The following is a 55,147-nucleotide window of genomic DNA, read 5'->3' as shown; positions in this document are numbered from 1 at the left end:
CCATCTCGGTGCTGGCCATCCTGCTCGTGGTGGCCGTCGTGGTGACGGTACGAATCGCTCGGCGCACCATGCGTACGGCGCGCGGCACGGACCATACCCTGTTCAGCGCCGAGGAGCTCACCGCCGCACAACACCGTTCGATCGCCGAACAATATGCCGCGCAAGGTGATTGGTCGGCTGCGATTCGTCACCGGGTGCGTGCGCTGGCCCGTCACCTGGAGGAAACCGGGGTTCTCGACGCGGTCCCGGGCCGCACCGCCACCGAACTCGCCCGCGACGCCGCGGCGGCACTTCCGGGCCTGTCTGCCGAACTGTTCAGTGCGGCAACCATATTCAACGACGTTGCCTATGGCGAGCAACCGGGTACCGAATCGGCCTACCGGCAGATCGCGGCCCTCGACACTGCCGGGGCGCGATGAGAGAGCGGTTCCGCACGGCACGCTGGGTACTGCTGGCGTTGGTCCTCGTCGTCGCGGTGGCCGTCGTGACGGTGTATCTGACCGCACCGCGCCCGGGTGGGGCGATGGATCCCGAGTCGACCTCGCCGGCCGGGACGCACGCGCTGGTCAGCCTGTGGCGGGATCGGGGTGTCGAGGTGATCACCGCCGCCGATGTCGACGAAGTGAAGCGGGCCGCCCGGCCCGGCACCCTGTTGGTGGTGGCACAGACGATGTTTCTGTCCAGCGACGAGACCGTCGACCGGCTTGCCGATGCCCCCGGAGACCTGTTGCTGATCGCGCCGTCCGGCCTCACCCGGGAGAAGCTGGCCCCCAAGATCCGGCTCGGCAAGCCCACGGAGTTCGTCGGTGCCGAGCCGGACTGCGAACTGCCCGAGGCGAACCAGGCCGGATCGATACAGCTGGGCACCACCGATACCTACACTGCAGCCGACGGTGCGCCCCTGACATCGTGCTACGACGGCGCGCTGATCCGCTACCACGACGGGCAACGCACCGTCACGGTGGTCGGCAATGGCTCCTTCATGACGAACTCGGGCCTGCTCAAAGCGGGCAATGCGGCGCTGGCGATGAATCTGGCCGGCGCGGCACCACGGGTGATCTGGTATGCACCACAGCATTTCGAGGCCGAGTCGACCGGAGACGGCACGCTGTCGGAGCTGATGCCACCGCAGGTCCGGTGGATCGTCCTGCAGCTGTGCCTGGTGGTCGCGCTGGCCGCGTTGGCACAGGGGCGGCGTCTCGGTCCGCTGGTCGCCGAATCCCTGCCGGTGGTGGTCCGCGCCTCGGAAACCGTCGAGGGGCGGGGCCGGTTGTACCGCTCCCGCCGGGCGCGTGACCGGGCCGCTGACGCGTTGCGCACCGCCGCACTGGGCCGCATGTTGCCCAGGCTCGGCGCGAACTCCACTGCCGCACCGCAGGCCGTCGCCGCCGCCGTCGCCGCCCGCTGCGGCACCGACTCGAACTCGGCCGGCCACATCCTGTTCGGCCCACCGCCTACCACTGACGCCGAACTCGTCCACCTCGCCCATCAACTCGACGACATCGAAAGGCAGGTCGCGCAGTCGTGACTCAGCCCCACCCCGAATCGGATTCGGCCCGTGAAGCCCTGCTGGCCCTGCGCAATGAGATCGCCAAGGTGGTGGTCGGTCAGGATGCGGTGATCAGCGGCCTGGTGGTCGCGCTGTTGTGCCGTGGGCACGTGCTGCTGGAGGGGGTGCCCGGGGTGGCCAAGACGCTGCTGGTGCGCACCTTGGCGGCGGCCCTGCAGTTGGAATTCAAGCGCGTGCAGTTCACGCCGGACCTGATGCCCGGCGACGTCACCGGTTCCCTGGTGTACGACGCGCGCACCGCCGAGTTCGAGTTCCGTGCCGGCCCGGTATTCACCAACCTACTGCTGGCCGATGAGATCAACCGGACCCCACCGAAAACGCAGGCGGCACTTCTGGAGGCTATGGAGGAGCGCCAGGTCAGCGTCGACGGGACGCCGAGGCCACTGCCCGATCCGTTCATCGTGGCGGCCACCCAGAACCCGATCGAGTACGAGGGCACCTATCAGCTGCCCGAGGCTCAGCTGGACCGCTTCCTGCTGAAGCTCACGGTGCCGCTGCCGCCGCGGGATCAGGAGATCACGATCTTGAGCCGGCACGCCCAGGGGTTCGATCCGGGAGACCTGTCGGCCGTGCGGCCGGTGGCCGGGGCGACCGAACTCGCCGCCGGGCGCGACGCGGTCCGTCGGGTGCTGGCCGGTGACGAGGTGCTGGGCTACATCGTCGATATCGTCGGGGCTACCAGGCATTCCCCTTCGCTGCAGCTCGGGGTGTCACCGCGCGGAGCGACGGCGTTGCTGGCCACGGCACGGTCCTGGGCCTGGCTGTCCGGCCGCAACTACGTCACCCCCGACGACGTCAAGGCGATGGCCCGGTCCACGCTGCGCCACCGGGTGGCGCTGCGTCCCGAGGCCGAGCTCGAAGGCGCGACCCCCGACGGAGTACTGGACGGCATCCTGGCCGCAGTCCCGGTGCCGCGCTGATGGTTCTCACCGGCCGCGCGGGTCTGGCGGCACTGGTCTGCGTGCTGCCGATCGCGTTGGCCCCCTGGCCGGAAACGGCTTTCGCAGTGTTGGTAGTGCTGTTGGGAATCGCCGTCGTCGCTGACGTCGCACTGGCGGGGCGGATCGGTGGGCTTGCGTTGGCTCGCGGCGGTGAATCCACCGCCCGACTGGGCCAGACCGTCGACGCGATGCTCACCGTGACCAATACCGGCCGTCGGCGGGTACGCGGCGCGATCCGCGACGCCTGGCCGCCCAGTGCGTCGGCACAGCCGCGGGCACACCCGGTCAATATCGATGCCGGACAACAGGTTCCCCTGTCCACCCGACTGCACCCGGTGCGCCGTGGCGATCAGCGGTGCGAGCTGGTCACGGTGCGCTCGATCGGCCCGCTGGGACTGGCCGGGCGGCAACGCTCGCAGCGGCTGCCCGGCCAGGTGCGGGTCCTGCCGCCGTTCCTGTCCCGCAAGCACCTGCCGTCCCGACTGGCCAGGCTGCGGCAGTTGGATGGCGCGATCCCGGTGCTGATCCGCGGTCAGGGCACCGAATTCGACTCGCTGCGTGAGTATGTGGTCGGCGACGACGTCCGTTCGATCGATTGGCGCGCCACCGCCCGGCGGGCCGACGTGGTGGTGCGCACCTGGCGTCCGGAACGCGACCGGCGGGTGGTGATCGTCCTCGACACCGGACGCACCTCGGCAGGTCGGGTCGGCGTGGACCCGACCTCACTCGATCCGGTCGGGTGGCCGCGGCTGGACTGGTCGATGGACGCGGCGCTGCTGCTGGCGGCGCTGGCCGCCCGCGCCGGGGATCATGTCGATTTCCTGGCCATCGACCGGGTGGCCCGCGCCGGGGTGTGGGGCGCCTCGCGCACCGAACTGCTGGCCGCGCTCGTCACGGCGATGTCGCCATTGCAGCCTGCACTGGTGGAATCCGATGCGACCGCGATGGTTTCGGCCATGTCACGCCGGGTGCGGGGCCGGGCGTTGGTGGTGCTGCTGACCGATCTGAACGCCTCTGCGCTCGACGAGGGGCTGATGACGGTGCTGCCGCTCCTGTCAGCGCGGCATCAGGTTCTGCTGGCCGCTGTGTCCGATCCACGGGTGGACCACTTGGCGGCCGGTCGCTCCGATGCCGCTGCGGTGTACGACGCGGCGGCGGCCGAGCGGGCCCGCAACGACCGTCGGGCCATTGCGTCACGGCTGCGGGCCCACGGCGTCGACGTCGTCGATGCCCGGCCGGAGGATCTGGCGCCGGCCCTGGCCGACCGCTACCTGGCGATGAAGGCCGCGGGCAAGCTCTAACCCGTCGGTACCACGTCGGGGGCGTCTTCGAGGTCGCCGCTCTCCCCGGCCCGGACGGCCTTGCGCCCGAAGTGGAATACGTAACCGAGGAAGGCCAATTCGGCAACGATGCCGATGCCGATCCGCATCCAGGTGGGCAGCGGCGACGGGGTCACCAAAGCTTCGATCAGACCGGACAACAGAAGCACGACGGCCAGTCCGATCGCCGCGGCGACCACCGCGCGGCCCTGTTCGGCCAGCACTTGTGTGCGGGGCCGGTCGCCGGGCGCGATCACCGTCCAGCCCAACCGCATTCCGACGGCGGCGGCCAGGAACACCGCCGTCATCTCCAGCAGCCCGTGCGGGGTGATCAGGCCGAGGAACAGATCTCCCTTGCCCGTACCGAACATCAACCCGGCGATCACCCCGAGGTTCGCTGCGTTCTGGAACAACACGTACGGGATGGGCAGGCCGAGCAGGATCGCGAAGGCGATGCACTGCGCGGCCACCCAGGAGTTGTTCACCCAGACCTGTAAGGCGAACGAGCCGGCCGGGTGCTCGCTGTAGTACGACTCGAAGTCGTGGTGGACCAATTCCTCGATCTCGCTCGGGGTTCCGATGGCTGCGTGCACATCCGGGTTGCCGGCCACCCACAGCGCCAGCGCCACGGTCACGATGAAGAACGCCACTGCCGATCCCAGCCACCAGCGCCAGGACCGGTAGGCCACCACCGGGAAGGACACGGTCCAGAACCGGACGAATTCGCGCCAGAGCGGGGCGTGCGCACCGGTCACCGCGGCACGTGCCCGAGCCACCAGACCCGACAGTTGCCCCACCAGAACCGAATCGTGGGCGGCCGATCGCACCATCGACAGGTGCGTGGAGACCCGTTGATAGAGGTCGACGAGCTCGTCTACCTCGGCACCGGTCAGCCGCCTGCGCCGTTTTACCAACTGTTCCAACCGGTCCCAGGTGGGGCGATGGGCCACGACGAACGCATCGACATCCACCCGACAAAGCGTAGTCGGTAGCGTGTGTCGGTATGGTCTGGCAGCCCGCGCCGGTGGTGACCGGGGACGCCGTCGTCCTCGACGTGGCGATCGCCCAGTTGCCGGTACGCACGTTGGCCGCATTGATCGACATCGTGGTGATCGCGATCGGGTACGTGGTCGGGTTGGTTTTGTGGTCGCTGACGCTGAGCCAGCTCGACGACGCGTTGTCGGCGGCGATCCTGATCATCTTCACCGTGCTGACCCTGGTGGGTTATCCGGTGGCGATGGAGACCGCGACCCGCGGCCGGTCGCTGGGCAAGATGGCGGTGGGGCTACGGGTGGTGGCCGAGGACGGCGGTCCGGAACGCTTCCGCCAGGCCCTGTTCCGCGGATTGGCCGGGTTTGTCGAAATCTGGATGCTGACCGGCGGGCCCGCGGTGATCAGCAGCCTGGTTTCGGCCAAGGGCAAACGGCTGGGCGACATCTTCGCCGGCACCGTGGTGATCAGTGAGCGGGGACCCAGGCTGAACCCGCCGCCGGTCATGCCACCGGCGTTGGCCTGGTGGGCCGGCTCGCTGGAACTGTCGGGGCTGGGACCCGCTCAGGCCGAACTGGCCCGGCAATTCCTGTCCCGCTCGGCCCAGCTCGATCCGCCCATACGCCAGGAGATGGGGCATCGGATCTTCGGCGAAGTGGCCTCGCGCATCTCACCCCCGCCGCCGCCGGGCGCGCCGGTCGAGTACGTGCTGGCCGCAGTGTTGGCCGAACGGCACCGACGTGCACTGGCCCGGTTGTTGCCGCAGGCTCCCGTTGCGGCGCATCCGGCGCCCTATGCCCGCCCTCCCCTACCGCCTCCGACCAGCGGGTTCACCCCACCCAGCTAACGTGTGGGACATCACTGTCTCATTTTGGATATGTCATGCTAGATTTTGATTCATGACCAGTTCGGTATCGACGCACAGCGGGCCGCGTGAGCGCACCCGCCGGGCGATTCTCGATGCCGCCATGACGGTCCTGGCCGACAACCCGTCCGCCGCGCTCAGCGACATCGCCGCCGCCGCCGACGTCGGCCGCAGCACCGTGCACCGGTACTACCCCGAGCGTTCCGATCTACTGCGGGCCCTTGCCCTGCACGTGCACGAACTCAGCAACGCGGCCATCGACCGCGCCGATCCCACCCACGGACCGGCCGACGCCGCATTGCGACGCGTCGTCGAAAGCCAGCTCGACCTGGGTCCGATCGTGCTGTTCGTCTACAGCGAGCCGACGATCTTGGCCGATCGCGAGTTGGCAACCCACCTGGACACCGGCGACGAGGCGATCGTCGAAGTGCTCACCCGAGCCTCGGTGGAGCGGCCCGAATACCCCCCGGGGTGGGCCCGACGCGTGTTCTGGGCCCTGCTCGACGCCGGCTACGAAGCCGCCAAGCAGGACGGCACACCGCGCCACCAAATCGTCGACGCCATCATGACCAGCCTGACCGCGGGCACCATTCAGATCCCGCGCGGCTGACCACACTTTTCTGGAGCTCCCCCGATGTCCACCCGTCTCGACGCTTCGCCGACGGTCACCACCCCCACCCGCACCTGGGCGGCGCTGGCGGTACTGATGCTGCCGGTGTTGCTGATCGCCATCGACAACACGGTGCTGGCGTTCGCACTGCCTGCGATCGCCGAAGATTTCCGGCCCACGGCGTCCACCCAGCTGTGGATCGTCGACGTCTACTCCCTGGTGCTGGCCGCACTGCTGGTCGCCATGGGCGGGCTCGGTGACCGGTTCGGCCGGCGCCGCCTGCTGCTCATCGGCGCCACCGGTTTCGCGATCGTCTCGGTCGCAGCGGCGTTTGCGCCCAGCGCGGCCTACCTGGTTGCCGCACGTGCTGCCCTCGGCGTGTTCGGCGCGATGCTGATGCCGTCGACGCTGTCGCTGATCCGCAACATCTTCACCGAGGCCTCGTCGCGGCGACTCGCGATCGCCATCTGGGCGTCGTGCTTCACGGCGGGCTCGACGCTGGGCCCGATCGTCGGCGGCGCGCTGCTACAGCACTTCCACTGGGGCTCGGTGTTCCTCGTGGCGGTGCCGATCCTGCTGCCATTGCTGGTGCTGGGGCCCCGGCTGGTGCCCGAATCGCGTGACCCGAACCCGGGCCCGCTGGATCTGGTCAGCGTGGTGCTGTCGTTCACGGCGATGCTGCCGTTCGTGTGGGCGATCAAAACCGCCGCCCACGATGGGTTGTCAGGTTTCGCCGGGCTGGCCTTCGTCGTCGGTATCACGTCGGCGGTGCTGTTCGTGCGCCGCCAGAAGCGCAGTGCCACACCGATGCTCGACATGGGGTTGTTCTCCTACGCCCCGTTCAGCGCGTCGATCCTGGCGAACTTCCTGTCGATCGTGGGGTTGATCGGGTTCATCTTCTTCATCTCACAGCACCTGCAGCTGGTGCTCGGCCTGTCCCCACTGGCGGCGGGTCTGGTGACGCTGCCCGGCGCGGTGGTGTCGATGATCGCCGGAATCGGTGTGGTCCAGCTGGCGAAACGCTTCGCCCCGCAGACGTTGATGATCACCGGGCTGATCTTTGTCGCACTCGGTTTCCTGATGATCCTGGCGTTCCGCCACGATCTGTCGGTGGTCGCGGTGATCGTGTCCTTCATCGTGCTCGAGCTCGGCGTCGGAATTTCCCAAACGGTGTCGAACGACACCATCGTGGCCTCGGTGCCGGCCGCCAAAGCCGGTGCGGCATCGGCAGTCTCGGAGACCGCCTATGAGCTGGGCGCGGTGGTGGGCACCGCGACGCTGGGGACCATCTTCACAGCGTTCTACCGCAACAACATCCAGGTGCCGGCCGGGCTTACCCCGGCGCAGGCCACCGACGCCGGTGAAAGTATCGGCGGGGCCACCTCGGTGGCGGCCGATCTGCCCGCCAAGATCGGGGACCCGCTACTCGAAACGGCCCGCATCGCCTTCGATTCCGGTATCGCCCCGACCGCGCTGATCGCGGCGGCACTGGCGCTGGCCGCGGCGGGCATCGTGGCGACGGCGTTCCGCAGGCCGGCTCAGCCCTGACGTTCCGAGGGTTCGCCGGCCACCCGCGCCGCGAACACCCCGGCGATCGAGGTTGTGGCAATGGTGACGAGCGCGCCGAGCATCAGCGCCGCAGACTCACCAGGCGCAAGTAGGTGCTGCTCGGTGCCCAGTGTCGCCGCCGCGACCGGCACGCCGAGTTGGGCCGCGGAGAGCACCGCGAACGCCATCGGCTGTCCCCGCAGCCGGCCCACCGCGTGGGCCAGTACCGCGCCAAGGCCCAAAGCCACACCGAGCAGGACGAATTCGGGATGATCGGCCAGTTCACGGACCTGCAACGAGGCGCCCAACCAGACGAAGAACAACGGGCCGAAGAAGCCGTCGGTGATGCCGAACAGCTGCCTGGCCAACCGGCGCGGTTCACCGATCGCCGACACCGTCAGTCCGAGGGCGAAGCCGGCCAGCATGATCGAGACGTGCGTGGCGATCGCCAGTGCCGACAGTCCGAACAGGAAGATCAGGCTGAACCGAAGTTCGAGCGCCAACTCGTGCCTCGCGGAGTAGTGGTGCACGCGTCGGCGCATGCCCCGTGCATACCCGGCGCGCAGCACGAGGAACAGCACGCCCGCGCAGCCCGCGATGGCCAGCGCCCCCAGGGCCGCGCGCGGAGCCCGCTGGATGTCGATCACCAAGGGCAGCAACACGATCGATGCGGTATCGGCGATGGCGATCTGGGCGGTGACGGACAGCACGTGCGGGCCTTGCAGGCGCAGGCCGTCGAGCACAGGTAGGGCCAGCGCAGCCGACGACGATGCCATCACCACGGCGTACAGCGCCGCATGCCCGGTCCCGAACACGTGCGCGATCACGACGCCGAGCACCGCGGCCACCGCACCCACGAAGACCGCCCGCAACAGCGCCTTGGGGATGGCGGTATGCAGCGCGGTGTCGCGCACCGGGACGTGGGTGCCGACGACGAACATCACCAACGCGAAACCGATGTTGGCCAGCAGCGTGAATATCGGGTCGTTGTGATCGACGATGCCGAATCCGGTTCTGCCGACCACGATCCCCGCGAGCAGCTGGCCGATGACCACCGGGATGCGCAGTCGCGGCACGGCGGCCAGCGCCGGTCCGGTCAGGCCGATGACCGCGATCAGGGCCAGCGTGTCGAACCCGAACCCGGCCATCGGCACAGATTAAGCGCTGATCCAATTCCCGTGGAACCCGTAGGGCACGCGTTGCGGCAGTTTGACGGTGGCGACGGGTTTTCCGCCGAAGTCCGACGCGTCCAGGATCACCAGGTCACTGCCGTCGCGCTCGGGGTCATAGACGTAGCCGAGGTACCACCCGTTGCTCTCGTCGGCCGGCCCCGCCCCTGGGACGAACACCGCTTCGCCAGGTCCGCCGGACTCGAGTTCGTGGCGTACACCGGCACCGGTGGTCAGGTCGTAGCGGATCCAGGCATTACCCGCCACGGACACCGAATACCGGGCGGGCAGGCCGGCCAAGCGGTCATCGATGCGCGGGAACTCCACTCCGGCGTCGTCGAGCTGGCGTTCGCGGACAGTCCCGGCCGCCAGGTCGATGCGCCATTCCCACAGCACGCCGTCGACGTCGAACCCACCGTCGTTGCGCCACAGCTCGGGATAGCGAACCGCCTGCAGCACAATCGAATCACCGTCTTCGTGCGCGTTGGCCACGTGGAACACGTAGCACGGGTCGACGTCGAACCAGCGGATCGGTGCGTCGGGATGGTCACGACGCAGCACGCCGAACCGGGCGCCATACGTGTCGCTCCAGCGGTAGGGCATGTCTCCATCGCCCTTGATCGCCACGTCGAGGTCGAACACCACCGGCAGATCCATGAAGATGACATGACCCGCGGTCATCGCGAAGTCATGCATCATGGTGTGCGCCTTGACATCTACTGAACGGTTGATGATCAGATCGCCGCCGGCATCGGCGCGGTGGTAGGTCACGTAGGGCTCGAAGATGCTGCCGTACCCGAAGAAGTGCAACTCGCCGGTGGTCGGGCAGATCTTGGGATGCGCGGTCATCGAGTCGACCAGCTTGCCGCCGAAGTCATAGGCGCCCACGGTTTCCAGATCGTTGGTGATCTCGTAGGGCAGTGAGGATTCCACCAGCGCAAGGGTCTTGCCCGCGTGATTGACCACATGTGTGTTGGCGACGGCCGCGCGCAGGTTGCGGGTGCCGTCGGCGTTGTAGAGCGGGAAGTCCTCGATGAAGCTGTCGGTACGCACCCAGCGATTGCGGTACCACTTGGCCGCACCGCCTTCGATGCGCACGCCGTGGATCATGCCGTCGCCGGTGAACCAGTGCGCTCCTGCCTGGCGTGGGTTGGGCCCGTTGCGCAGGTACCAGCCGTCGAGTTCGGCGGGAATGGCGCCCTCGACGGGCAGGTCGGATGCGGTGAGTTCGTCGGCGACGGGCGAATAGTTTCCGCGTCGGAAGAAGTCCGTTTCGCCGATCGGCAGGGCTGAAGTCATAACCCACGGTGACATTCCACAAGTGACATGTCAATAGTGGAGGTTAAGATGACGCCATGAGTCTGCGCATGGCGGCACTTGGCCTGTTGGCACAACACCCCGGCAGCGGGTATGACCTGCTCAAACGCTTCGAGAAGTCGATGGCCAACGTCTGGCCCGCCACCCAGAGCCAGTTGTACGGCGAGCTCAACAAACTGGCCGCCGCCCACCTGATCGAGGTAACGGCGATCGGCCCGCGCGGGCGCAAGGAGTACCGCGTCACCCCGGATGGTCGCGCCGAGTTGGTGCGCTGGATCGCCAACCCGCAGGACGATCCACCCGACCGCAGTGCCGAGCTACTCCGCGTGTTCCTGCTCGGCGAAGTACCCCGCGACCAGGCCCGCGAGCATCTTGCGACGCTGGCCGCCGACGCCGAATCGGAGGTGGCGCGGCTCAAAGAGCTGGAGGCATCGATCCGCTGGGGCGACACCGACGAGGACCTCTACGCGCACGCCGCCCTGGAGTACGGCCTGCGCGCCAACGCCATGCGTGCCGAGTGGGCGCACTGGCTCGGGAAAACTATCGACAACCGATAGATGTCGATATATCGTTGACGCATCGGAAGCATGTCGCTTCCCCACCGACAACGAAGGACTCCTCTCATGACCAATCAATTCACCCCGCCCGGCTTCGGCTTCGTCCCGTTCGGTCCGCACGAGGCCCGCGAGATGTTCCGGCAAGCCCGCACCGCCCGTCGCGACCTGCGCGATCAGATGCGAGCCCAGGCCCAGTCCGCGTGTGAACAGGGCGTCGACCCGACCTGCCAGACCGGGTTCGGCGGACCGGGCTTCGGCCCAGGATTCGGCCCCAATTTCCGCCCTGGGCGAGGAATGGGTTTCGGCTTCGGAAACCTCGGCGGCCCCCGGGCTCGCGGCGGACGACGCGGCCGCCGCGGTGATGTGCGCGCCGCCATCCTGACGCTGCTGGCCGAACGCCCCATGCACGGCTACGAGATGACACAGGAGATCGCCACCCGCAGCAACAACCTGTGGAAGCCCAGCCCGGGCTCGGTATATCCGACCCTGCAACTGCTGGTCGACGAAGGGCTGATCACTCCAACCGAAACCGAAGGCAGCAAAAAGACTTTCGAGCTGACCAAGGAAGGTCGGGAGGCCGCCGCTCAGATCGACACCCCGCCGTGGGCGCAGATCATCGCAGACCAGGAAGACGAGACTCCGGGTCACCAGAACCTGCACGGCGCAGCCGCCCAGCTGATGGCCGCCGTCGGTCAGTCAGCCTTCGCCGCCGACGAGGCGCAACAACAGCGCATCCTCGACATCGTCAACAACGCCCGCCGCGAGATCTACCAGGTCCTGGGCGAGGAGTAACAGCCCGTAGGCTGCCGTTGTGAACAGCTTCGTCACGATGCTCGCGCCGGCGGTCGTCGCCGTCCTGACTGCGGCCGCTGCGGTCATCGGAATCCAGTTCCGAGATGTCGACGCCTATGAGCGCCGGCGCGGGATCTGGCAGTGGCTTCTGGTCCTGCTCGCCGCCGCCGCGACGATGGGGGCCGTCGGCTCGGCATCCGGTGTCGGTTCCGGGGACCGGTGGGAAGCCCTCATCATGGCGGTGGTCGGCGTGGCTGCCGTCATCGTCGCCCATGTGATGTGGCGGCGACGCGTCCCCGATGCCGAGCCCCGCAACATTGCGATCGCGACGGCTGCCGCCGCGTGCGCGGTCCTGGTGATCGTGGGAGTGACCGCACTGACCTACACCGGGAACAAGGGCTGCCGGCAGGCCCAACTACTGGTGGACTACACCCGCGCGAGCACCGGCGCGGTAATGCCCGCGTTCGACGCCAATCAGGGGCCGACGGTGGCGGACTTCGAGAACTGGTCGAAACTCATCCGCGAGGCGGCCGACCAGGTGACCGACGGCAAGACCGCGCCGCACGCCCATCGGATGGGCGAGCTGGCCGGGCAGATCACCGACGCAGTCCGCAAGAAAGACAAGGCCACGCACGCAGTTCTCGGCGCGCAGTACTACGACGAGTTCAACGCGATCGTCGCGAAGTGCCAGCGGTAGTAGGTCAGTCGATCTCGACCCAGTCCAGGGTGCGCGAAACTGCTTTGCGCCACCCGGCGTAACCCCCTGAGCGCTGCTCGTCATCCCACTGCGGGCTCCAGCGCTGGCCTTCCTGCCAGTTGGCCCGGAGGTCGTCGGGGCTCTCCCAGAACCCCACCGCGAGCCCCGCCGCATATGCCGCACCCAGCGCCGTGGTCTCGGCCACCACGGGTTTGACCACATCGACCCCCAGCACGTCGGCCTGGATCTGCATGCACAGCCCATTGGCGGTGATTCCGCCGTCCACCTTCAGAACCTCAAGGTGCACACCGGAATCGGCTTCCATGGCCTCCACCACGTCGCGGCTCTGGTAACAGATCGCCTCCAGGGTGGCCCGAGCCAGATGTGCATTGGTATTGAAGCGGGACAGCCCGACGATGACACCCCGGGCGTCCGAACGCCAGTAGGGTGCGAACAGCCCGGAGAACGCGGGCACGAAGTAGACGCCGCCGTTGTCGGCCACCTGCCGGGCCAGTGCCTCGCTCTGGGCCGCACCGCTGATGATGCCCAGCTGATCGCGCAGCCACTGCACCGCCGAACCGGTCACGGCGATCGAGCCTTCAAGGGCATAAACGGGGTTCGAGTCGCCGAACTGGTAGCACACCGTGGTGAGCAGTCCGTTGTCCGAGCGCACGATCTTCTCGCCGGTGTTGAGCAGGAGGAAATTGCCTGTGCCGTAGGTATTCTTGGCCTCGCCGGGTTCCAGGCACACCTGGCCCACCATGGCGGCCTGCTGGTCACCGAGGATTCCGGTCACCGGCACCTGCCCGGCCAGCGGCCCGTCGTCGCGGGTGATGCCGAACGAGGCCGGATAGGACGACGGCTTGATCTCGGGCAGCATCTGCCGTGGAATCGAGAAGAACGACAGCAGCTCGTCGTCCCAGTCCAGCGTTTCCAGGTTCATCAGCATGGTGCGGCTGGCGTTGGTGACGTCGGTGACGTGCACACCGCCGCGATAACCACCGGTGAGGTTCCAGGTCACCCAGGTGTCGGGCGTGCCGAAGATCGCGTCACCGTTCTCCGCATCGCGTCGGACTCCGTCGACGTTGTCGAGGATCCACTGGATCTTGCCGCCCGAGAAGTAGGTCGCGGGCGGCAGCCCGGCCTTACGGCGAATCACGTCGCCACGGCCGTCACGGTCCAGCGCGGCGGCGATGCGGTCGGTGCGGGTGTCCTGCCAGACGATGGCGTTGTGGTACGGACGGCCCGTGTGGCGGTTCCAGACCAGCGTGGTCTCCCGCTGGTTGGTGATACCCAGCGCGGCAAGGTCTCCGGCCACCAGGTCGGTCTTGTTCAAGGCGGTCATGACGGCCGCGGAGGTACGTTCCCAGATCTCGACCGGATTGTGTTCCACCCACCCCGCTTTGGGCAGGATCTGCTGATGTTCGAGCTGGTGGCGCCCCACTTCGGTGCCACCGTGATCGAAAATCATGCATCGGGTGCTGGTGGTGCCCTGGTCGATTGCAGCTACGAAGTCGGCCGGCATTGATACATCATGGCGTACATGAGTATCGATCGGATGCCCCGCGGCGGACCGAACGCATCGTGTCTGGACCGACTGCTGGAAACAGATCGGCAGGAATACCTGGACCGCGACGGCGCGCTGGACTGGGCCGGCCGGTTCTTCAAGAGCCATCAGCGGTTTGCCGCGATCGCGCTCGATCTGGTTGCCGACGTGCCCGATCCGCGGATTCTCGAATTGGGCGCCGGGCAGGGCGGAGTGTCGCTCCAGCTGCTGACCGACCATCCTTCCGCGCATGTCACCGTCACCGACCTCCACCCGGAATCGGTCGACCGCATCGCCGCGAGTGACCTCGGCAGTCATCCCCGCGCCGAGGTCCGCCAGATGGACGCCACCGAGATCGACGCCACCGACGGCAGTTACGACCTCGCCGTGTTCGCCTTGTCGTTCCACCATCTGCCCCCGTCGCAGGCCGCGCGGGTGTTCGCCGAGGGCACCCGCGTTGCCAAGACGCTGCTGATCATCGATCTGCCGCGACCGCCCGCCCCGCTGCACGTGTTGCGCCTGGCGACGATGCTGCCCCTGGCCGCAGTGCTGCCGTTCGTGCACGACGGGATCATCAGCTCGCTGCACAGCTACAGTCCCTCGGCGCTGCGTGCGCTGGCCGCGCAAGCCGATGTCTCGGTGGAGTTGAGCGGTGGCCTGCTCAGCCCGCAGATCGTCGTCGCCCGCGCGGCCTCGTCGTAACGTGTAGCACCCAGGCGAACGGCAGCGTGGCCACCAACGTCACGAGGAACAACACGGTCGCCGAACCGGTGTACACGTGCCAGCCCAGTACGAACTCCATGACCAGGTCCATAGCGACCACGTGCAACAGGAATATCTCGTAGGAGATCTCGCCCAACCACACCATGGGCCGGCTGCCCATCACCCGCGCGTAGCGCCCGTCGTCGCCCAGTGCCAGCGGAGCCACCACGAGTGTCGCGATGAGCACGTAGAACATCGTCTTGGCCACGTCCTCACTCAGGCCGAGGGTGAGCGCCGTCGTCGTGCCCGCGATCGGGGTCGAGACCACCAGATAGCAGGCCAGCGCCAGGGGCAACGTCGCCATCGCGTAGCAGCGCACACCCATCGTCGCCAGCACCGCCAGCATCATCCCCCCGACGAACCACACCAGGTAGTGCGGCAGCCACGCCCCGCCGCCCACCGGCAGCCAGTCGGTGTTGTGCAGCAACACCAGCCAGAGCGGGCTCAGCGCACCCAGCACCGCCAACCCGACCAGCAGCAGCACCGGCCGAAACCGCTTGCGACATAAAACCACCAGCAACAGATACGCCAGCAGCGGCAACACCGCGTAGAACGCAACCTCGACCGCCAGGCTCCACATCTGGCTCAGGCCCTGGTGCAGATAGGTGGTGAAGTAGTCGTCGCTGTAGATCTGGGTCAGCGTCAGATTGCGTAACAGGCCCGCCCAGGTGTGCCCGGGATTCGGTTGCACGGGCCGAAGTTCGTAGATGCCGTAGACGATCAGGACGGTGACGACATACGCGGGCATGATGCGGCGGAACCGATTTCGCGCATAGCGACGGGTGCTCGGCGCATCGGCCGCTGCGGCGGCGGCCTGCACCCACGGACGGAACAACAGCAACCCCGAGAGCACGAAGAAAATCGCCACCCCGACCTCGAGGCGGGCGCCGATCAGACCCAGATATCCCTGCGACAGCAGGCCGGTGCCGTACGCCGCGTGGGTTCCCATGACGGTCAGCGCGGCCACCGCGCGCACCCCGGTCAACGCGGCGACGCGATCCGCATGCGAGACCTGTTCGAGCCCGCCCTGATCGTCGTCGCCCGGTGAGGTCATTTGGCCATTCTGCTGCGCGCACCGCTGTTCGCGTTGTTGCATCGCGGGGTGGGTGATGAGGTCAGCAGTACCGAGTTCAGCCGCGCGCACCGGCAGGAGTACCGACGCAAGGTACAGCTGTGCCTGGACGTATTCGAAACCATGCTGGCGCAGTCCAGTTTCGAGTTCGAGCGTCCGCTCACCGGCATGGAGATCGAGTGCAACCTCGTCGACAACGAGTACCAGCCGGCAATGACCAACCAGGAGGTGCTCGCCTCCATCGCCGACCCGGCCTACCAGACCGAATTGGGCGCCTACAACATCGAATTCAATGTCCCACCACGCGCGCTGCCCGGCCGGGCCGCACTGGATCTGGAGCACGAGGTGCGGCGCAGCCTCAATGCCGCGGAGATCAAGGCCAACGAGGACGGTGCGCACATCGTGATGGTGGGCATCCTGCCGACCCTGATGCCCGAGCACCTTTCGGACGGCTGGATGAGCAAGTCGACGCGATATCAGGCCCTCAACGAATCGATCTTCACGGCCCGCGGCGAGGACATGCCCATCGACATCTCCGGACCGGAACGGCTCAGCCTGCAATCGGCATCCATCGCACCGGAGTCCGCGTGCACCAGCATGCAACTGCACCTGCAGGTGTCCCCGGCCGATTTCGCCCGCAACTGGAATGCCGCCCAGATACTCGCCGGGCCCCAGCTCGCGGTGGGCGCCAACTCGCCGTATTTCTTCGGCCATCAACTGTGGGCCGAGACCCGCATCGAGCTGTTCACCCAGTCCACCGACACCCGTCCCGACGAGCTCAAGGCGCAGGGCGTACGGCCGCGGGTCTGGTTCGGCGAACGGTGGATCACCTCGATCTTCGACCTGTTCGAAGAGAACGTGCGCTACTTCCCGTCGCTGCTGCCCGAGCTGTCCGACGAGGACCCGGTGGCCGAACTCGCCGCGGGCCGGGCTCCTCAACTGGCCGAGCTGCGGCTGCACAACGGAACCATCTACCGGTGGAACCGCCCGGTCTACGACGTGCTGAACGGTGTCCCCCACCTGCGCGTCGAGAACCGCGTCCTGCCTGCCGGCCCGAGCGTCGTCGACATGCTGGCCAATGCGGCGTTCTACTACGGTCTGCTGCGGACGCTGTCCGAGGAGGACCGGCCGTTGTGGACCAAGATGACCTTCGCCGCGGCCCACCACAACTTCGTCGAGGGTGCCAAGCACGGGCTCGACGCCAGGTTGTACTGGCCCGGTCTGGGCGAGGTGACGCCCGATGAGTTGGTGCTGCGCAGGCTGCTGCCGATGGCCCACGACGGGCTGCGCCGTTGGGGTGTGGCCGGGGAGGTGTGCGATCGCTATCTCGGGGTCATCGAAGGCCGTGCCAAGACCGGCCGGACCGGGTCGACCTGGCAGGTCGCGACGGTGCAGAAACTTCAGTCACAGGGGTTGAACCGGCCCGAGGCGCTGGCCGAGATGCTACGGCGATATGTGCAGCGGATGCACAGCAACGAGCCGGTCCACACCTGGGATTGAGACGCGTACGTTGGGATCATGACATCTGATCAGGTCTTGGACTGGGATGGCGCTTACAGGGGCGAAGCAGGTTTCGAGGCCACGCCGCCGTGGAACATCGGTGAGCCACAACCCGAGCTCGCCGCGCTGCACCGGGCCGGGAAGTTCGAGAGCGATGTCCTCGATGCGGGCTGCGGCCATGCCGAGTTGTCACTGACGCTGGCGTCCGACGGCTATACCGTCGTCGGGCTGGATCTGAGCCCGACAGCGATCGCCGCGGCCAACAGCGCCGCGCAGGTACGCGGGTTGTCGACGGCCAGTTTCGCCCAGGCGGACATCACGTCGTTCACGGGCTACGACAGCCGGTTCAACACCGTGGTCGATTCGACCCTGTTCCACTCGCTGCCGGTCGAAGGACGCGACGGGTACCTGCAATCCATCCACCGCGCCTCGGCGCCGGGGGCACACCTGTACGTGTTGGTGTTCGCCAAGGGTGCGTTCCCCGCCGAGGTGGAGACCAAACCCAACGAGGTGTCCGAAGACGAGCTGCGCGATGCAGTGTCGAAGTACTGGGTGGTCGACGAGATCCGGCCGGCCTTCATCCATGCCAACGGCATGGCGCTGCCCACCGACGCTCCGTTCGAATTGCCGCCGCACGACCGTGACGAGAAGGGCCGGATCAAGTTCCCGGCCTTCCTGCTGACTGCGCACAAGGCCTGACCTACCCGTCTAAAACGGTGGGTCGTCCGGTTCCGGCGGCGGTGGTGGTGGCGGTTCCCAATCCGGGGGTAGCTCTTCGGGTTCGAAGGGGTCGTTGATCGAGGCGCAGTACGGACTGACGCTGAGCTCATTGCCCTTGAACAGCTTCAGGGTGGCCCGCATCCGATTCCGGTTGCGGCGCCGGCCAAGCTCTTTACGCCGGGCCTTCTGGGTGTAGCGGTAGCTCTCATTGACCGGCCGCAGCCGCCGGTTCTTGGCCCGGGCCCGCTCGACGCGCGCCGCCCGGCTCAGCTTCGGCGGGCGCACCGGGGCGGGCTGCGCGCACGGAGCCGGGGCGAAGCTGTTGAACAGATCGGCCCCACCCGGGGTGGTGCGATAGGTCTTGCCCGTCGGAGACGTCCACACCACGCTGCCGTCGGGGTGCTGCTCATCGTGCCAGTCGCCAAAGGTCTTGAGCCGGTGATGGAAACGGCACAAGCACTTCAGGTTGGCCGATACCGTCAGCCCTCCGCGGGCCGGATTGTTGTGGTCGAACGGGACCGTATGGTCGATGTCGCAGTCTTCAGCCGGATGCTCGCAGCCCGGGAACCGGCAAGTCAGGTCGCGGCACCGGACCCAGCGCTGAACCGACACCGTCGGTTGGTAACGGAGCGCGGCGGCAGCATCCACCTCCGGTTCGGTCACCAGCCGCATCGTGGCCTCGGCCGCCAGTTCACGGATCTGCTCGGCATCGACCACTCCGTAGCCAAAGACATAACCCGGCGTCGTCCCGGCGCCCACCACCGTGTCACGCTCGGCGATCACGTTGACCACCACCGGCAGCGTTGACGATTCTGATGGCGTGGCCGAGCGGGTAGGGCACTCGGCGTGGCCGCATTCGCACAACAGCTCTCGGCCCTCGGCCAGGGCTTCGATTGCATCCGAGCGACGTTGGTCGGTGCTGCGCGGATCTTTCGCGCATGGCCTGGCCGACATTTCGGAAAGCTTTACGTCAAAGGTCAATCCGGCGCGAGTCGTGACGACGGCCTCGATCTTGGCGGTGCCATCACCTAGCGGCTTGACCTTGACCCGGCGGCGGTCGGTCGCACGTTCCCGTTCAGCGATCGCGGCCGGATCCAACAGCTTCACCTTGGCGTCAACCGTGGTGGTGATACGACCGTCGGACCAGCACTGCCACCCACCGACTTGCTCAGCCAGCTCCGCATCGATCTGGGCCATCGCCTTCGCCGTGACGAACCGGGTGCGTGCGATCACGATTTGCACTGTGCGCCAGTCGGTCCGGCCCTCGGCCAGCAGCGCGCCCAATCGAGGCAGCGAATCCCGCAGCGCCTCGGCTTGGGTGACCAGCCTGCTGGCCGCAGCTGCGGTCAGGTTCAACGACGCACCCACCTCAGCACTGGCCCGGGCGAACCCCGTGACGATCATGTAGTTCGGGTGAACCCCCTCGACATTGAGTTCAGCCGTCCGCTGCGCCAGCAAGGCCGCCACCGCTGCCATCCGAGCGGCGATCAGCCGGGCCTCGACACGGGAGCCGTCGGTGAGGGCATCAACGAGTCGGGCCGGTGCTGCCGGATCGAACTCGATGTCGAACATGTGTTCGATTATGCCATGGGGCACCGACAGATGATGGCGGAATCACGTTGGCCACCCAACACGCAGCCCGCAATAGTTAAACAAATGCTTGACTATCCCGTCACTGAGGTGAATGGTTAATCATGTGCTTAACCATTCGGAGTCCGACGCCGGTCACGTCTTTCACGCCCTCGCCGACCCGACCCGTCGCGCGATCGTGGAACGGCTGGTCCGCGGCCCGGCTCCGGTCAAGGCGCTGGCCGAACCGCTCGCGATGTCCCTGCCTGCCGTGATGCAGCACCTGAAAGTGCTGGAAGAGGCGGGCGTCATCGTCACCGAGAAGGTCGGCCGAGTCCGCAGCTGTCGGATCGAACCTAAGGCGCTGCGGGACGCCGAACGCTGGCTCAGCGGTCAACGGACGGTTTGGGAACGGCAGCTTGATCAACTCGACGACTACCTGAAGGGAACATGATCATGGCGGTAACGCACTCGACGTTCACCCTGGAACGCCACTATCCGGTCTCGGTCGAGCGAGTATTCGAAGCATGGGCAGATCCGGAGGCACGCCGGCGATGGATGGCTCAGGGAGCAGAGCACTCTCAGGACTTCGTGGTGGGCGGCCACGAGACGGTCAAAGGGGTCGATGGACAGGGCCGCCCGCTGACCTACGAGGCGCAGTATGCCGAGATCGTCACCAACGAAAGAATCCTCATGACGTCCACTTTGCGCACCGGAGAACAGTTGTCGACTGTCTCGGTCACCAGTGTCGAATTCCAAGCCGAGGATGCAGGCACCCTGCTGGTGTTGACCGAGCACGGCATGTATCTCCCCGGCCAGGAACAACCCGCTTGGCGTGAGCAGGGAACCGCACGGCAATTGGACACCCTGGCCGCAGAATTCTGAGCACGGCGCACGGCGTCAGTGGTCTCGATGAGCGGCGTCGAACACGTAGGTCGAGGAGCCGCGGGGAATCGACTCGGCACGACAGCTAGGGCACGTCCCGCAACACCGAGGCGAACTGCTCCAGATCCTCGGCTGTCGTGTCGACATGCGGCGAGACCCGCAGCACCGGCTTGGTCATCTCGAACGGAGCCCGCGCGAGTTCGCATGCAGTGGTGACGATTCCGCGTTCGGCGATCAACCAGGCCCGCACCGCGGTCGGATCGGCCCCATCGGTCGGTTCGAGCGTGGTGATCGCGGTGGGTTCATCGACGGGTTCCACCACCCGCCATCCCGGCACCCCGGCCAACACCTGCCGCGCCGTGCGACCCATCTCGGCAAGGCGGCCCCGGACGATCTCCGGTCCGGCCGCCAGGTGTTCTCCCAGAGCAACCGAGTATCCGATGCGCGTCGCGGCGTTGTGCTCACCGTGTTCGAAGCTCTGCAGCACCGTCATGGGCACATCCCAGGACGCGGGCGGGAAACGTCGCTGCAGCCGGGAGGCCAGTGCCGGCGCCACTGCGAGGAACCCGACCCCGCGGGGCCCGGCCAGCCATTTGCGCGACGACGAGTAGATCGCATCGGTACCGACGTTGCAGTCCAGATGCCCGAACGCCTGCGCGGCATCCACCACGATCGGGACGCCCGCCGCGCGACACACCCCAACCATCTCGGCCAGCGGCTGGGCCACCCCGCGATGGCTCGCCAGCGCCGTGAAGTGCACCAGCGCCGGTGGATCGGCGGCCAACACGCGGGCGGCCTCCTCGACGGCGACCCGGCCATCCCCATCGACGGGTAGAGCGCGCACCTGAAAACCGTTGGCGGCCATGACCGCGAGATTCGGCCCGAATTCGCCGGGCAGGCACGCGAGTGTGCGTTCCCCGGTCCAACTACCCAGCAACAGATCCAGGGAATGGTTGGAGCCTGACGTGTAGACCACATCGCCGGCGTCGAGTCCGGTCAGCACGCCGATCGCGGCCCGGCCCGCTGCGAGCACAGGTGCGGCTGCCTCGGCGGCCACGTAGCCGCCCACTTCGGCCTCGTGACGCGCGTGTGCGGCGACGGCGTCGATCACCGCGAGGCTCTGCCGCGAACACGCGCCACTGTCGAAGTGCAGGCCGGCGACTTTGGGGCGGGCGTCGGCCCACTGCTGCGCGAGGCTCATTTCACCGCCAGAGACAGGCCGAAGTCACCGGCGTCATCGGTCCACCAATGGGTCTGCTGCAGACCGGCGTTCGCCAGTTCACCAGCCACCCCGTCAGCCCGGAACTTGCAGGACACCTCGGTCAGCATCTCCTCACCGGCGTCGAACTCCACGTCGAGACCCAGCGCAGCCACACGCACCTGCTGCGGCGCCTTCGCCCGCAGCCACATCTCGATGCGCTCCTCATCGGCATTCCATTTCGCCACATGCTCGAAGGCATCGAGATCGAAGTCGGCGTCGAGTTCACGGTTCACCACCGACAGCACATTGCGGTTGAACGCCGCGGTGACACCGGCACTGTCGTCGTAGGCGCGGACCAGCCGGTCGGGGTCCTTGACCAGATCGGTACCCAACAGCACGCTGTCGCCGGGCTGCAGGGTATCGGCCAGGGACGCCAGGAACTCCGCCCGCGGACCTGGCGTCAGATTGCCGATCGTCGAACCGAGGAACGCCACCAGGCGTCGCCCCACCGCCGGGATCTTGCCCAGATGCTCCTCGAAATCACCACAGACCGCCTCGATCTCGACGCCCGGATACTCCTGGCCGATGGCATCACCCGCGGCGCGCAGCACTCCGGCGTCGACGTCGAACGGAATGAACCGCCGCAACCGTCCGCCGTCGCGCATAGCGTCGAGCAACATCCGCGTCTTCTCCGACGTGCCGCTGCCCAGCTCGACGAGGGTGTCGGCACCGGCGGCCGCAGCGATCTCCGGCGAGCGGTCCCGCAGGATCTGCGCCTCGGTCCGGGTCGGATAGTACTCGGGTAGCCGGGTGATCTGGTCGAACAGATCGCTGCCGACGGAATCGTAAAACCACTTGGGCGGCAGCATCTTCGGAGACTCAGCCAGTCCCCCACGTACATCGCGACGCAGTGCGGTGGCGGCGGAATCGGCCGCCAGATAGTTCGACAGGGTGAGCGTCATACCGAACCTTTCAGTGGGGTGAGCTCGACATGAGAGTCAGAGACGTGCACCAGATGGCGGTCCGGGATGTCGGACCAGCCGGGATCGTCGTCGTAGGGTTCACTGGCGAGCACGACGCCATCCGGCAACCGCAGCATCGACAAGGTGTCTCCCCAGGTCGTGGCGACCATACGAGAACCGTTGGCAGCCAAGATGTTCAGCCGGGCATTCGGATCCAGCGCGCCGACCGCGGCCACCGTCTGCCCCAGAGCATCCAGACCCCGCTCGAAGATCAACGCGGCCAACTGCGCGCTGTCCACGGTGGACTCAGCGACCCCGGTCAACGGCAGCACCGCGCGATCCACCACCCCGTTGTGCGACAGCAGCCACCGACCGTCGGTGAACGGCGCCGACGCCGAGGGTTCGATCGGCATGCCGATGGTCGCCGAGCGCACCGCAGCGATCACGCACCCACTGCTCAACGCCGGTGCGACCGAGGCGAAGGAGGCATCACCCCACAACGGCTTGTCGCTGCGCCACCGGCGGGGCACTCCGTCGTCGAAAAATCCTGCGCCCCAACCGTCGGCATTCATCAACCCGTGCTTCTGGCGCCGTGGCGCATACGACTGCACCAGCAGCCCCTGCGGCGGATCCAACACCAGCGCGGCCACCGACCGCGGCGCGCCCAACCACCCGATGTGCCGGCACATCAGGGGGCATCCCAGGCCAGGCGCACACCCGAGAAGATCTGGCGCCGGATCGGATGGTCCCAGTTGCGGAAGCTCGGCCGCAGGATATCGGCGGACACTGCCCACGACCCACCGCGCAAGACCCGATAGTCGCCTTCGAAGAAGGGCTCGGTGTAACGGTCGTAGACCATCGGGGTGAAGCCGGGCCAGGGCCGCAGCGTCGACGTGGTCCATTCCCAGACATCACCCAACATCTGCTCGACGCCATAGGCCGATGCGCCGGCCGGGTAGGCACCCACCGGTGCGGGCCGACGTGCCTCGCCTCCGAGGTTGGCCAGCACTTCGGTGGGTTCGCAAGCACCCCAGGGGAATCGACGACGGGCCCCGGCCACCGGATCCCACGCGCAGGCCTTCTCCCACTCGATCTCGGTGGGCAGCCGGGCTCCTGACCACGCCGCGTAGGCCTCGGCTTCGAAGAACGTGACGTGCTGGACCGGTTCGTCTGCCGGGATGGTCTCGACGTGGCCGAACCGGGTGCGGGTGCCGTCCCGGCCCCAGAACTCGGGCGCCGTCAGACCCGCCTCCTGGCGGTGGGCCCAGCCGCGCGAAGACCACCAACGAGACTGCCGATAGCCGCCGTCGTCGATGAACTCGCGCCACTCGGCATTGGTGACCGGCACCCGCCCGATGCGAAAGTCCGCGACGTCCACCTCGTGCGCCGGACGCTCGTTGTCGAGCGAATGCGGTTCGGTGAGTTCGTCGACCCCGAGCACAAACGGCCCGCCCGGAATCAGAACCGAGGTACCGGCCACGCCGGATCGCGCGGCAGGCAAGGCGGTTCCGGTGCCGAGCAGCGGCGGTCCGGACCGCAGGTTCAGCGCCTGCAACATCGTCTCGTCGTGCTGGTTCTCGTGGCTGATCACCAGGCCGAAGTTGAACGCGGAATCGTCGGCATCGAGGACGTCCAGGGCATCCAGTGCCTTGGATCGCACCGTCGCACAATAGGTTCGCGCGTCCGCCGGAGGCAGCAGTGGCAGGTCGACGCGGCGGGCCCGGGAGTGCACGAAGGCGTCGTAGAGCCGGTCCACCTCGGGATCGAGCAGGCCCGGGCGGTCGAGGTCGCCGCCGCGCAGCAGCCACAGCTCCTCCTGCTGACCGATATGGGCGAGGTCCCAGACCAGCGGGCTCATCAGCGGGCTGTACTGGCGGTCCAGTTCGGCATCGTCGAAGTCGACCAGGCCCAAGGTGCGGTCCCGCGCCCGGGTGAGCTGCTGCGCCAGCGTCTCACGTGTGGTCAAAGCTCGCCCTTCACCAGTTGGCTCATCGCAGAAGCGATTCCATGGCCCACCACCTGGTCGGCGAAATCGTCGGCCGGGCAGCGTCCCTCCTGAACCGAACGCGTCAACAGCTCCATCGATTCCGTCAGCTCCGCCGGCGCCCGCTCCGCCGCGGCCGAAACACACACGAGCGCCGCTTCCCGGAGGCGTCGATCGGTCAGCCCGATCCGGGCCGCCCGGTCCCATGCCGTGGCCACCGGGGCCGTCGCCTCGGTGGCGATCGCGGCGGCCCCCGGATCATCCAGGAGAGTCGTCGTCATGAACACCACCGCGGGCCAGAGGGCATCCGGCACGCTGTCGAGATAGCGGATCTCCAGCCAGCGCCGTGGCCGCACCGGCGGGAACAGCGTCGTCAGGTGGTATTCGAGGTCTGTTTCGGTGGGGCGGCGGCCGCCGAGCACCGCGCGGCCGTCGGCCCAGTCGGCGAACGGGACCCAGTTGGTCACCGGGACCGCTTCCGGTGGGTTGATCAGCATCACCGGCGCCCGCAGTGCGTACCGCGCCCAGTCACTGGCCGGATCCTTGCCGTCGGCGCCCAGAATCGGGCCGCACCGGGCGGAATCCAACTGGCTCCACACCCGCTGCCGCGACGACTTCCACCCGGTGAACTGCCCGCCGAGCATCGGCGAATTCGCGGTGATCGCGATCATCGTCGGACCCAGCGCATGGGCCAGACGAACCCGCTGTGCCCAGCCATCCCGCGGGCCTGCGTCGAGGTTGACCTGAACCGAGGCCGTCGACGTCATCATCGCCGCCCCCGCCGCTGCCGACCCGCTGGCTGCGAAGAACGCCTCCATCGCCTGATAGCGCAGGCCCGGGTTGACCCGTTGCGTGGGCCGCACCGGATCGGCGCCCAACAGCACCAGCCTCAGACCGCGGCGTTCGAACACCGCACGCAGTACGGCCCGATCGGCCTGTAGTGCGGTGATGGCCGCCCAAGGTCCGGTTGCCGGGGGGCCGGACAATTCGACCGCACCCCCGGGTTCGACGGTGATCCGGCTGCCTCCGGGCAACGCGGGCACCGAGGCGATCACCTCGGAGAGCTCATCCCAGCCCGGACGCCGCAGCGCATCGTCGACGTCGAAACAGTGCGCCTCGATCTCCAGGCCCACCTGCCCGACCGGCCCGTCACGCAGGCAGTGCGCTTCGATGCACGACGCCGCATGCTCGGCACTGAGAAATTCGACCGGAAGTGGGCGAGCTGGATCAGACGTGACGGGTACTGCCATCGCAATCCCCCTCCCGGTCCTCACCGCAATCAAACGGCTCGGCTAGGTTCCATCATCCAGATAGCACTGACATTTTCTACTGCCCGAGCGTGTTCTGCATGGCGCCCGCCAGCACGTTGACCGCGGGGCCGGCGTTGCCGGACTGACACACCTTCGCTTGTAGCAGTACGTTTTCCCGTTTGCGGGTGGTGTTGAAACAGCGACGGTCGGTGCCGGCCTCCTGTTTCACCCACTCGGCGTCGGTGGCGCTCGCCGGGCCGCCGGTGAACGTCCACACCTGGGTCACGAAGTTGTCCAGGTGCATCGCGGTGGTCTGGCCCGAACATCCGGTGGTGCGGTCCACCACCCGGTGGAACGCACGATCGGCTGCCTCAGCAGTGGCGAACACCCCGATCGCCTGCTTGACGAAATGGTTGTCGTCACCGGCCGCCGTCTGGGTGGTGGCGCCGTTGAACGAGGCGAGGTCCGGGTCGTTGAAGACCTCGGGCAGGCCGATATCAGCCCAGTTGTTGCACACCGGGTTGTCCACCGCGAAACCCTGGAACGGAGCCGTGAACTGGGACTCCCAGGTCATCGGGGCACCGATGATATTGCCCACCGAACCCTTGGGCATCACGGCATAGGACACGACACCGGGATCCGAGGGGCGCGCACCGGCAGGTGCAGCCAAAGCCAGTGCGAGACCGGCCAGCCCGAAACCGACAGTCAGGGCACGCATGCCCTCGATCATGCCAGTCAGTACACCGTCCGCGTGCAGTAGGTTCGGGCCGGCGATGGGTAAGGCCAGGCGTAGTGCCCCGTTTCAGCTGAGCAGGCGGACCCGTCCCGCACGTCGAGGCGCTGGGTCACCTGAACCATCACGCCCGGGCCGCGATCCGTCCGCGAGGTGCAATCGGCCAGCTCCACCATGCCCGCGGGCATACCCAACTCGTAGCAGTGATCGGCGACCAGATTGGGGACCAGACACAGCCGTGCGGTCGACGGGTCGGCGAGTTCGGCGGGCAGATGCTGGTACTCGGTACTCGGGCAGGTCCCGGCGCCGTCGGCGATGGCCCCGACGGTGTAGCTCGGGTCGGCGTCGCAGGACACCTTGGCGGCGCGGGCCGCGCCGGGGGCAGCCGGTGACGTGGCGGGGACAGTCACGCAATCACCGACCGCGAAGACCATGGCTGCGCCGCGCTCCGGGTCGGCGCCCGCACCGCACCCGGCGGCCAGCACCGGCACCGCGAACAGTGCGGCGACCGCGAACCGATGGCGGGTCATGGTTAGCGAGAATCTCACGATTCCCGGAGCTCTGCGCAGCGGTTGGCCGAATACCAACCAGCCCCGAGAGTGGCGTTATGCGGTGACGCCGGCTTTCTGGCAATCAGCGCAGATTCCCCAGAACACGACCTCGGCCTCGTCGACGGCGAAGCCGGCCAGGTCAGAGGGCTCCAGGCAGGGGGTCTCCCCCACAGCGCAATCGACATCGGCGACCACACCGCACACCCGGCAGACCAGGTGATGGTGGTTGTCGCCGGCGCGGGTCTCGTAGCGCGCCGAGGAACCCGCCGGTTCGATCCGACGGACCAGGCCGGCGTTGACGCAGGCCCGCAGGACGTCGTAGACCGCCTGGGTCGACACCGAACCGAGGTTTGCGCGGGCCAGACCGGCCACATCGTCTGCAGTGGAATGCGGATGGTCGGCCAATGCCTGAAGAACCGCGACCCGCGGTGCAGTCACGCGCAGCCCGGCAGCCCGCAACAGGGCCTTGGGATCGTGGTCATGCACCGTGGTCACGGCTCCAGTATGCGCACTCTTTGGAGTCAATCCAAAAGAGTGGGCTGTGATTATGGTCGCGCAGGCGGTGCCGGTGTCGGCGGGGTCTCAGGGCGGTCAGAGCCGCTGCCCGGGCCACCGGGGCCCCACGGCGGCATCATGCCGCGACCGTGTTCCATCCCGCCGGGTCCGCCCATCCCGCCGGGATGGTGCATCATCATGCCGCCGCGGTCATGCCCGCCACGATGGTGATGGCCACCGCCATCGGAATGCGCTCCGAGAAAGAATCCGGCGCCGAAGACCATGGCGACGATGAAAATGCTGCCGGCGGCGATGCCCACCCACGCAAGCGCCTGCAGCAGACGGCTCGGCGTGCGCTCGGCGGGCCGGGCGACCACCGGTTCGGTCGCAGGATCGGGATCGGGTGAGGTTTGAGTCATGACATCGAGCATGCGAGCGCTGTCAAGGTACCGATCAAGAATTGGCTATGAATCAGCTGTGAAAGCGCCGGGAGCTACTGCTCCCAGGGCGTGAACGGGTTCACCGCGTACTGGATGACCCGGTACGGGGTGCCGCCGCGGGCCATGGTGTTCCACTGGCTGATGAAAACGCGAACCTGATCGAGCGTGGATCCCGGTGAGATGTAGCCGCCGTAGGGCTGAGCCAACTGGTTGACCTCCGGCGGCGGCAACGAGTCGACCGGGTCGGGCCAGGCGCTGGCGAACACCACCGTGGTCACCGGCGCGACACCCAAACCCGTGGGGTCGTAGGCGACCCGCATCTCCATGTTTCCGTTGGTGGCGTTGAAGTACGACAGCACCGGCTTGCCATCGATCTGCCGGATGCTCATCTCCCCTACCCGGTCGGAGAACAACGCGGTCGGTGCCTTACCCCAGCCACCCGTTGACGACCAGCCCTGCCAGCCGGCCCGGTCGGTGAAGGTCTTCGGGTTGGCCCGGTACAGGAACGCCGGGCTGCTGCGGTCGAAATTGTTGGCCAGGATGTACACCCACCCAGTCGGAGAGTCGGGTGCCGGGACGGGGTCGTAGTAACCCGTGATCTGCGACTGCGCGCCGCCCCGATACCCCGCTTCGCGCACCGAACCGGGTACTGTCGGCCAATTCGGCTGGGCTGCATCGGCTTTCACCAACCGGGAACTGTACGGCTTGAGGTTGTAGGTGGTGGTCACCAGCATGTAGTTCTCGCGGTTGATCGAGATGACGCCGGCGGGCAACTGCGATGAACCGGGCGGTGCAGAGTCGGCCAGCAATGGTTTGTCCACCCCGGTCACGCCTCGGTAGCGCACACCGCCCGCGTCCTCGATCGAGTCGGCATCGACGTGCAGGGCAACCGGCGAATGCCAGCCGCCGAAGCCTACGGCCTGCCCGGCGAAGCTGTCACCGCACACCTGGAGAACCCGGCTGGGGAACTCCATGAACTCGCACAGATCGGTGGCACCGATACCGTAATCACGGGTGGGGGTGCCGGTTCCGGCGCTCGGCCCGATTCGCAGCACCTGGCCGGGAGCCAGTGCCGGCACCACCGGATCGCCGAACCACGGATCGGCCCCCGCCACCGGTATCGCCGAAACGGCATTCCAGCAGAGAAAAGCCGAGAGAACGCCTGCTGGAATGCGGTTTCGGCGCAAGGTGTGTTTAGAGCTCGGCGGCCAGCAGCTCGGCGATTTGAATAGTGTTCAGCGCCGCACCTTTTCGCAGGTTGTCACCGGACACGAACAAAGCAAGGCCACGCGCGTCGGGCACACCCGGATCCTGGCGGATCCGGCCGACCAGGGACTCGTCGGCACCGGCGGCGGCCAGCGGGTTCGGCACGTCGACCAGCTTCACACCCGGCGCAGCGGCCAGCAGTTCCTTGGCGCGCTCGACTGAAAGCGGTTGCGCGAACTCGGCGTTGATCGACAGCGAGTGCCCGGTGAACACCGGAACCCGCACGCAGGTCCCGCTGACCAGGAGGTCAGGAATGCCCAGAATCTTGCGGCTCTCGTTGCGCAGCTTCTGATCCTCGTCGGTCTCGCCGGAGCCGTCATCAACGAGTGCGCCGGCCAGCGGAATAACGTTGAACGCAATAGGCGCAACATAATTCACCGGCGCCGGGTACGTCAGCGCCGAGCCGTCGTGGACCAGCTGCTCGGCCCCGTCGATCACCGCGCGGGTCTGCGAGGCGAGCTCCTCGACACCGGCCAGCCCACTGCCCGACACCGCCTGATAGCTCGACACGATCAACCGGATCAGCCCGGCCTCCTCGTGCAGCGGCTTGAGCACCGGCATCGCGGCCATGGTGGTGCAGTTCGGGTTGGCGATGATGCCCTTGGGACGCAATCCGGCGTCGCGGGAGAAGTTGACCTCCGAGACCACCAGCGGCACGTCCGGGTCCTTACGCCACGCCGAGGAGTTGTCGACGACGACGGCACCGGCTGCGGCGAACCGCGGGGCCTGCACGCGCGACATCGTCGCACCGGCGGAGAACAGCGCGATGTCCAGACCCGACGGGTCGGCGGTCTCGCTGTTCTCGACCTCGATCTCCTGGCCGCGGTAGGTCAGCTTCCTGCCCTCGGAACGGGCCGAGGCGAAGAACCGGACCGAGCTGGCCGGGAAGTTCCGCTGCTCGAGCAGGGCGCGCATGACCTGGCCGACCTGGCCCGTCGCACCGATGACACCGATCGAAACCATGTCAGCGCCCCGTTCCGCCGTGGACCACGGCCGCTTCCTCGCCGCCGAGGTCGAAGGCCTCGTGCAGCGCGGCGACGGCGGTATCCAGATCCGTGTCCTTCACCAGCACCGAGATGCGGATCTCCGACGTGGAGATCAGGTCGATGTTGACACCGACCTCGGCCAGCGCCTCACAGAACTTCGCGGTGACGCCGGGATGGCTGCGCATACCCGCGCCGACCAGCGACACCTTGCCGATGTGGTCGTCGTACAGCACCTGGCTGAACCCGATCTCGTCCTGCAGCGAGGTCAGCTTCTGCACCGCGCCGGGACCGTTGTCCATCGGGCAGGTGAAGGTGATGTCGGTCTTGCCGTCCTCGACCTTGGAGATGTTCTGCAGCACCATGTCGATGTTCACGTCGGCGTCGGCGATCGCGCGGAACACCCGGGCGGCATAGCCGGGTACGTCCGGGACACCGACGACGGTGACCTTGGCCTCCCCGCGGTCGTGGGCTACTCCGGTCAGAAGGGCGTCTTCCATGGGGATGTCCTCGATCGATCCTTTGACGATGGTGCCGGGCTTGTCCGTGTACGACGAGCGCACGTGAATCGGAACGTTGTATCGGCGGGCGTATTCCACGCAGCGCAGCATCAGCACCTTGGCGCCGCACGCGGCCATCTCAAGCATCTCCTCGAAAGAGACGGTGTCGAGGTGGCGGGCGTTGGGCACGATGCGCGGGTCGGCGGTGAAGATGCCGTCGACGTCGGTGTAGATCTCGCAGACGTCGGCTTTCAGGGCGGCGGCCAGCGCGACGGCGGTGGTGTCGGAGCCGCCGCGGCCCATGGTGGTGACGTCCTTGCTGTCCTGGCTGACGCCCTGGAACCCGGCGACCAGCACGATGACGCCCTCGTCCAGCGCATCGCGCAGGCGGCCGGGGCTGACGTCGATGATCTTGGCGTTGCCGTGGGTGCCGGTGGTGACGATGCCGGCCTGCGAGCCGGTGAACGAGCGCGCCTGGGCACCGAGGGACTCGATGGCCATCGCGACCAGGGCGTTGGAGATGCGCTCACCGGCGGTCAGCAGCATGTCCATCTCGCGCGCCGGCGGGGCCGGGGAGACCTGACGGGCCAGGTCAAGCAGGTCGTCGGTGGTATCGCCCATCGCGGAGACCACGACGACGACGTCGTTGCCGGCCTTCTTCGTCTCGACGATGCGCTCGGCCACGCGACGGATCCGATCGGCATCCGATACCGAGGATCCGCCGTACTTCTGTACGACGAGCGCCACTGTCAAACCCTTCAGAACGCTGGATTGAGTCCCACACAGGATAAGGGAGACACGCACGCGGTTTTCCCCGCCGGTAGCTTGGCTGACGTGTCTGCCACGCCGAACGGCCGCCTGGCCGGCACCAGCGTGCCGATCCACCCCGATCTCGCGGCCCGCTGGAGCCCTCGGGCCTTCGACCCCGACGCCGCTATCGCCGCTGACCAGCTCACCGCACTGCTGGAGGCCGCGCGGTGGGCCGCCAGCTGGGGTCACCGGCAGCCGGTGCGGTTTGTCGTGGGCCGGCGGGGCGATGAGACCTTCGTTACATTGACCGGCCTGCTCAAACGCGGCAACAGCTACGCGCATGCGGCCTCGGCCCTGATTCTGGTGTGCGCGGACCAGGGAGAGGATGAGAGGACGGCGGTGTACGCGGCTGTCGACGCCGGGGCGGCGATCGCCCAGCTGACGGTCGAGGCGGTGTCCCGCGGGCTGATCGCGCATCCGATGGCGGGCTTCGACGTCGACGGCGTGCGGGCAGCCTTCGGGGTTCCCGAGGGCGTGCGGCCGTTGGCCGTCATCGCGGTGGGCACGCTGGGGGACTACTCGACGGCCGACCCGGCGATCGTCGAACGCGACAGCAGGCCCAGGGAACGGCGGCCGCTGGAGCAAATTGCATTCGGCGGACGCTGGGGAATTCCGCTCGGCTGACGGGCGCACCGGCTAGTTTTGGTGAAGCACTGCGGGAGGAACACATGGCAGGACAGGCCATTCGCAAAGCCGTCATCCCCGCCGCCGGGATCGGTTCACGCCTGCTACCGCTGACCAAGGCAATCCCGAAGGAGATGCTGCCGGTCGGCGACAAGCCGGTCATCGAACACACCGTGCGCGAGCTGGTCAACTCCGGCATCACCGACATCACGATTGTGGTGTCCGGTGGAAAGACCTTGATAGAGGAGCATTTTCGACCGAATACGACACTGGCTGATCAGCTGCGCGCGGACGGCAAGGACGCCTATGCCGACGCGGTCGAGGAGGTCGGCGAGCTGTCTGCCCGTGGCCACATCACCTACCTCCATCAGCACGGGCCGTACGGCAACGGCACCCCGGTACTCAATGCGTCTCGCTCGTTCGGTGACGAGCCGGTGCTGGTGCTGTGGCCCGACGACGTATTCGTCGCCGAGGTACCGCGCGCCCAGCAGCTGATCCGGGCCTACGAGCAGACGTCTTCGCCGGTGCTGGCGTTGATGCCGATGGCTCCCGAGCAGTCGTACCGCTACGGCGTACCGATCGTGAAGGAAGATCTGGCCGACGGGCTCCTGCGGATCACCGGAATCGTCGAGAAGCCCCGGCCTGTGGAGGCGCCGTCCGGCTATGCGGCCATCGGCGGATACGTCATCACCCCGGGTGTCATCGACGAGCTGCGCGAGCAGACGAAACGTTGGTACGAGGGCACCCAGACCGGTGAGATCTACCTGACCGACGCGATCAATTCCTACGCCAGGGATCACGCCGTCTACGGCCAGGTGATCCAAGGTCACTGGTACGACACCGGCAATCCGGCCGACTATCTGGTCGCACAGTTCGCCTTCGCGTTGGCCCATCCCGAATACGGCCCCGCGTTACGGCAGTTGGCCGATGAGCCAGATCCGCTGCTGCACAAGCTTTCACGGGAGACCGGGGAGGGCTGACCCAGATGAACCTGTCACCCATATCCGCTACCGCCACAGCGCTTCGAGCGAGCTGACCGACTGGCCGAGCGCTCGGGCGCTCAGCGCTCGCAGCGCACGCCGCTCGACCACGTCGAAACTCGCCCCGACGTGTTCGTGCAGCGCGGTGCGGCCGGCGTCGAGCTCATCGTCGAGGAGGAGGTCGACGATCTGGAGGTGCTCGTCGATGGTGGCGATCACCCGCTCCTCGGTGACGAAGTCGTACATGCGGATCAGCCGGATGCGCCGGTTGAGGTTATCGAGCGTGGCGACCATCGCGTTGTTCCCAGACGCCGCGCACAGTTCGACGTGGAACGACTCGTCGCGCAGCACCATGTCGCCGTCCGACGGGGGCGGGTTGGCTTTCAACGCCAGCCACGCCGTGCGCAATACCGAGAGCCGATCCTTGTCGTAGTGCAGCTCATCGGTTTCCAGGATCCTGGTGATGCCGCGCAGTTCGATGGTGATCCGCAGCTCGTAGAGGTCGCGGACACCCGGGATGTCCAGTGCGACCGGGTAGTACCCGTCGGGCCTGCGTTCGAGGATGCCGTCCGCGTGCAGGCGGACAATCGCCTCTCGCAGCGGGGTCCGGCTGACGTTGAGCGTCTCGCACAGCTGGGACTCGACCAGCCGGGTGCGATGGTCGATCTCGCCGACCATGAGCTTCTTGCCGAGATCGAGGTAGACGCGGTCGCGTAGGGAGACCTGTTCGGTGACCCGGGCCGTGGTCATTGCAGCTCCTTGAGTGCGGCCACCACATCGGAGCTGGTGGCGTGCGCCCCGAACACCCCGCCCTGCATGGTGATCATGTTCAGCGCCGCAACGTGATTGTCGTGGTCGGTGGCTCCGGTGGCATCGGAGACGACGAGACATTCGTAGCCACGGTCGTTGGCGTCGCGCATGGTGGTGTGCACGCACACGTCGGTGGTGATGCCGGTCAAGATGATGTGTGTGATGCCGCGACTGCGTAGCACCAGGTCGAGATCCGTCGCGTAGAAGCTGCCCTTGCCCGGCTTGTCGATGACGGGTTCGCCTGGCAAAGCTGCCATCTCGGGTACCAGCTGCCAGCCCGGCTCGCCTTGGGTGAGGATCCTTCCGCATGGACCGGCCGAGCCGATTTCGGCGCCGATCTGGGCCGAGCGCCAGCGCTTGTTGGCGGGCAGGTCCGACAGGTCGGGGCGGTGGCCCTCACGGGTGTGGACGATGAACAGCCCGGCGGCGCGGGCCGCGGCGAGCACCTCCTGAGCCGGGCCGAGCGGGGTACGTACCAGGGACAGGTCGTAGCCCATGGTGTCGACGTATCCGCCCTTGCCGCAGAAGTCGACCTGCCAGTCGATGTTGATCAACGCCGTTCGACGAGCGGGGATGGCACCGTCATAGGGCCAGACGTACGGATTCGCCTCGATCGTGACTGTCACGCGGTTTCTCCCGCCAGGACAGGTTGCGCGGCGCGCACCGGAAGGTAGGTCAGCGCGGTGAAGGCCAGTCCGCCGATCACCAGCGCCACCACCGCATCGGACAGCTGAGGTGCGTAGAAGTGCGTCAGGAGCGCTCCCCCGGCCCCGGTCGCCCACGCGGCGAACGGCTTCCAATAGAGCCCGGCGATCGACGACGTGCGCCTGGTGGAGAACACCAGCTGGTCGAGGATGAGCACGATGCCGATCGGGGGTACCAGCACTCCGAGGATGTTGAGCCAGGTCGCGAAGTAAGACCAGATGCCGGCGACGGCGGCGACGGTGCCGACGATTCCGAGCACGATCGTCAACTGGCGCATGCTCTTTCTGGTGATGTTGCCGAAGCCGACGGCACCGTTGTACAGGCAATGCGCACATGCGCTGCCCAGGTTGACGAAGACGAACACGATCGCCAGCGGCACCAGGACTCCCCCGACGCTGACCAGTACGTGCAGGAAATCGCCGCCGGCGGTGCCCGGCGCTGCGGCGGCGCCGAGAGCGACCACGAGCGCGCCGGCCAGTTGTGCGATGAAGTAGGCGACCGGGAATGCGGCGAACGCCGCCAGCGCACCTTCCTTGCCATTGCGGGCCCATCGCGTGAAATCGGCTGTCATGGTGCCCGAATCGGCGAAACACGCGAAGACCATCGTCACCGCGACACCGAAGCTGAACGCACTCGCCCCGGCTCCGCCGCCATAGCTCAGGGCCGATCCGATGCCCTCGTTCCCCGCGGCCAGCACCACGGCGACCGCGCCGAGCGGGATGAACAGCGCCGATGCCACCACCCCGATCCACGAGATGGCCCGGATGCCGACGAACGTCAGCGCCACGAAAAGCGCCCCGGCCAGCAGCGTGATCCACGGCGCGCTCCACCCCATGGACAAGTTGAGGGTCGAGCCCACCATGCCGGTCTGGAATGCGAACCAGCCGATCACCAGCGCGGACAGGAACGCCGACACGATGCGGAAACCCTTGGCGCCGAAGGTGTCCGCCGCGGTGAGCGCGAAGTTCTTGCCGGAGCGCCCGGCCAGGTAGCTCAGCGTGCCCACGTAACCCATCAGGATGAGGTCGCCGACGAGGATCGCCGCCATCCCGGTGACGAAGCCGAGGTTGTAGACGACGATGCCGGCGAACACCGCCGAGGTCATGATCATCGGGAACCCCACCCACACCGCCGACACCGCGAAAAGCGATTTGCGGGCGGTCACCGGGACCGGCTGGTTCTCGTACTCCTCACCAAGCGCCGAATGATGTTCGGCGTGCGCTGTATCCATGGCTGTATACAGTCCGGTATACGGATTTCTCCGGCGTTTCTATCGGTGAACGTTCCGTAACGGGATGCTCACGGCCGTTCGGCGCCGAGGTTTACGTCACCGCAACACCACCACGAGCCGGCCCGGCGTCGTCAACCCCCAGTGATCGGCTCAGGTCGCAGCCCCTGTGACCAATTGCATGGTTCCCCGTCAGGGGTGTTCAGGTGTTGAACACCCGCTGGCGCACCACTCTGTCGAGGTCCCGGTTTCACTCGCGTCGGGACTCAGCCTCGCGTCGGCACGAACTGGTTCTCGACACCCTGCATGTGGACCAGCCGATTCGCGTTTACATCCACCTCATAGACCGCAGACTCGACAAGGCCTGCGCCGACCCGCTCCGCCGCGGCCGGGTCGTCGGTGAGCAAAAGGACTTCAGCTCGACCACCAGCGTTGCGTAGCAAGCGAACTGGAACACCATCGAGTTCGGCGGTGAACACTCGCTCGAAGACGTCACACTCCGACAGCGGGGCGGTCGCCGACCAGACTCGCGGGTGAACGAGCTCGAATCCGGATGGGGCCTGATCAGCAATGCTCGTCAGCAGCACATCCCCGCCAACAACATCGGCGAAGAATTCGCCGCCTCGCCACCGTGCCAAAGTCCCGACTATCGGGCTGGGCGGCCGCCACCGCTGCGCCCCGACCCAACCTCGAGCGGCGCCTTCGTAACGTGAAAGCCGCTTCTGCTCACCGTCATAGCGGATACGCCAATACTCGGCACCATAGGAATAACGCGTCCGACTCATCATCCAGACCTGCGCCAGCGAGTCGCCCCGCAGGAAACCGTTCGGAAACGTCGGCCACGGTCGCTGCTCTGCCGTCGGCGCACCGAACGTCGTCAGCCGTGGCTGTTCGAACCGCACAACATCGACGAACTCGGGCGCCCCCTCGACGCCGTGCGCGGCCAACACATCCGCCGGGGTGCGCAGAACTGCCACCGCCGAGGCGGCGCTCACGTAACCACCCACCTGGTCGGAACCGTTCTGCACGATGGCCGACGCGGCCGAGGCATTGAGCAGCTTCTGCAAAACCAAGACGTCAGCCACGGCGGGTCTCCTCTACTTGGATGTCATGGAAGTCAGTCTGGCTGAAGAAGCCGGTCCAGCCATCGTGTCGGTCACCCGTCAACCCGAGTACTTCGGCGACGGCGGGATCCCCGATGAACCACACTCGAATTCTTCCGTCGGACAACAGATTCCGCAGTGAAACACGGTGCCCTGCAAGGGTTCCGGTGACCTCAACATCGACGATCCCATCGAGCGCCGAAGTCGCCACCTTTGCCCACGTCGCGGCGTACAAGGTCCCCGGACGCGATTCGCCGCGCTCGAGCGCGTTCGGGACTTCCATGTCCGGCCCGGTTCTCAACGCGACCCAGTCGTCACCACTGAACAGGATGAGAAATCGCTTGCCGCAATACTCGGCGTACGGACCCGAAACCAGCATATTTACCATTAGTTTCCCTGTGGAACCCATTCTCTGTTCTTCAGTACCGCTACCAAGCGTTGTGTTCCATCATCAAGGACCTCCCACATCTCGGCACCGTCCCGCATGGTGACATCTTTCGCGATGTACTCGGGAATCACGTCATCGCCCGACTTGGTGAAGCCGTTACCTGTGAAGGGATCGTTCCACGAGTCGTAGCGACCGTTTCCACCCATGTCGGAGTTTCGCGGTACTTCGTACGAGCCTGGGGCCTCTTGGTCTGCTTGGAATCGGATGATGTGCGTACCAGGATCATGCGGCGCGAAGGGAGTGTCGTCGTAATCCAATCGCAGGCCATCGTGGATCTCCCCGGATTGCCAAGGTGAGCAGGGAAGGCGCCCACCAACAGGTGATCGCCCTCCCTGATTCGCAAGCTGTGAGTCAGCGCTGCTGTCCCTACCCGTAGATGCTGGTGATCCGCTGCGGGCCGTGGTGGTTGTGCCAGCCAGGCTTCATGCCCGGGGCCGGGGTGGCGTAGGTGTCGGGGCTGTAGAGGTTGCCCGCGCCGTGCGGTTCCTGCGCGGCGGCAGTGCCGGCCAGGCCGAGTGTGACGGCGCCGAAGACGCCCGCGGAGAGGATGGGCAGGGCCAGGGCCTTGGTGAACTTGGTCATGATCGTGAATCCTTCTGTCTCAGATGCCTTTTCGATTTTCTTGGCGGTTTGTTTCGCCACTGAGACAAGAATGCGACCCGGACGACCCCGGGTCTGTCCGATGATCAGTCGATCAACGGGGTGAAGTCGCATTCCCCCGATCGGGGGAAGTGCGGCGATTGGGCCCGGTTGCGTCGGGAGTTGGCAGGCTGCCACGCGGGTGTCACTGTGGTGCCATGCGCCACCGTGCCCGTCAAGCGCTCCGCGACGCCTCCACCTGCCTCGCCGTGATCGTTCGGATGGCGTTGACCAGCGCGGTCGCCGTCGCGCCCAGCCTGGTCGGCCTGGTCCAGGAGCACCGGGTACGGCCGGTGGCCGCGGTTCTGCCGTTGCCCGACCTCACCGGCCAGGCCTCGGCGGCGCCGTCGGCGCGTCCCACTGCCGTGGCGCCGGCCACGACGGGGCCACCGCCACCCCCGGATGTTCAGGCACTGGGCGCGGTGCACATCCCCGCGATCGCACTGGCGGCCTATCAGCATGCAGACGCCATGATGGCGCAGAGCCAACCCGACTGCGGTGTGACCTGGAACCTGCTCGCCGGGATCGGATACGTCGAGTCCACGCATGCGTTCGGCGGCGCCGCCGACGAACGCGGTGACCCCGGCAGTCCCATCTATGGCCCCGCCCTCGACGGCTCACTGCCGGGCAACGAGATCATCGTCGCCGGCAGCTTTGGCGGCGGCACGACCTATGCCCGCGCGCTGGGACCCATGCAGTTCCTGCCGAGCACGTGGCTGCTGCACGGCGCCGACGGTGACGGCGACGGTCAGGCCGATCCGCACAACCTGTTCGATTCCACCCTGGCCGCGGCCCGCTACCTCTGCAGCGATGGTGCCGACCTGCGCGACCAGCTGCAGCGGACCGCCGCGGTGCTGCGCTACAACCACTCCATGGCCTACGTCGCCAACGTGCTGGGCTGGGCGCAGGCCTACGCCACCGGTGTGGCTCCGGCGAACCTGCCGCCGCTCACCGCGCCGCCGACGTCGAGCGTCGCTGTCCGCGCGGTCGACGGCCCCGCCGCATCGGGCGACGGACCGGCTCAAACCGCCACGCCGGACAAGGCGGTGCGTCGAGACGGCGACGGGGACACCGGTTCAGCGACACCCCGGCCGGGATCCTCGGATACGCGCTCGGGCTCCACCAACACGAGCACAAGTACCGGGTCCCGGAACAACACCGGCACCGCCACCCCCAAGGTCAAGTTCGGCAACGGCCGTTCCGGCGGTGCGCGCTGACGCTTACCCGGAACGCCGTGCGGGGATATCGAGGAGGCACATGAGCAGCACCGAGATCGGCCGAGACTCCATCAACCTGCGTCAGATCACCGGGCTGTCGGCCGCCGACCGCCGCCGGCTAGGTGAATTGCTCGATCACGGTGACGGCACCGAACTACTCGCGGCCGTCGACGACGACCTGGCCGCCAGGGTGGTCAAGGCGATACCGAACCAGACCGGGGCGGATCTACTCAGCGTGCTCGACGCTCCGCGCGCCGCCGAAATCCTGCGGCGGCTCGACGACTCCCGGCGCGACTCGCTGTTGGGCACCATGGCTGTCGACCTCGCCAAGGTATTGCGCAGCCTGCTGATCTGGCCCGAAGATTCGGTCGCGGCTCATATGCAACCGGACGTGGTCACTGTGGCGCCGACGGCAACCGTGGCTCAGGCGGTGGACCAGATCCGGGAGCACGCCGTGAGCCGGCCGCACTGCTCGGCCGGGGCGAATGTCTACGTCGTCGAAGGAGGCAAGGTCCTCCTCGGCGCGGTGCGGCTACGCGATCTCGTCCTGACTGCCGCTGATCGGCCGGTGGCCGACTTGCTCGATGAGGTCCGCACCGTCGCGCCGCTGACCGATGTCGAGGAGGCGGCCATGACACTCATCGATCACAAGCTCGACGAACTGCCGGTCATCGACGCCGAAGGACGACTGCTGGGCATCCTCACCGAGGATGACGCCGTGGAGATCGCCGAGGAGGAGGCGACCGAGGATGCCGAGCGGCAGGGCGGTTCGGAGCCTCTGGAGGTGCCCTATCTCCGCGCCTCACCGTGGCTGCTGTGGCGTAAACGCATCGTGTGGCTGTTGGTTCTCTTCGCCGCCGAGGCCTACACCGGAACGGTGCTGCGGGCCTTCGAGCAGGAGATGGAAGCCGTTGTCGCCCTTGCCTTCTTCATTCCGCTGCTGATCGGAACAGGCGGCAATACCGGCACCCAGATCACCACCACCCTGGTTCGCGCGATGGGCACCGGCCAGATCCGGTTCCGCGACGTGCCGGCGATCGTCACCAAGGAGATGTCGACGAGCGTGCTGATCGCCGTCGCCATGGCAGCCGCGGCGATGGTGCGGGCCTGGACGTTGGGCGTCGGGCCGGAGGTCACGCTGACCGTGTGCCTGACCGTCGCGGCCATCGTGATGTGGGCGTCGCTGGTGTCGTCGGTGCTACCGCTGGCCTTGAAGAAGGTGAAGGTCGACCCGGCCGTGGTGTCCGCGCCGATGATCGCGACCATCGTTGACGGCACCGGACTGATGATCTACTTCGGGATCGCGCATCTGACCCTGCCGCAGTTGGCGGGCTTGTGAGGGAAGCTCATGGCCTCCGCGGGTTTTGGCCTGGGTTTGACGCGGAGTACAGTTGACCGCGTGCAGCGGGTGCTCCTTCTCGGACGCCGCGACGGGGTCTGACCAGACCGGCTTCCCGTCGCGGGTTTTTGCGATGCGCCGGTCGAGTCCCCCAACTCAACTCCCGGAGCAAATCTCATGACCACCCCCGACATCTCGCCCGATGCTTACAGTTCGGTCCGCACGATCAACACACCGGCCGGCGTCCCCAACCCCGGTCAGCCCGCCTGGAACACCCAGCGCGGCTCGTCCATGCCGGTGAGCCGCTACCGCAGCTTCGCCGAGGAAGTCGAAGAGATCCGGCTGCCCGACCGCACCTGGCCCGACACGGTGATCGACAAGGCGCCGATGTGGTGCGCCGTCGACCTGCGTGACGGCAACCAGGCCCTGATCGATCCGATGAGCCCCGCGCGGAAGCGCCGCATGTTCGACCTGCTGGTCCGGATGGGTTACAAGGAGATCGAGGTCGGTTTCCCGTCGGCCAGCCAGACCGACTTCGACTTCGTCCGCGACATCATCGAACAGGGCGCGATCCCTGACGACGTGACGATCCAGGTTCTGACCCAGTCACGCCCCGAGCTGATCACCCGCACCTTCGAGGCCTGCCGGGGTGCGAAGAACGTGATCGTGCACTTCTACAACTCCACCTCGATCCTGCAGCGCCGGGTGGTGTTCCGCGCCGACAAGGACGCGATCAAGAAGATCGCGACCGACGCCGCGGAACTGGTACTGCGGGAGTCCGAGAAGTACCCGGGCACCAACTGGCGCTGGGAGTACTCCCCCGAGTCCTACACCGGCACCGAACTGTCCTACGCCAAGGACGTCTGCGACGCGGTCACCGAAACCCTGGGCGCCACCCCGCAGAACCCGGTGATCCTGAACCTGCCGGCCACCGTCGAGATGGCCACCCCCAACGTGTACGCGGACTCGATCGAGTGGATGAGCCGCAACCTGGCGCGTCGGGACTCGGTCATCCTGAGCCTGCATCCGCACAACGATCGCGGAACCGGTGTTGCCGCAGCCGAATTGGGCTACCAGGCCGGTGCCGACCGGATCGAGGGCTGCTTGTTCGGCAACGGCGAGCGCACCGGCAATGTCTGCCTGGTGACGCTGGGCCTGAACATGTTCAGCCGCGGCATCGATCCGCAGATCGACTTCTCCAACATCGACGAGATCCGGCGCACGGTCGAGTACTGCAACCAGCTGCCGGTCCACGAACGCCACCCCTACGGCGGCGATCTGGTCTACACAGCCTTCTCCGGCAGCCACCAGGACGCCATCAACAAGGGCCTGGACCAGATGAAGTTCGATGCCGACGAGGCTGACGTCGATGTTGATGATCTGCTGTGGCAAGTTCCCTACCTGCCGATCGACCCCAAGGACGTCGGGCGCACCTACGAGGCCGTGATCCGGGTAAATTCGCAGTCCGGCAAGGGCGGCGTCGCCTACATCATGAAGGCCGACCACGGTCTGGCGCTGCCGCGCCGGCTGCAGATCGAGTTCAGCCAGGCCATCCAGGCGATCACCGACGGTGAAGGCGGCGAGGTGTCGCCCAAGGAGATCTGGGACGCGTTCTCCGAGGAGTACCTGGCCCCGATCACCCCGCTGGAGCGGATGCGTCAGAAGGTGGATGCTTCCGAAGAAGACGGCGGGACGGACTCGATCACCGCGATCGTGAAGATCGACGGGGTCGAGCGCGAAATCGTCGGTGCCGGCAACGGCCCGCTGGCGGCGTTCGTCGATGCGTTGGGGGCGATCGGCTACGACATCAACGTGCTGGACTACTCCGAGCACGCCATGTCCTCGGGTGAAGAGGCCCAGGCCGCGGCCTACGTCGAGGCGTCGATCGGCGGTAGGACCGTCTGGGGCGTAGGCATCGCCACCTCGATCACAACTGCATCACTTCGAGCAGTCGTATCTGCCGTCAATCGGGCCGCGCGTGCTTAGCTGAAGCTGACGTAGATCACTGCGTCACCCTCAACTGCAAGGAGCAGTCCATGGACTGGGGCTCGACGTGGGATTTCCTCTGGCATTTCCTGATCATCTTCGCCTGGATCGCCTACCTGCTGGTCCTGTTCCAGATCCTCACCGACCTGTTCTGGCGTGACCACAAGACCTCGGGCTGGGTCAAGGCCGTGTGGGTGATCTTCCTGATCGCGCTGCCGTGGCTGACCGCGCTGGTCTACCTGATCGCCCGCGGTAAGGGCATGTCCGAGCGGGCGCAGGCGGCGGCGCTGGCGGCCAAGCAGGATACGGACAACTACATCCGTGAGGCAGCGGGCCGGTCCCCGGCTCAGGAAATCGCCGACGCCAAGGCTTTGCTGGACGCAGGCACAATCAGCCAGGCCGAGTTCGACGGGCTGAAGGCCAAGGCGCTGAGCTAGACCGCTGAGCCGCCCAGGCCGGTACCGGTCCCGAGAATTCGGGTGCACCAGGTGACGGCCTGGGCGGCGAAGTCATGCGCGGTGACTGCATTCGACTGGTCCAGCAATCTTTCGTTGAGCAGTGTTGTCACTGCGCCGCACGGTCGCGCGGCCCCTAACTACGCCTCAGAAGAGCGTGTACTGATCGCTCTCTGCGGGGGTGTCGCAGAACTCCTCGATATCGGCGCCACCGACGACGTGGGTCAGCAGTCCCATGAACGTCTCGTCGTCGAGTAGCGGCACCCCCAGCTCGGCAGCCTGATAGCCCTTGCCCTGATCGGGTGTCGGCTCGTTACAGATGACCAGGGACGTCTGCTGGTCCACCAGGTCGGTGTAGGACAGCCCGGCGTGCAGGATGCGCTCCACCAGCTCTTCGTGGGTGCGCACCACCTCCGCCGACAGCGCCACCCGCATACCCTGCACGAGCGGCCGCCCTGGCACGTAGACGCCCGGGTTGGCGTACTCACACGGCAGCCGCGACGCCAGCACTTTCAACGGCCGCAGCTCTTCGTGGGTGATGTGGCCGTTGGGCCACCTCCGGCGACTCACCTCCCGCAGCGGCAGCCACACCTTGCGGTCGCGGGCCCTGGCCAGGGTGGGTTTCAGGATCTGCGCCAGGACCAGCGCGTCGTCAAGCGCATCGTGGGGCTTCATCTGACTCACACCCCAGTGCGCCGCCAACGTCTCCAGGCGCAGGTTCTCGGTGCCCAGCGCCAGCCGACGGGCCAGTTCCACCGTGCACATCACGCTGTCGATGGGCAGCTCAGCTCCGACCAGCTCGGCCTCGGCCGTCAGGAAGCTGTAGTCGAAACCGACGTTGTGGGCCACCAGAGTGCGTCCGCTCAGCACATCGCTCAGCTCGTCGACGACGTCACCGAAGGTCGGCTGGCCTTCCAGCATCTCGGTGGTCAGCCCGTGCACATGCGTCGGCCCGGGATCCACGCCCGGGTTCAACAGGGAGGCGACGCTGCGCTCGACATTGCCGTCGTCCCCGACCGCCAGTGCGGCGACGCTGACGATGCGCGCCTGACCCGGCCGGAAGCCGGTGGTCTCCACGTCGACGACCGCCCAGCCCGCTCCCGGCTCCTCCGCCGGCCTGCCCCACGCGCTGCTCATATTCGTCAGGATGGCACGCAGGCCCGACAGAGTCGCCCGGCGCGCTTGCGTGTCGTGCCCCTAAAATCGCCGGAATGCTGACCATCCGAGGGCGCGCCGCACTGGCCGCGGGAGCAACCGCACGCTGGGCGTCGCGCGTTACCGGCCGCGGCGCGGGCGCGATGATCGGCGGACTGGTCGCTATGACGCTGGACCGCTCGATCCTTGAACAGCTGGGACAGGGACGCCGCAGCATCGTCGTGACCGGTACGAACGGCAAATCGACCACCACCCGGATGGCCGCGGCCGCGCTGGCCACGCTTGGTCCCGTGGCCAGCAACTCCGAGGGCGCCAACATGGACGCCGGCCTGGTCGCGGCACTGGCCGCGGCGCGCGACGCCGAGCTGGCGGCCCTGGAAGTCGACGAGATGCACGTCCCGCACGTGTCGGACGCCGTGGAACCGTCGGTGATCGTCCTGCTGAACCTGTCCCGCGATCAGCTCGACCGGGTCGGTGAGATCAACCACATCGAACGCACCCTGCGCGGCGGGCTGGCGCGCCACCGCGACGCGGTGATCGTGGCCAACTGCGACGACGTGCTGATGACCTCGGCCGCCTATGACAGCCCCAACGTGGTGTGGGTGGCCGCCGGCGGCAGCTGGTCGGGTGACTCGGTGAGCTGCCCGCGGTCCGGCGAGATCATCGTGCGCGACGGGCGGGACTGGCGCTCCACGGGCACCGACTTCAAGCGGCCCAGCCCGCAGTGGTGGTTCGACGACACCCACATCTACGGTCCGGACGGTCTCGTCCTACCGATGACACTGGCCCTGCCCGGCGCCGTCAACCGCGGCAACGCCACCCAGGCCGTCGCCGCCGCGGTGGCACTCGGCGCGGATCCGGCTGCCGCAGTCGCGGCGGTATCGACCGTCGACGAAGTGGCCGGTCGATACCGCATCGTGCAGATCGGCGCGCACACCGCCCGGATCCTGCTCGCCAAGAACCCGGCCGGCTGGCAGGAAGCGCTGTCCATGGTGGACAAGCACGGAGCCGGCGTCGTCATCTCCGTCAACGGGCAGGTGCCCGACGGCGAGGACCTGTCGTGGTTGTGGGATGTCCGGTTCGAACATTTTGATGACACGGTCGTGGTCGCTGCCGGTGAGCGCGGCACCGACCTGGCGGTGCGGCTCGGGTACGCCGGCGTCGAACACTCGCTGGTGCACGACACCGTCGCCGCGATCGGCTCCTGCCCACCAGGGCACGTCGAGGTGATCGCCAACTACACCGCGTTCCTGCAACTGAATCGGCGGATCTCATGAGTGCTGTGCAGATCGGGCTGGTCCTGCCCGACGTGATGGGCACCTACGGCGACAGCGGCAATGCGGTGGTACTGCGGCAACGGTTGCGGCTGCGCGGCATCGACGCCGAGATCGTGGAGATCACGCTGGATGACGCCGTACCCGACTCCCTGGATCTGTACACCCTCGGCGGCGCCGAGGACTATGCGCAGCGGCTGGCCACCAAACACCTGACCCGGTATCCCGGTCTGCAACAGGCGGTTTCGCGAGGCGCCCCGGTGCTTGCCATCTGCGCGGCCATCCAGGTGCTCGGACACTGGTACGAGACCTCCGCCGGTGAACGGGTCGAGGGCGTCGGACTGCTCGACGTCACCACCTCACCGCAGGAGACCCGGACCATCGGCGAGGTAGCCTCGAAGCCACTCCTGGATGGACTTTCGCAGCCGTTGACCGGATTCGAAAACCACCGTGGCGGAACGGTTCTGGGCCCCGATGCCCGGCCGCTGGCCGCAGTCACCAAGGGTGCGGGAAACCGGTTGGGCGATGGATTCGACGGGGCCGTGCAGGGCAGCGTGATAGCCACCTATCTCCATGGGCCATGCCTGGCGCGCAATCCGGAGCTGGCCGATCACCTGCTTTCGCAAGTCGTCGGTGAACTGCCGCCTCTTCAGCTGCCCGAGGTCGATCTGCTGCGCCGCGAACGCCTGGCCGCCCCGCGCCGGGCGTAGCTCGCGCTTTCGCGACTCTTGCGCCGAAACGGTATTCCAGCACAGACCGTTACCCGAACTTTTCCTGCCGGAATACCGTTTCGCGGCAGTTATGCGAAAGCGTCGACCGCCTTGGCGATCCGTGCAGCGGCATCGACGAGAATCGGCTCCCCATGGCCGAATCCGGCACGCTGCGCCCCGGTGGCGGCGAGAATCCCCACCGCACGGGAGGCTGCCGCCCGGTCGGTGTTGAACACCCCGAGGATCAGCCGGCCGTTGAACTCGGCGATCGCATCACCCGTAAGCACGGCGTCGGCATCCGGCAGGTACAGCGCGATGCTGCCCGGGGTGTGGCCAGGAATCTCGATCACCCGGGCACCGCCGGCGAATTCGAGTACGTCACCGTCGCTCACCACCCGATCCACCCGGCAGGCCGGACCGTTCGGAGGTTCGTCGATATCTGGGCGAAGTGTCCGCTCCGAGTCGGTCAACACCGGCAGCGGACCCGGCTCGCCGCGCACGTACCCGGCGTCGCCCGCACCGGCGATGACCTCCACGTCAGACCATGCGGCGATCTCTGCGGCCGAGCCGCAATGGTCCTCGTGGAAGTGGGTGAGCACGATGCGCTTGACGTGGATGCGCCGCATACCCAGCGTGGTGAGCGCGTCGGTAATCAACCCGGCGCTGTCCGGCCAACCGGTGTCGATCAACGTGACCCCGTCGGACTCGGTCCACAGGTAGCTGTTGAGCAGGTGTGCGCGTTCACCGGGGATGCGCAATCGATAGAGCGAGGCCGACATCTGGAGTAGGTCAGGCATGATTCGACGGTAGTGGCTCTCGCCGAAACTGCATTCCAGCAGGCTGCTACCCGTACTTCCGCGGCCGGAATGCAGTTTCGCGGAGGGCGCCGTCCCAACCACGGGCCGTCAATGCCCCAGACGAGCTCGATCGCGACATCGTCGTCAATCCACTCAGCTCCGTGCAGAGCCGAAGCCGCGACCCCGGACACGAGCCTTCGCGGTGCGTCCACAGCCATGCGCCCACAGTCCGGTCGCGCAGGGAAGGCACATGATTTCGGGGAATGTGGACAGCTCATATCGGGTCACGAGACCTTTCGCGATGGCTTCAGTGCCGACGTGTACCTCCCCCACTCGCACATTTTCTGCTGAAATACCGTTTCGGCGAAATTAGGTGAGAGCGCGGCGGCCGGCCAATGCCCGGCTCAGGGTGAGCTCGTCGGCGAACTCCAGGTCACCACCCATCGGCAGGCCCGAGGCGATGCGGGTGACACTCAGGCCGGGGATGTCGCGCAGCATCCGGACCAGATAGGTCGCGGTGGCCTCACCCTCGGTGTTCGGGTCGGTGGCGATGATCACCTCGGCCACGTCGACGCCGTCGACCCGTTCACCGATCCGGTTGAGCAGCTCCCGGATGCGCAACTGATCGGGCCCGATACCTGACAACGGATCCAGTGCCCCACCCAGGACGTGATAGCGGCCGCGGAACTCACGGGTGCGCTCGACAGCCTGCACATCCTTGGGTTCCTCGACGACGCAGATCAGCGAGGCATCGCGGCGCGAATCCTTGCAGATTCGGCATCGTTCCTCATCGGAGACGTTGCCGCACACCGCGCAGAAGGTGACGCCGTCACGGACGCGGCCCAACACCGCGGTCAGCCGGTCGATGTCGGGCGGTTCGACGCTCAGCAGGTGAAAGGCGATCCGCTGCGCGCTCTTGGGCCCGATCCCCGGCAGCTTGCCGAGTTCGTCGATCAGATCCTGGACCGGGCCTTCAAACACTCACTGCCCCGGAAGTCCGAACCCACCCAGACCGCCGGCCAGCGGACCCAGCCGACTCTGGGCCAGGGTGTTCACCTGATTGGAGGCATCGGCGAGGGCGCCGACGATGAGGTCCTGCAGGGTCTCGGGGTCGGACGGATCGATCACCTTGGGATCGATGGCCACCGCGATCACCTCACCGCTGCCCTTGACCGTGACCTGCACCAGTCCGCCACCGGCCTGGCCGTGCACCTCGGAATTGGCGAGCGCCTCCTGCGCCTCCATGAGCTGCTGCTGTACCTGCTGCGCCTGCGCCAGCAGCGCCGACATGTCGGGTGTGCCTCCGGGTTGCATTGACTGGATCCCCTTGCCGTGTTGATTGCGTCTTGGTCTCGACTTGGTTGCTCTCGCCTGTCGGCGGCGATTCGAGCTTTCAGCCTAGACGGCGTGCGGGCTAGCGTGGCGCCCGTGCGAGTCCCAGCCTGCGTGCGTGTCGGCACCGTCAAAGCGACCAGGGCGATCAGCTGCGTCCTTCTTGCCGCGACCGCGACCGCGGTCGTCGACACACCTCACGCCACCGCCGCCCCATCGAACGTCGCCGGGAAGATCGTCTTCCTCGATCCCGGCCACAACGGCGCCAACGACGGATCGATCAGCCGCCAGGTGCCGACGGGCCGCGGCGGCACCAAGGACTGCCAGGCCAGCGGCACCTCCACCGAGGACGGGTACCCCGAACACACCTTCACCTGGGACACGACCCTGCGGGTGCGCGCCATCCTGAACCAGCTGGGGGTGCGCACCGCGATGTCGCGCGGCAACGACAACGCGCTGGGACCGTGCGTCGACGAACGCGCATCGATGGCCAACGCACTGCGCCCCAACGCCATCGTGTCCATCCACGCCGACGGCGGCCCGGCCAACGGTCGCGGCTTCCACGTGCTCTACTCGTCGCCGCCACTGAACAATGCGCAGGCCGGACCGTCAGTGCAGTTCGCCAAGACCATGCGCGATCAACTGTCCGCGTCGGGTATCCCGCCCGCCACCTACATCGGTTCGGGCGGCCTGGACGCCCGCTCGGACATCGCCGGGCTCAACCTGGCGCAGTTCCCGTCGATCCTCGTCGAGTGCGGCAACATGAAGAACCCGGTCGACTCCAGCCTGATGAAGACCCCGGAGGGTCAGCAGAAGTACGCCGAGGCCATCGCTCGGGGCGTCGTGGCCTTCCTGGGCACCCAGGCCGCGACCCCGGCGGGCTAGCTTTCGACTTCTCTCTTCAGGTTCGCCAGCACCTCGTCCTGGATCTTGCGCAGCCCCAGCGGTGCGAACGTCTTCTCGAAGAACCCCTTGACGCCGCCGGCACCGGTCCAGCTGGTCTTGAGGTTGACCGACGATCCGTTGCCCGCGGGGGCGACGGTCCAGTTGGTCACCAGGCTGGAGTTGGCGTCCTTCTCGATCACCGTGTGACCGGCCGCATCCACCGAGGCCTTGATGTCACGCACCCGCGACTCGGTGGCCTGCAGCTTCCAACTCGCCACGGTGCCTGCACCCTGACCACCCTCGAGCACCTGGTAATCGCGGTAGTGCGAGGAAAGGATCTTCGGGCGCACGGTCTGGTAGTCCGCGATGGCGGCGAACACAGCGGCCGGCTCGGCGTTGATCAGAACCGTGCTGACCGCACTGACCTGTCCCATGACTGAAACTCCTTCAACTCGTGTCTGCGGTCGCAAGGTCGGCAACCTCCGACTAGCGTATATGTGTGTCCGTTGCTACGACTGACGCACAAGCTGTCCATGCCCTGGGTGTGCAGCGCCTCCTGGACAGTTACCGTGCCATGCCGCCCAATTCGACGGTGCGGCTTGCCAAGCCCACGTCGAACCTGTTTCGCGTGCGCGATCGCAGTGGCGTCAGCGGTTTGGACGTAACGGGTCTGACCAATGTGATTGCGGTCGACGTCCAAGCCCGCACGGCCGACGTGGCCGGCATGTGCACCTACGAGGACTTGGTGGCGGCGACGCTGCCGCACGGTCTGGCCCCACTGGTGGTGCCGCAACTCAAGACCATCACGCTGGGTGGTGCGGTCACCGGGCTCGGTATCGAGTCGACGTCGTTCCGCAACGGTCTGCCGCACGAATCGGTGCTGGAGATGGACATCCTCACCGGGGCAGGCGAAATCGTCACCGCATCGCCGGACCAGCATGGCGACTTGTTTCGAACATTTCCCAATTCTTATGGCACGCTGGGGTATTCGACCCGACTTCGGATCGAACTCGAGCCGGTCACACCATTTGTCAGCCTGCGCCACCTGCGCTTTCACTCACTGGCCGAGCTCGTCTCGGCGATGGACCGGATCATCGAGACCGGCGGACTCGACGGCGAGCCGGTCGATTACCTCGACGGCGTCGTGTTCAGCGCCGACGAAAGCTACCTGTGTGTCGGCTTCAAGACGACGACACCGGGCCCGGTCAGCGACTACACCGGCCAGAACATCTACTACCGCTCGATCCAGCATGCGCACGGTGAAAAGCACGACCGGCTGACGATTCACGACTACCTGTGGCGATGGGACACCGACTGGTTCTGGTGTTCACGGGCATTCGGCGCGCAGAACCCGACGATCCGGCGGCTCTGGCCCCGCAAGCTGCGCCGCAGCAGCTTCTACTGGAAGCTCATCGGCTACGACCAGCGGTTCGGCATCGCCGACCGGATCGAGAAACGGCACGGCCGCCCGCCCCGCGAGCGGGTGGTGCAGGACATCGAGGTGCCCATAGAAAACTGTGAACGGTTCCTCTCGTGGTTCCTGGAGAACGTGCCGATCGAACCGATCTGGCTGTGCCCCCTGCGCTTACGCGAGGAATCCCGCTGGCCGCTCTATCCACTGCGGCCCCATCACACGTACGTCAACGTCGGATTCTGGTCCTCGGTTCCGGTCGGCCCGGTCGAAGCACACACCAACAAGCTGATCGAGGCCAAGGTCAGCGAACTCGACGGACACAAGTCCCTGTATTCGGATTCCTATTATTCGCGTGAGGATTTCGACAACCTCTACGGTGGCGAGGCCTACCAGACCCTCAAGAAGTCCTACGATCCCGATTCGCGACTGTTTGACCTGTACTCGAAAGCCGTGCTGCGCCGATGAACGGAGAACAGCGATGACCACCTTCAAGGAACACTCGACGCACGCAGGCGATCGCAAACTCAACCTCGCCGAGATCCTGGAGATCTTCGCGTCAGGGTCCCAACCCCTGAAATTCACCGCGTACGACGGCAGCGCCTCCGGCCCGGTCGATGCCACCCTCGGACTGGACCTCAAGACCCCGCGCGGCACCACGTATCTGGCGACTGCCCCAGGTGATCTGGGCCTGGCCCGCGCATATGTGTCCGGCGACCTCGACATGTACGGGGTACATCCGGGCGACCCGTATCCGCTGCTGTGCGCGCTGGCCGAGAAGATGGCGTTCAAGCGTCCGTCCGCCCGGGTGCTGGCCAACATCGTCCGCTCCATCGGCATCGAGCACCTCAAACCCATCGCACCACCGCCCCAGGAAGCCCTGCCGCGATGGCGGCGAGTGGTGGAAGGCCTGCGGCACAGCAAGACCCGTGATGCCGACGCGATCCACCATCACTACGACGTGTCGAACACCTTCTACGAATGGGTGCTCGGGCCGTCGATGACCTACACCTGCGCGTGCTACCCGGACACCGACGCCAGCCTGGAAGAGGCACAGGACAACAAGTACCGACTGGTGTTCGAGAAGCTGCGGCTACAGCCGGGCGACCGGTTGCTCGACGTCGGCTGCGGGTGGGGCGGCATGGTGCGTTACGCGGCACGCCACGGCGTCAACGCGCTCGGGGTGACGCTGTCGCGGGAGCAGGCCCGCTGGGCACAACAGGCCATCGTCAGCGAAGGGCTCGAAGACCTGGCCGAGGTGCGGCACGGCGACTACCGCGACATCGCCGAGACCGGTTTCGACGCGGTGTCCTCGATCGGCCTGACCGAGCACATCGGAGTGCACAACTACCCGTCGTACTTCGGTTTCCTGCAGTCGAAGATGCGCCCCGGCGCGCTGTTGCTCAACCACTGCATCACCCGTCACGACAACCGCAGCGGAGCGGCCGCCGGGGGGTTCATCGACCGCTACGTGTTCCCGGACGGGGAGCTGACCGGCTCCGGGCGCATCATCACCGAAGTGCAGGACGTCGGTCTTGAGGTCATGCACGAGGAGAACCTGCGCCACCATTACGCCATGACGCTGCGCGACTGGTGCGCCAACCTCGTCGAGCACTGGGACGCCGCCGTCGCCGAGGTCGGGCTGCCCACCGCAAAGGTGTGGGGCCTGTACATGGCCGGGTCCCGGCTCGGCTTCGAGACGAATATCGTTCAGCTACACCAGGTTCTGGCCGTCAAACTCGACGAGAGCGGCAATGACGGCGGTCTGCCGCTGCGGCCGTGGTGGACGGCCTAGGTCTGCAACCCTGGGCGGACGGCGAGGCCTGTCAGCTCTCGATCTTCCGCGCACCCAGTTCGTTCTGCAGCAGCTCGAGGGCTACCTCTTCGGGGTCGCGACGCGGCCCGGCCTCGCTCTGCGAAGCCTCGGCGAGCATCTCTGCCTCTTCCTGCTCCGGGGACGGCGGCGGTTCCGGATCGGGGACCGGCTTCGGTTCGGGAATGACGCGGCCCGGCCGGGTGGGCACCCGTGGCGGGGCCTTCGCAGCCTTTGGCGGGGGCGGTGGGGCCGCCTCCGCAGTGCCGACCTCACATCGGATCTGCCAGTCCACCCCGAGCGCATCCTTCAATGCGTCGCGGATCACGTCGGCATTGCGCGACTCGGTGAGCCGCTTGGCCAGCGGTGGTGAGTCATGGGACAGCACAAGGGTTCTGTCCTCGACTGCCCGCACGATGGCGCCCGCGAGCATGACCTCGGTGGTACGGCTGCGCTCGCGCACCTTCTCCCGCACCGTGGTCCACATCGAGCGCACCGCAGCGGCGTTGGGCTCGCCGCCCGGGGCCACCGACGCCTGCGCCGGTTGGGGTTCCGGCTCAGGTTCTGCGGCGGGCTCGGGCTCGAAGTCGGGCTCCGGCGGGAGCGGTGGCTCGGGCTCCGGTTCCGGAACAGGAGGCGGAGGCGCCGGGGGCGACGCAGGAGGCTCAGCGGGGGCGGCCTTCGGGGCAGCCTGGCTGCGGCGGGCGAACGTCTTGGTGGGCTCGGCGGTGGATTCGACAGACCGGGCCGCCGATGACGACGACGCCTCACCGGCCGGGAGTGACATGTCCAGCCGGGTCTCGATACGTTCGATGCGCTGCAGCAGCGCCGACTCGGTGTCATGGGCCGAGGGCAGCAGCAGCCGGGCGCACACCACTTCCAGCAGTAGCCGCGGTGCGGTGGCACCGCGCATCTCGCCCAACCCGGCGTGCACCACCTCGGCGTAGCGGGCCAGCGTGGCCGAACCCACCTTGGCCGCCTGCTCACGCATCCGCTCGAGCACATCGGTCGGCGCGTCCACCACGCCGCGGGTGACCGCGTCGGGCACGGCCTGCAGCACGATCAGATCGCGGAAGCGCTCCAGCAGATCGGTGGCGAACCGTCGCGGATCATGGCCGGCGTCGATTACGGCTTCGACGGCGCCGAACAGCGCAGCAGCATCCCCCGCCGCCAGCGCCTCGACCGCGTCGTCGATGAGTGCCATGTCGGTGGCGCCGAGCAGGGCCAACGCCCGCTGATAGGTGATGTGGTTGCCGTCGGCACCCTGCTCGGAGCCCGCCAGCAGCTGATCGAGCACCGAGAGCGTGTCACGGGGTGAACCGCCGCCCGCCCGGATGACCAATGGGTACACCGCATCGTCGACGTGAACGTTCTCCTCGGCGCAGATGCGCTCCAGCAGCGGACGCATGGTCCGCGGAGCCAGCAGCCGGAACGGGTAGTGATGCGTACGCGACCGGATGGTCGGCAGCACCTTCTCCGGTTCGGTGGTGGCGAACACGAAGATCAGGTGCTCGGGTGGCTCTTCGACGATCTTGAGCAGCGCGTTGAAACCAGCCGTGGTGACCATGTGCGCTTCGTCGATGATGAAGATGCGGTACCGCGACTGGGCCGGCGCGTAGAACGCCCGGTCACGCAGTTCGCGGGTGTCTTCCACACCACCGTGGCTGGCGGCGTCGAGTTCGACGACGTCGACATTGCCCGAACCGTTCGGCGCCAGCGCCACGCACGAATCGCATGAGCCGCACGGTGTAGGAGTGGGGCCGTCGGCACAGTTGAGCGAGCGGGCCAGGATGCGCGCCGACGATGTCTTGCCGCAACCCCGTGGTCCGGAGAACAGATAGGCGTGGTTGATCCGGCCCGCGGTCAGCGCGGTAGATAGCGGCTCGGTGACATGTTCCTGCCCAACGACTTCCGCGAAGCTTGCCGGCCGGTATTTGCGGTATAGAGCCACGGGAGAAGGCTACCGACTGGATCTGACGCCGCGCGGGTGCCCGTTGACTTTGACACCACGCACACCGTTGCCCGTACAAATGCAGCGTCAGCTCAAAGTCAACACAGAGATCAACACAGAGATCTGCACAGAGCGCGATTCATCCACAGGTGGCTACGTCGAGACCGGCACCCACCCATGCCTGTCCTCGTCACCGGCGACTCTCGCCTGATGAGCGAGCCCTTCATCGGCACCGAAGCCCTGTCAGCCGGCGTCGTCAACCGCTACCAGCTCAGCCGCTACCACCGCACGATCCTGCCGAACATATACGTGGACAAGCAAACTGCCGTGTCGCTGCGGCAACGTAGTACGGCGGCATGGTTGTGGTCGGGCCGTAACGCGGTGATCGCGGGTGCCGCCGCATCGGCGCTCCATGGCTCGAAGTGGGTGGCCGACGACGTTCCGATCGAGTTGATTAGCACCAAAACCAAGCCACCCGAGCAGGTGATCACGCGCCAGGACCTGATCTGCGACGGGGAGGTCACGATGATCGACGGTCTGTCGGTCACGAGCGTCGAGCGCACTGCTTTCGACCTTGGACGCCGCGGGTTGGTCGGTGCGGCCGTCGCGCGGCTCGACGCACTTGCTCGAGCCACCGGACTAAAGGCGGACGACGTGCTGACGCTGGCCGCACACCACCGC

58 protein-coding genes and 1 pseudogene (2 of these 59 running past the window's edge) are annotated in these 55,147 nt (G+C 67.0%); 27 read left to right on the top strand and 32 right to left on the bottom strand.

Features of this window, described 5'->3' with window-relative positions:
* The 4 genes in view from G6N44_RS19865 to G6N44_RS19850 are tightly spaced (each overlapping or abutting the next) and all read left to right on the top strand, a layout consistent with a single transcriptional unit that may run on beyond the window.
* Nucleotides 1–419, top strand: the 3' portion of a protein-coding gene (locus G6N44_RS19865; RefSeq protein ID WP_163666838.1) for a DUF4129 domain-containing protein. Its footprint begins 169 nt before the window's first position; only the last 419 of its 588 coding nucleotides appear in the window; its start codon lies beyond the left edge, outside the window; the stop codon is at nt 417–419.
* A complete protein-coding gene (locus tag G6N44_RS19860; protein WP_163666836.1) occupies nt 416–1,528 on the top strand; it encodes a DUF4350 domain-containing protein in 1,113 nt (370 codons plus the stop codon). The genes G6N44_RS19865 and G6N44_RS19860 overlap by 4 nt, the downstream gene beginning before the upstream one ends.
* Nucleotides 1,525–2,490, top strand: coding sequence for an AAA family ATPase (locus G6N44_RS19855; protein ID WP_163666834.1), 966 nt, complete (start codon nt 1,525–1,527; stop codon nt 2,488–2,490). Before G6N44_RS19860 ends, G6N44_RS19855 begins: the two co-directional genes overlap by 4 nt.
* Nucleotides 2,490–3,812: a DUF58 domain-containing protein gene (locus tag G6N44_RS19850; RefSeq protein ID WP_163666832.1), complete on the top strand. Its 1,323-nt coding sequence runs from the start codon at nt 2,490–2,492 to the stop codon at nt 3,810–3,812. Before G6N44_RS19855 ends, G6N44_RS19850 begins: the two co-directional genes overlap by 1 nt.
* Here the strand turns inward: G6N44_RS19850 and G6N44_RS19845 are convergent.
* A complete protein-coding gene (locus tag G6N44_RS19845) occupies nt 3,809–4,801 on the bottom strand; it encodes a stage II sporulation protein M (RefSeq protein WP_163666830.1) in 993 nt (330 codons plus the stop codon). The genes G6N44_RS19850 and G6N44_RS19845 overlap by 4 nt on opposite strands.
* A gap of 32 nt (nt 4,802–4,833) precedes the next feature.
* Between G6N44_RS19845 and G6N44_RS19840 the strand changes: the two genes are divergently transcribed.
* Genes G6N44_RS19840 through lfrA form a run of 3 tightly spaced genes read left to right on the top strand, consistent with a single transcriptional unit; the run spans nt 4,834 to nt 7,843 of the window.
* Nucleotides 4,834–5,667, top strand: a complete 834-nt coding sequence (locus G6N44_RS19840; protein ID WP_163666828.1) for an RDD family protein — start codon at nt 4,834–4,836, stop codon at nt 5,665–5,667.
* A gap of 52 nt (nt 5,668–5,719) precedes the next feature.
* Nucleotides 5,720–6,295, top strand: coding sequence for a TetR/AcrR family transcriptional regulator (locus G6N44_RS19835; protein ID WP_163666826.1), 576 nt, complete (start codon nt 5,720–5,722; stop codon nt 6,293–6,295).
* Nucleotides 6,296–6,319: 24 nt separating this feature from the next.
* Complete coding sequence (gene lfrA, locus G6N44_RS19830) at nt 6,320–7,843, top strand: efflux MFS transporter LfrA (RefSeq protein WP_163666824.1); 1,524 nt, start codon at nt 6,320–6,322, stop codon at nt 7,841–7,843.
* Here the strand turns inward: lfrA and G6N44_RS19825 are convergent.
* Nucleotides 7,834–8,991: a cation:proton antiporter gene (locus G6N44_RS19825; protein ID WP_163666821.1), complete on the bottom strand. Its 1,158-nt coding sequence runs from the start codon at nt 8,989–8,991 to the stop codon at nt 7,834–7,836. The genes lfrA and G6N44_RS19825 overlap by 10 nt on opposite strands.
* 9 nt (nt 8,992–9,000) lie before the next feature.
* The gene (locus tag G6N44_RS19820) at nt 9,001–10,311 is read right to left on the bottom strand and encodes a carotenoid oxygenase family protein (protein WP_163666819.1); all 1,311 of its coding nucleotides are present in this window, start codon (nt 10,309–10,311) and stop codon (nt 9,001–9,003) included.
* A gap of 56 nt (nt 10,312–10,367) precedes the next feature.
* Here G6N44_RS19820 and G6N44_RS19815 point away from each other — a divergent pair, with 56 nt between their 5' ends.
* The 3 genes from G6N44_RS19815 to G6N44_RS19805 all read left to right on the top strand — a co-directional run bounded on the left by G6N44_RS19815 (nt 10,368) and on the right by G6N44_RS19805 (nt 12,375).
* A complete protein-coding gene (locus tag G6N44_RS19815; protein ID WP_163666817.1) occupies nt 10,368–10,886 on the top strand; it encodes a PadR family transcriptional regulator in 519 nt (172 codons plus the stop codon).
* A gap of 66 nt (nt 10,887–10,952) precedes the next feature.
* Complete coding sequence (locus G6N44_RS19810; protein ID WP_163666815.1) at nt 10,953–11,678, top strand: PadR family transcriptional regulator; 726 nt, start codon at nt 10,953–10,955, stop codon at nt 11,676–11,678.
* A gap of 19 nt (nt 11,679–11,697) precedes the next feature.
* On the top strand, nt 11,698–12,375 hold the full coding sequence (locus G6N44_RS19805) for a hypothetical protein (protein ID WP_179964417.1): 678 nt from the start codon (nt 11,698–11,700) through the stop codon (nt 12,373–12,375).
* A gap of 4 nt (nt 12,376–12,379) precedes the next feature.
* On the opposite strand, the gene glpK is transcribed toward G6N44_RS19805, so the two are convergent.
* Nucleotides 12,380–13,900: a glycerol kinase GlpK gene (gene glpK / locus G6N44_RS19800; protein WP_163666813.1), complete on the bottom strand. Its 1,521-nt coding sequence runs from the start codon at nt 13,898–13,900 to the stop codon at nt 12,380–12,382.
* A gap of 9 nt (nt 13,901–13,909) precedes the next feature.
* On the opposite strand from glpK, the gene G6N44_RS19795 reads away from it, so the two are divergent.
* Complete coding sequence (locus G6N44_RS19795; protein WP_179964416.1) at nt 13,910–14,623, top strand: class I SAM-dependent methyltransferase; 714 nt, start codon at nt 13,910–13,912, stop codon at nt 14,621–14,623.
* Here the strand turns inward: G6N44_RS19795 and G6N44_RS19790 are convergent.
* The gene (locus G6N44_RS19790; protein ID WP_163666812.1) at nt 14,583–15,737 is read right to left on the bottom strand and encodes an acyltransferase family protein; all 1,155 of its coding nucleotides are present in this window, start codon (nt 15,735–15,737) and stop codon (nt 14,583–14,585) included. The genes G6N44_RS19795 and G6N44_RS19790 overlap by 41 nt on opposite strands.
* 48 nt (nt 15,738–15,785) lie before the next feature.
* Between G6N44_RS19790 and G6N44_RS19785 the strand changes: the two genes are divergently transcribed.
* Together G6N44_RS19785 and G6N44_RS19780 are read left to right on the top strand one after the other, a co-directional pair.
* Nucleotides 15,786–17,255 (top strand): glutamate-cysteine ligase family protein, encoded by a 1,470-nt coding sequence (locus G6N44_RS19785; RefSeq protein WP_163670174.1) that lies wholly within the window; start codon nt 15,786–15,788, stop codon nt 17,253–17,255.
* 18 nt (nt 17,256–17,273) lie between these two features.
* A complete protein-coding gene (locus tag G6N44_RS19780; RefSeq protein WP_163666810.1) occupies nt 17,274–17,954 on the top strand; it encodes a class I SAM-dependent methyltransferase in 681 nt (226 codons plus the stop codon).
* A gap of 9 nt (nt 17,955–17,963) precedes the next feature.
* Here the strand turns inward: G6N44_RS19780 and G6N44_RS19775 are convergent, their stop codons facing one another.
* The gene (locus G6N44_RS19775) at nt 17,964–19,547 is read right to left on the bottom strand and encodes an HNH endonuclease signature motif containing protein (RefSeq protein ID WP_163666808.1); all 1,584 of its coding nucleotides are present in this window, start codon (nt 19,545–19,547) and stop codon (nt 17,964–17,966) included.
* A gap of 112 nt (nt 19,548–19,659) precedes the next feature.
* On the opposite strand from G6N44_RS19775, the gene G6N44_RS19770 reads away from it, so the two are divergent.
* Nucleotides 19,660–19,998: an ArsR/SmtB family transcription factor gene (locus G6N44_RS19770; RefSeq protein WP_163666805.1), complete on the top strand. Its 339-nt coding sequence runs from the start codon at nt 19,660–19,662 to the stop codon at nt 19,996–19,998.
* Nucleotides 19,999–20,000: 2 nt separating this feature from the next.
* Nucleotides 20,001–20,429, top strand: a complete 429-nt coding sequence (locus tag G6N44_RS19765) for an SRPBCC family protein (RefSeq protein ID WP_163666803.1) — start codon at nt 20,001–20,003, stop codon at nt 20,427–20,429.
* A gap of 85 nt (nt 20,430–20,514) precedes the next feature.
* Here G6N44_RS19765 and egtE read toward each other — a convergent pair whose 3' ends face one another.
* From egtE to G6N44_RS19705, 12 genes are all read right to left on the bottom strand, one after another.
* Nucleotides 20,515–21,630, bottom strand: a complete 1,116-nt coding sequence (gene egtE / locus G6N44_RS19760) for an ergothioneine biosynthesis PLP-dependent enzyme EgtE (RefSeq protein ID WP_163666801.1) — start codon at nt 21,628–21,630, stop codon at nt 20,515–20,517.
* On the bottom strand, nt 21,627–22,592 hold the full coding sequence (gene egtD / locus G6N44_RS19755) for an L-histidine N(alpha)-methyltransferase (protein ID WP_163666798.1): 966 nt from the start codon (nt 22,590–22,592) through the stop codon (nt 21,627–21,629). The genes egtE and egtD overlap by 4 nt, the downstream gene beginning before the upstream one ends.
* Complete coding sequence (gene egtC, locus G6N44_RS19750; RefSeq protein WP_163666796.1) at nt 22,589–23,281, bottom strand: ergothioneine biosynthesis protein EgtC; 693 nt, start codon at nt 23,279–23,281, stop codon at nt 22,589–22,591. The genes egtD and egtC overlap by 4 nt, the downstream gene beginning before the upstream one ends.
* Entirely contained in the window at nt 23,281–24,558 is a 1,278-nt protein-coding gene (gene egtB / locus G6N44_RS19745; RefSeq protein ID WP_163666794.1) for an ergothioneine biosynthesis protein EgtB, read from the bottom strand. The genes egtC and egtB overlap by 1 nt, the downstream gene beginning before the upstream one ends.
* A complete protein-coding gene (gene egtA, locus G6N44_RS19740) occupies nt 24,555–25,826 on the bottom strand; it encodes an ergothioneine biosynthesis glutamate--cysteine ligase EgtA (RefSeq protein WP_163666792.1) in 1,272 nt (423 codons plus the stop codon). Before egtA ends, egtB begins: the two co-directional genes overlap by 4 nt.
* 76 nt (nt 25,827–25,902) lie before the next feature.
* Nucleotides 25,903–26,544, bottom strand: a complete 642-nt coding sequence (locus tag G6N44_RS19735) for a sensor domain-containing protein (RefSeq protein ID WP_170309412.1) — start codon at nt 26,542–26,544, stop codon at nt 25,903–25,905.
* 17 nt (nt 26,545–26,561) lie between these two features.
* Nucleotides 26,562–27,089 carry a hypothetical protein gene (locus tag G6N44_RS19730; RefSeq protein WP_163666788.1) on the bottom strand — a complete coding sequence of 176 codons (528 nt, stop codon included), beginning with the start codon at nt 27,087–27,089 and terminating at the stop codon, nt 26,562–26,564.
* A 75-nt stretch (nt 27,090–27,164) separates the two neighbouring features.
* Complete coding sequence (locus tag G6N44_RS19725; protein WP_163666786.1) at nt 27,165–27,605, bottom strand: Fur family transcriptional regulator; 441 nt, start codon at nt 27,603–27,605, stop codon at nt 27,165–27,167.
* A gap of 50 nt (nt 27,606–27,655) precedes the next feature.
* Nucleotides 27,656–28,024, bottom strand: coding sequence for a hypothetical protein (locus tag G6N44_RS19720; RefSeq protein WP_235682820.1), 369 nt, complete (start codon nt 28,022–28,024; stop codon nt 27,656–27,658).
* Between the two features lie 74 nt (nt 28,025–28,098).
* Complete coding sequence (locus G6N44_RS19715; protein ID WP_179964415.1) at nt 28,099–29,232, bottom strand: DUF4185 domain-containing protein; 1,134 nt, start codon at nt 29,230–29,232, stop codon at nt 28,099–28,101.
* Nucleotides 29,233–29,239: 7 nt separating this feature from the next.
* Nucleotides 29,240–30,274: an aspartate-semialdehyde dehydrogenase gene (locus G6N44_RS19710; protein WP_163666782.1), complete on the bottom strand. Its 1,035-nt coding sequence runs from the start codon at nt 30,272–30,274 to the stop codon at nt 29,240–29,242.
* Between the two features lies 1 nt (nt 30,275).
* A complete protein-coding gene (locus G6N44_RS19705) occupies nt 30,276–31,541 on the bottom strand; it encodes an aspartate kinase (protein WP_163666780.1) in 1,266 nt (421 codons plus the stop codon).
* Nucleotides 31,542–31,628: 87 nt separating this feature from the next.
* On the opposite strand from G6N44_RS19705, the gene G6N44_RS19700 reads away from it, so the two are divergent.
* Together G6N44_RS19700 and G6N44_RS19695 are read left to right on the top strand one after the other, a co-directional pair.
* Entirely contained in the window at nt 31,629–32,228 is a 600-nt protein-coding gene (locus G6N44_RS19700; RefSeq protein WP_163666778.1) for a nitroreductase family protein, read from the top strand.
* A 44-nt stretch (nt 32,229–32,272) separates the two neighbouring features.
* On the top strand, nt 32,273–33,208 hold the full coding sequence (locus G6N44_RS19695) for a UTP--glucose-1-phosphate uridylyltransferase (RefSeq protein WP_163666776.1): 936 nt from the start codon (nt 32,273–32,275) through the stop codon (nt 33,206–33,208).
* A gap of 27 nt (nt 33,209–33,235) precedes the next feature.
* On the opposite strand, the gene G6N44_RS19690 is transcribed toward G6N44_RS19695, so the two are convergent.
* The 7 genes from G6N44_RS19690 to G6N44_RS19660 all read right to left on the bottom strand — a co-directional run bounded on the left by G6N44_RS19690 (nt 33,236) and on the right by G6N44_RS19660 (nt 38,084).
* Complete coding sequence (locus G6N44_RS19690; RefSeq protein WP_163666774.1) at nt 33,236–33,958, bottom strand: GntR family transcriptional regulator; 723 nt, start codon at nt 33,956–33,958, stop codon at nt 33,236–33,238.
* The gene (biuH, locus tag G6N44_RS19685; protein ID WP_163666772.1) at nt 33,955–34,644 is read right to left on the bottom strand and encodes a biuret amidohydrolase; all 690 of its coding nucleotides are present in this window, start codon (nt 34,642–34,644) and stop codon (nt 33,955–33,957) included. Before biuH ends, G6N44_RS19690 begins: the two co-directional genes overlap by 4 nt.
* Entirely contained in the window at nt 34,641–35,954 is a 1,314-nt protein-coding gene (locus G6N44_RS19680) for a cytosine permease (protein ID WP_163666770.1), read from the bottom strand. The genes biuH and G6N44_RS19680 overlap by 4 nt, the downstream gene beginning before the upstream one ends.
* A gap of 263 nt (nt 35,955–36,217) precedes the next feature.
* Nucleotides 36,218–37,036, bottom strand: coding sequence for a hypothetical protein (locus tag G6N44_RS19675; protein WP_163666768.1), 819 nt, complete (start codon nt 37,034–37,036; stop codon nt 36,218–36,220).
* Nucleotides 37,029–37,463, bottom strand: a complete 435-nt coding sequence (locus tag G6N44_RS19670) for a hypothetical protein (RefSeq protein WP_235682819.1) — start codon at nt 37,461–37,463, stop codon at nt 37,029–37,031. The genes G6N44_RS19675 and G6N44_RS19670 overlap by 8 nt, the downstream gene beginning before the upstream one ends.
* Nucleotides 37,442–37,759: a hypothetical protein gene (locus G6N44_RS19665; RefSeq protein WP_163666766.1), complete on the bottom strand. Its 318-nt coding sequence runs from the start codon at nt 37,757–37,759 to the stop codon at nt 37,442–37,444. The genes G6N44_RS19670 and G6N44_RS19665 overlap by 22 nt, the downstream gene beginning before the upstream one ends.
* A gap of 109 nt (nt 37,760–37,868) precedes the next feature.
* Nucleotides 37,869–38,084: a hypothetical protein gene (locus G6N44_RS19660; protein ID WP_163666765.1), complete on the bottom strand. Its 216-nt coding sequence runs from the start codon at nt 38,082–38,084 to the stop codon at nt 37,869–37,871.
* Nucleotides 38,085–38,299: 215 nt separating this feature from the next.
* Between G6N44_RS19660 and G6N44_RS19655 the strand changes: the two genes are divergently transcribed.
* The 4 genes from G6N44_RS19655 to G6N44_RS19640 all read left to right on the top strand — a co-directional run bounded on the left by G6N44_RS19655 (nt 38,300) and on the right by G6N44_RS19640 (nt 43,120).
* A complete protein-coding gene (locus tag G6N44_RS19655) occupies nt 38,300–39,358 on the top strand; it encodes a lytic transglycosylase domain-containing protein (protein WP_179964414.1) in 1,059 nt (352 codons plus the stop codon).
* Nucleotides 39,359–39,398: 40 nt separating this feature from the next.
* Complete coding sequence (gene mgtE / locus G6N44_RS19650; RefSeq protein WP_163666762.1) at nt 39,399–40,697, top strand: magnesium transporter; 1,299 nt, start codon at nt 39,399–39,401, stop codon at nt 40,695–40,697.
* Nucleotides 40,698–40,874: 177 nt separating this feature from the next.
* A complete protein-coding gene (gene leuA / locus G6N44_RS19645) occupies nt 40,875–42,683 on the top strand; it encodes a 2-isopropylmalate synthase (protein WP_163666760.1) in 1,809 nt (602 codons plus the stop codon).
* A 50-nt stretch (nt 42,684–42,733) separates the two neighbouring features.
* Nucleotides 42,734–43,120 carry an SHOCT domain-containing protein gene (locus G6N44_RS19640; protein ID WP_163666758.1) on the top strand — a complete coding sequence of 129 codons (387 nt, stop codon included), beginning with the start codon at nt 42,734–42,736 and terminating at the stop codon, nt 43,118–43,120.
* Here the strand turns inward: G6N44_RS19640 and G6N44_RS29710 are convergent.
* Together G6N44_RS29710 and G6N44_RS19635 are read right to left on the bottom strand one after the other, a co-directional pair.
* Entirely contained in the window at nt 43,117–43,251 is a 135-nt protein-coding gene (locus G6N44_RS29710; RefSeq protein WP_264032999.1) for a hypothetical protein, read from the bottom strand. The two genes, G6N44_RS19640 and G6N44_RS29710, sit on opposite strands and share 4 nt — an antisense overlap.
* A gap of 34 nt (nt 43,252–43,285) precedes the next feature.
* Complete coding sequence (locus G6N44_RS19635) at nt 43,286–44,275, bottom strand: DEDDh family exonuclease (protein ID WP_163666756.1); 990 nt, start codon at nt 44,273–44,275, stop codon at nt 43,286–43,288.
* 74 nt (nt 44,276–44,349) lie between these two features.
* On the opposite strand from G6N44_RS19635, the gene G6N44_RS19630 reads away from it, so the two are divergent.
* Both G6N44_RS19630 and G6N44_RS19625 read left to right on the top strand, forming a co-directional pair.
* Nucleotides 44,350–45,570, top strand: coding sequence for a Mur ligase family protein (locus G6N44_RS19630; protein WP_163666754.1), 1,221 nt, complete (start codon nt 44,350–44,352; stop codon nt 45,568–45,570).
* On the top strand, nt 45,567–46,277 hold the full coding sequence (locus tag G6N44_RS19625; RefSeq protein ID WP_163666752.1) for a type 1 glutamine amidotransferase: 711 nt from the start codon (nt 45,567–45,569) through the stop codon (nt 46,275–46,277). Before G6N44_RS19630 ends, G6N44_RS19625 begins: the two co-directional genes overlap by 4 nt.
* An 89-nt stretch (nt 46,278–46,366) precedes the next feature.
* Here the strand turns inward: G6N44_RS19625 and G6N44_RS19620 are convergent, their stop codons facing one another.
* The 3 genes from G6N44_RS19620 to G6N44_RS19610 all read right to left on the bottom strand — a co-directional run bounded on the left by G6N44_RS19620 (nt 46,367) and on the right by G6N44_RS19610 (nt 48,388).
* The gene (locus tag G6N44_RS19620) at nt 46,367–47,074 is read right to left on the bottom strand and encodes an MBL fold metallo-hydrolase (protein ID WP_163666749.1); all 708 of its coding nucleotides are present in this window, start codon (nt 47,072–47,074) and stop codon (nt 46,367–46,369) included.
* Nucleotides 47,075–47,443: 369 nt separating this feature from the next.
* Complete coding sequence (gene recR / locus G6N44_RS19615) at nt 47,444–48,055, bottom strand: recombination mediator RecR (protein ID WP_163666747.1); 612 nt, start codon at nt 48,053–48,055, stop codon at nt 47,444–47,446.
* The gene (locus G6N44_RS19610; RefSeq protein ID WP_163666745.1) at nt 48,056–48,388 is read right to left on the bottom strand and encodes a YbaB/EbfC family nucleoid-associated protein; all 333 of its coding nucleotides are present in this window, start codon (nt 48,386–48,388) and stop codon (nt 48,056–48,058) included.
* A gap of 105 nt (nt 48,389–48,493) precedes the next feature.
* Here G6N44_RS19610 and G6N44_RS19605 point away from each other — a divergent pair, with 105 nt between their 5' ends.
* On the top strand, nt 48,494–49,291 hold the full coding sequence (locus G6N44_RS19605; protein WP_163670166.1) for an Rv3717 family N-acetylmuramoyl-L-alanine amidase: 798 nt from the start codon (nt 48,494–48,496) through the stop codon (nt 49,289–49,291).
* Here the strand turns inward: G6N44_RS19605 and G6N44_RS19600 are convergent.
* Entirely contained in the window at nt 49,288–49,725 is a 438-nt protein-coding gene (locus G6N44_RS19600) for an SRPBCC family protein (RefSeq protein WP_163666742.1), read from the bottom strand. The two genes, G6N44_RS19605 and G6N44_RS19600, sit on opposite strands and share 4 nt — an antisense overlap.
* 65 nt (nt 49,726–49,790) lie before the next feature.
* On the opposite strand from G6N44_RS19600, the gene G6N44_RS19595 reads away from it, so the two are divergent.
* Nucleotides 49,791–51,170, top strand: coding sequence for an FAD-binding oxidoreductase (locus G6N44_RS19595; protein WP_163666740.1), 1,380 nt, complete (start codon nt 49,791–49,793; stop codon nt 51,168–51,170).
* 13 nt (nt 51,171–51,183) lie between these two features.
* The gene (locus G6N44_RS19590) at nt 51,184–52,497 is read left to right on the top strand and encodes a class I SAM-dependent methyltransferase (protein WP_163666738.1); all 1,314 of its coding nucleotides are present in this window, start codon (nt 51,184–51,186) and stop codon (nt 52,495–52,497) included.
* Between the two features lie 31 nt (nt 52,498–52,528).
* Here the strand turns inward: G6N44_RS19590 and G6N44_RS19585 are convergent, their stop codons facing one another.
* Nucleotides 52,529–54,466, bottom strand: coding sequence for a DNA polymerase III subunits gamma/tau (locus tag G6N44_RS19585; protein ID WP_163666736.1), 1,938 nt, complete (start codon nt 54,464–54,466; stop codon nt 52,529–52,531).
* A 210-nt stretch (nt 54,467–54,676) separates the two neighbouring features.
* Here G6N44_RS19585 and G6N44_RS19580 point away from each other — a divergent pair.
* Nucleotides 54,677–55,147, top strand: a pseudogene (locus G6N44_RS19580) (DUF559 domain-containing protein) (it continues 425 nt past the right edge of the window).

Origin of the sequence: Mycolicibacterium alvei, assembly GCF_010727325.1 — a bacterium.
Taxonomy (GTDB): domain Bacteria; phylum Actinomycetota; class Actinomycetes; order Mycobacteriales; family Mycobacteriaceae; genus Mycobacterium; species Mycobacterium alvei.
Note: the sequence above shows the minus strand (reverse complement) of the source record. Positions and strands in the feature narration are given on the sequence as shown.

What these genes read in the sequence shown, in the direction of transcription:
- G6N44_RS19860 (WP_163666836.1), top strand. Translation starts at nt 416, where the DNA reads ATGAGAGAGCGGTTCCGCACGGCACGCTGGGTACTGCTGGCGTTGGTC.
- G6N44_RS19850 (WP_163666832.1), top strand. Translation starts at nt 2,490, where the DNA reads ATGGTTCTCACCGGCCGCGCGGGTCTGGCGGCACTGGTCTGCGTGCTG.
- G6N44_RS19840 (WP_163666828.1), top strand. Translation starts at nt 4,834, where the DNA reads ATGGTCTGGCAGCCCGCGCCGGTGGTGACCGGGGACGCCGTCGTCCTC.
- G6N44_RS19835 (WP_163666826.1), top strand. Translation starts at nt 5,720, where the DNA reads ATGACCAGTTCGGTATCGACGCACAGCGGGCCGCGTGAGCGCACCCGC.
- lfrA (WP_163666824.1), top strand. Translation starts at nt 6,320, where the DNA reads ATGTCCACCCGTCTCGACGCTTCGCCGACGGTCACCACCCCCACCCGC.
- G6N44_RS19825 (WP_163666821.1), bottom strand. Translation starts at nt 8,991, where the DNA reads ATGGCCGGGTTCGGGTTCGACACGCTGGCCCTGATCGCGGTCATCGGC.
- G6N44_RS19820 (WP_163666819.1), bottom strand. Translation starts at nt 10,311, where the DNA reads ATGACTTCAGCCCTGCCGATCGGCGAAACGGACTTCTTCCGACGCGGA.
- G6N44_RS19815 (WP_163666817.1), top strand. Translation starts at nt 10,368, where the DNA reads ATGAGTCTGCGCATGGCGGCACTTGGCCTGTTGGCACAACACCCCGGC.
- G6N44_RS19810 (WP_163666815.1), top strand. Translation starts at nt 10,953, where the DNA reads ATGACCAATCAATTCACCCCGCCCGGCTTCGGCTTCGTCCCGTTCGGT.
- glpK (WP_163666813.1), bottom strand. Translation starts at nt 13,900, where the DNA reads ATGCCGGCCGACTTCGTAGCTGCAATCGACCAGGGCACCACCAGCACC.
- G6N44_RS19795 (WP_179964416.1), top strand. Translation starts at nt 13,910, where the DNA reads ATGGCGTACATGAGTATCGATCGGATGCCCCGCGGCGGACCGAACGCA.
- G6N44_RS19790 (WP_163666812.1), bottom strand. Translation starts at nt 15,737, where the DNA reads ATGACCTCACCGGGCGACGACGATCAGGGCGGGCTCGAACAGGTCTCG.
- G6N44_RS19780 (WP_163666810.1), top strand. Translation starts at nt 17,274, where the DNA reads ATGACATCTGATCAGGTCTTGGACTGGGATGGCGCTTACAGGGGCGAA.
- G6N44_RS19775 (WP_163666808.1), bottom strand. Translation starts at nt 19,547, where the DNA reads ATGTTCGACATCGAGTTCGATCCGGCAGCACCGGCCCGACTCGTTGAT.
- G6N44_RS19770 (WP_163666805.1), top strand. Translation starts at nt 19,660, where the DNA reads ATGGTTAATCATGTGCTTAACCATTCGGAGTCCGACGCCGGTCACGTC.
- G6N44_RS19765 (WP_163666803.1), top strand. Translation starts at nt 20,001, where the DNA reads ATGGCGGTAACGCACTCGACGTTCACCCTGGAACGCCACTATCCGGTC.
- egtE (WP_163666801.1), bottom strand. Translation starts at nt 21,630, where the DNA reads ATGAGCCTCGCGCAGCAGTGGGCCGACGCCCGCCCCAAAGTCGCCGGC.
- egtD (WP_163666798.1), bottom strand. Translation starts at nt 22,592, where the DNA reads ATGACGCTCACCCTGTCGAACTATCTGGCGGCCGATTCCGCCGCCACC.
- egtC (WP_163666796.1), bottom strand. Translation starts at nt 23,281, where the DNA reads ATGTGCCGGCACATCGGGTGGTTGGGCGCGCCGCGGTCGGTGGCCGCG.
- egtA (WP_163666792.1), bottom strand. Translation starts at nt 25,826, where the DNA reads ATGGCAGTACCCGTCACGTCTGATCCAGCTCGCCCACTTCCGGTCGAA.
- G6N44_RS19735 (WP_170309412.1), bottom strand. Translation starts at nt 26,544, where the DNA reads ATGCGTGCCCTGACTGTCGGTTTCGGGCTGGCCGGTCTCGCACTGGCT.
- G6N44_RS19730 (WP_163666788.1), bottom strand. Translation starts at nt 27,089, where the DNA reads ATGACCCGCCATCGGTTCGCGGTCGCCGCACTGTTCGCGGTGCCGGTG.
- G6N44_RS19720 (WP_235682820.1), bottom strand. Translation starts at nt 28,024, where the DNA reads ATGACTCAAACCTCACCCGATCCCGATCCTGCGACCGAACCGGTGGTC.
- G6N44_RS19710 (WP_163666782.1), bottom strand. Translation starts at nt 30,274, where the DNA reads ATGGTTTCGATCGGTGTCATCGGTGCGACGGGCCAGGTCGGCCAGGTC.
- G6N44_RS19695 (WP_163666776.1), top strand. Translation starts at nt 32,273, where the DNA reads ATGGCAGGACAGGCCATTCGCAAAGCCGTCATCCCCGCCGCCGGGATC.
- G6N44_RS19690 (WP_163666774.1), bottom strand. Translation starts at nt 33,958, where the DNA reads ATGACCACGGCCCGGGTCACCGAACAGGTCTCCCTACGCGACCGCGTC.
- G6N44_RS19680 (WP_163666770.1), bottom strand. Translation starts at nt 35,954, where the DNA reads ATGGATACAGCGCACGCCGAACATCATTCGGCGCTTGGTGAGGAGTAC.
- G6N44_RS19670 (WP_235682819.1), bottom strand. Translation starts at nt 37,463, where the DNA reads ATGGGTTCCACAGGGAAACTAATGGTAAATATGCTGGTTTCGGGTCCG.
- G6N44_RS19660 (WP_163666765.1), bottom strand. Translation starts at nt 38,084, where the DNA reads ATGACCAAGTTCACCAAGGCCCTGGCCCTGCCCATCCTCTCCGCGGGC.
- G6N44_RS19655 (WP_179964414.1), top strand. Translation starts at nt 38,300, where the DNA reads ATGCGCCACCGTGCCCGTCAAGCGCTCCGCGACGCCTCCACCTGCCTC.
- mgtE (WP_163666762.1), top strand. Translation starts at nt 39,399, where the DNA reads ATGAGCAGCACCGAGATCGGCCGAGACTCCATCAACCTGCGTCAGATC.
- leuA (WP_163666760.1), top strand. Translation starts at nt 40,875, where the DNA reads ATGACCACCCCCGACATCTCGCCCGATGCTTACAGTTCGGTCCGCACG.
- G6N44_RS19640 (WP_163666758.1), top strand. Translation starts at nt 42,734, where the DNA reads ATGGACTGGGGCTCGACGTGGGATTTCCTCTGGCATTTCCTGATCATC.
- G6N44_RS19635 (WP_163666756.1), bottom strand. Translation starts at nt 44,275, where the DNA reads ATGAGCAGCGCGTGGGGCAGGCCGGCGGAGGAGCCGGGAGCGGGCTGG.
- G6N44_RS19630 (WP_163666754.1), top strand. Translation starts at nt 44,350, where the DNA reads ATGCTGACCATCCGAGGGCGCGCCGCACTGGCCGCGGGAGCAACCGCA.
- G6N44_RS19625 (WP_163666752.1), top strand. Translation starts at nt 45,567, where the DNA reads ATGAGTGCTGTGCAGATCGGGCTGGTCCTGCCCGACGTGATGGGCACC.
- G6N44_RS19620 (WP_163666749.1), bottom strand. Translation starts at nt 47,074, where the DNA reads ATGCCTGACCTACTCCAGATGTCGGCCTCGCTCTATCGATTGCGCATC.
- G6N44_RS19610 (WP_163666745.1), bottom strand. Translation starts at nt 48,388, where the DNA reads ATGCAACCCGGAGGCACACCCGACATGTCGGCGCTGCTGGCGCAGGCG.
- G6N44_RS19600 (WP_163666742.1), bottom strand. Translation starts at nt 49,725, where the DNA reads ATGGGACAGGTCAGTGCGGTCAGCACGGTTCTGATCAACGCCGAGCCG.
- G6N44_RS19590 (WP_163666738.1), top strand. Translation starts at nt 51,184, where the DNA reads ATGACCACCTTCAAGGAACACTCGACGCACGCAGGCGATCGCAAACTC.